Source organism: Shewanella sp. Shew256 (assembly GCF_002196695.1).
In the GTDB taxonomy this organism is placed as follows: Bacteria; Pseudomonadota; Gammaproteobacteria; order Enterobacterales; family Shewanellaceae; genus Shewanella; species Shewanella mangrovisoli.
In genome coordinates this window covers 1-54,577 of record NZ_NAJR01000022.1, presented here as the reverse complement: position 1 = coordinate 54,577, position 54,577 = coordinate 1, and the positions used below count along the sequence as shown (strand labels likewise).

The 54,577-nt window shown below is 47.2% G+C and carries 63 protein-coding genes; 26 read left to right on the top strand and 37 right to left on the bottom strand.

Annotation, left to right across the window (positions count from 1 at the left end):
• The first annotated feature begins 238 nt into the window (after positions 1 to 238).
• From B5P39_RS23020 to B5P39_RS23005, 4 genes are all read left to right on the top strand, one after another.
• Positions 239 to 517, top strand: a complete 279-nt coding sequence (locus B5P39_RS23020; RefSeq protein WP_011623210.1) for a peptidylprolyl isomerase — start codon at positions 239 to 241, stop codon at positions 515 to 517.
• A gap of 73 nt (positions 518 to 590) precedes the next feature.
• Positions 591 to 1,127, top strand: coding sequence for a GNAT family N-acetyltransferase (locus B5P39_RS23015; RefSeq protein ID WP_088213068.1), 537 nt, complete (start codon positions 591 to 593; stop codon positions 1,125 to 1,127).
• Between the two features lie 70 nt (positions 1,128 to 1,197).
• The gene (locus B5P39_RS23010; RefSeq protein ID WP_011623208.1) at positions 1,198 to 1,428 is read left to right on the top strand and encodes an RNA-binding S4 domain-containing protein; all 231 of its coding nucleotides are present in this window, start codon (positions 1,198 to 1,200) and stop codon (positions 1,426 to 1,428) included.
• A 22-nt stretch (positions 1,429 to 1,450) separates the two neighbouring features.
• A complete protein-coding gene (locus tag B5P39_RS23005; protein ID WP_011717512.1) occupies positions 1,451 to 1,837 on the top strand; it encodes a ribonuclease E inhibitor RraB in 387 nt (128 codons plus the stop codon).
• A 53-nt stretch (positions 1,838 to 1,890) separates the two neighbouring features.
• Here the strand turns inward: B5P39_RS23005 and B5P39_RS23000 are convergent, their stop codons facing one another.
• Positions 1,891 to 2,799, bottom strand: coding sequence for a LysR family transcriptional regulator (locus B5P39_RS23000; RefSeq protein WP_088213067.1), 909 nt, complete (start codon positions 2,797 to 2,799; stop codon positions 1,891 to 1,893).
• A gap of 142 nt (positions 2,800 to 2,941) precedes the next feature.
• Between B5P39_RS23000 and B5P39_RS22995 the strand changes: the two genes are divergently transcribed.
• The 4 genes from B5P39_RS22995 to B5P39_RS22980 all read left to right on the top strand — a co-directional run bounded on the left by B5P39_RS22995 (position 2,942) and on the right by B5P39_RS22980 (position 9,807).
• Entirely contained in the window at positions 2,942 to 3,712 is a 771-nt protein-coding gene (locus B5P39_RS22995) for a TSUP family transporter (RefSeq protein WP_176400025.1), read from the top strand.
• A gap of 283 nt (positions 3,713 to 3,995) precedes the next feature.
• A complete protein-coding gene (locus tag B5P39_RS22990; RefSeq protein WP_088213065.1) occupies positions 3,996 to 5,198 on the top strand; it encodes an exonuclease SbcCD subunit D in 1,203 nt (400 codons plus the stop codon).
• Positions 5,195 to 8,245: an AAA family ATPase gene (locus B5P39_RS22985; RefSeq protein ID WP_088213064.1), complete on the top strand. Its 3,051-nt coding sequence runs from the start codon at positions 5,195 to 5,197 to the stop codon at positions 8,243 to 8,245. The genes B5P39_RS22990 and B5P39_RS22985 overlap by 4 nt, the downstream gene beginning before the upstream one ends.
• A 266-nt stretch (positions 8,246 to 8,511) precedes the next feature.
• Entirely contained in the window at positions 8,512 to 9,807 is a 1,296-nt protein-coding gene (locus B5P39_RS22980; RefSeq protein WP_088213063.1) for a peptidoglycan DD-metalloendopeptidase family protein, read from the top strand.
• 353 nt (positions 9,808 to 10,160) lie between these two features.
• Here the strand turns inward: B5P39_RS22980 and B5P39_RS22975 are convergent, their stop codons facing one another.
• From B5P39_RS22975 to B5P39_RS22960, 4 genes are all read right to left on the bottom strand, one after another.
• Positions 10,161 to 10,619 carry a hypothetical protein gene (locus tag B5P39_RS22975; protein ID WP_088213062.1) on the bottom strand — a complete coding sequence of 153 codons (459 nt, stop codon included), beginning with the start codon at positions 10,617 to 10,619 and terminating at the stop codon, positions 10,161 to 10,163.
• Positions 10,620 to 10,746: 127 nt separating this feature from the next.
• A complete protein-coding gene (locus tag B5P39_RS22970) occupies positions 10,747 to 11,256 on the bottom strand; it encodes a M48 metallopeptidase family protein (protein WP_088213061.1) in 510 nt (169 codons plus the stop codon).
• 57 nt (positions 11,257 to 11,313) lie between these two features.
• Positions 11,314 to 11,751: a DUF3010 family protein gene (locus tag B5P39_RS22965; RefSeq protein WP_088213060.1), complete on the bottom strand. Its 438-nt coding sequence runs from the start codon at positions 11,749 to 11,751 to the stop codon at positions 11,314 to 11,316.
• A gap of 97 nt (positions 11,752 to 11,848) precedes the next feature.
• Complete coding sequence (locus B5P39_RS22960) at positions 11,849 to 13,198, bottom strand: DEAD/DEAH box helicase (RefSeq protein ID WP_088213059.1); 1,350 nt, start codon at positions 13,196 to 13,198, stop codon at positions 11,849 to 11,851.
• Positions 13,199 to 13,499: 301 nt separating this feature from the next.
• Between B5P39_RS22960 and rssA the strand changes: the two genes are divergently transcribed.
• The 7 genes from rssA to B5P39_RS22925 all read left to right on the top strand — a co-directional run bounded on the left by rssA (position 13,500) and on the right by B5P39_RS22925 (position 20,717).
• Positions 13,500 to 14,447: a patatin-like phospholipase RssA gene (gene rssA, locus B5P39_RS22955; RefSeq protein ID WP_088213058.1), complete on the top strand. Its 948-nt coding sequence runs from the start codon at positions 13,500 to 13,502 to the stop codon at positions 14,445 to 14,447.
• Between the two features lie 164 nt (positions 14,448 to 14,611).
• On the top strand, positions 14,612 to 15,322 hold the full coding sequence (locus B5P39_RS22950) for a hypothetical protein (RefSeq protein WP_088213071.1): 711 nt from the start codon (positions 14,612 to 14,614) through the stop codon (positions 15,320 to 15,322).
• 369 nt (positions 15,323 to 15,691) lie between these two features.
• Complete coding sequence (gene nrdD, locus B5P39_RS22945; RefSeq protein WP_088213057.1) at positions 15,692 to 17,809, top strand: anaerobic ribonucleoside-triphosphate reductase; 2,118 nt, start codon at positions 15,692 to 15,694, stop codon at positions 17,807 to 17,809.
• Between the two features lie 105 nt (positions 17,810 to 17,914).
• Positions 17,915 to 18,376 carry an anaerobic ribonucleoside-triphosphate reductase-activating protein gene (gene nrdG / locus B5P39_RS22940; RefSeq protein WP_088213056.1) on the top strand — a complete coding sequence of 154 codons (462 nt, stop codon included), beginning with the start codon at positions 17,915 to 17,917 and terminating at the stop codon, positions 18,374 to 18,376.
• A gap of 125 nt (positions 18,377 to 18,501) precedes the next feature.
• Positions 18,502 to 18,858 (top strand): YibL family ribosome-associated protein, encoded by a 357-nt coding sequence (locus tag B5P39_RS22935; protein WP_011717500.1) that lies wholly within the window; start codon positions 18,502 to 18,504, stop codon positions 18,856 to 18,858.
• 263 nt (positions 18,859 to 19,121) lie between these two features.
• The gene (ribA, locus tag B5P39_RS22930) at positions 19,122 to 19,733 is read left to right on the top strand and encodes a GTP cyclohydrolase II (protein ID WP_023267813.1); all 612 of its coding nucleotides are present in this window, start codon (positions 19,122 to 19,124) and stop codon (positions 19,731 to 19,733) included.
• Positions 19,734 to 19,847: 114 nt separating this feature from the next.
• Positions 19,848 to 20,717 (top strand): hypothetical protein, encoded by an 870-nt coding sequence (locus B5P39_RS22925; RefSeq protein ID WP_254915849.1) that lies wholly within the window; start codon positions 19,848 to 19,850, stop codon positions 20,715 to 20,717.
• Between the two features lie 64 nt (positions 20,718 to 20,781).
• On the opposite strand, the gene B5P39_RS22920 is transcribed toward B5P39_RS22925, so the two are convergent.
• A complete protein-coding gene (locus B5P39_RS22920; protein ID WP_088213070.1) occupies positions 20,782 to 21,231 on the bottom strand; it encodes a FlxA-like family protein in 450 nt (149 codons plus the stop codon).
• A gap of 425 nt (positions 21,232 to 21,656) precedes the next feature.
• On the opposite strand from B5P39_RS22920, the gene B5P39_RS22910 reads away from it, so the two are divergent.
• On the top strand, positions 21,657 to 22,700 hold the full coding sequence (locus tag B5P39_RS22910; protein ID WP_088213069.1) for a PQQ-dependent sugar dehydrogenase: 1,044 nt from the start codon (positions 21,657 to 21,659) through the stop codon (positions 22,698 to 22,700).
• 131 nt (positions 22,701 to 22,831) lie between these two features.
• On the opposite strand, the gene B5P39_RS22905 is transcribed toward B5P39_RS22910, so the two are convergent.
• The 4 genes from B5P39_RS22905 to B5P39_RS22890 all read right to left on the bottom strand — a co-directional run bounded on the left by B5P39_RS22905 (position 22,832) and on the right by B5P39_RS22890 (position 27,378).
• Positions 22,832 to 23,200 carry a VF530 family DNA-binding protein gene (locus B5P39_RS22905; RefSeq protein WP_088213053.1) on the bottom strand — a complete coding sequence of 123 codons (369 nt, stop codon included), beginning with the start codon at positions 23,198 to 23,200 and terminating at the stop codon, positions 22,832 to 22,834.
• A 138-nt stretch (positions 23,201 to 23,338) separates the two neighbouring features.
• Positions 23,339 to 24,793, bottom strand: coding sequence for a carbon starvation CstA family protein (locus B5P39_RS22900; protein ID WP_011717494.1), 1,455 nt, complete (start codon positions 24,791 to 24,793; stop codon positions 23,339 to 23,341).
• 195 nt (positions 24,794 to 24,988) lie between these two features.
• A complete protein-coding gene (btsR, locus tag B5P39_RS22895; protein WP_011717493.1) occupies positions 24,989 to 25,699 on the bottom strand; it encodes a two-component system response regulator BtsR in 711 nt (236 codons plus the stop codon).
• Positions 25,696 to 27,378 (bottom strand): sensor histidine kinase, encoded by a 1,683-nt coding sequence (locus B5P39_RS22890; RefSeq protein ID WP_088213052.1) that lies wholly within the window; start codon positions 27,376 to 27,378, stop codon positions 25,696 to 25,698. Before B5P39_RS22890 ends, btsR begins: the two co-directional genes overlap by 4 nt.
• Before the next feature lie 128 nt (positions 27,379 to 27,506).
• On the opposite strand from B5P39_RS22890, the gene B5P39_RS22885 reads away from it, so the two are divergent.
• Entirely contained in the window at positions 27,507 to 27,758 is a 252-nt protein-coding gene (locus B5P39_RS22885; protein WP_088213051.1) for a YecH family metal-binding protein, read from the top strand.
• Between the two features lie 281 nt (positions 27,759 to 28,039).
• On the opposite strand, the gene B5P39_RS22880 is transcribed toward B5P39_RS22885, so the two are convergent.
• The 6 genes from B5P39_RS22880 to B5P39_RS22855 all read right to left on the bottom strand — a co-directional run bounded on the left by B5P39_RS22880 (position 28,040) and on the right by B5P39_RS22855 (position 32,213).
• Positions 28,040 to 28,381, bottom strand: coding sequence for a replication protein RepA (locus B5P39_RS22880; protein ID WP_088213050.1), 342 nt, complete (start codon positions 28,379 to 28,381; stop codon positions 28,040 to 28,042).
• Entirely contained in the window at positions 28,368 to 29,036 is a 669-nt protein-coding gene (locus B5P39_RS22875; protein WP_086902600.1) for an AAA family ATPase, read from the bottom strand. The genes B5P39_RS22880 and B5P39_RS22875 overlap by 14 nt, the downstream gene beginning before the upstream one ends.
• A 77-nt stretch (positions 29,037 to 29,113) precedes the next feature.
• Positions 29,114 to 29,416, bottom strand: a complete 303-nt coding sequence (locus B5P39_RS22870) for a PilZ domain-containing protein (RefSeq protein WP_011717488.1) — start codon at positions 29,414 to 29,416, stop codon at positions 29,114 to 29,116.
• 151 nt (positions 29,417 to 29,567) lie between these two features.
• The gene (locus B5P39_RS22865) at positions 29,568 to 29,972 is read right to left on the bottom strand and encodes a phosphate-starvation-inducible protein PsiE (protein ID WP_011623180.1); all 405 of its coding nucleotides are present in this window, start codon (positions 29,970 to 29,972) and stop codon (positions 29,568 to 29,570) included.
• A 149-nt stretch (positions 29,973 to 30,121) separates the two neighbouring features.
• On the bottom strand, positions 30,122 to 31,294 hold the full coding sequence (locus B5P39_RS22860) for an NnrS family protein (protein WP_088213049.1): 1,173 nt from the start codon (positions 31,292 to 31,294) through the stop codon (positions 30,122 to 30,124).
• Positions 31,295 to 31,703: 409 nt separating this feature from the next.
• Entirely contained in the window at positions 31,704 to 32,213 is a 510-nt protein-coding gene (locus tag B5P39_RS22855) for a DUF2062 domain-containing protein (RefSeq protein ID WP_011717486.1), read from the bottom strand.
• A gap of 32 nt (positions 32,214 to 32,245) precedes the next feature.
• Between B5P39_RS22855 and B5P39_RS22850 the strand changes: the two genes are divergently transcribed.
• Genes B5P39_RS22850 through B5P39_RS22835 form a run of 4 tightly spaced genes read left to right on the top strand, consistent with a single transcriptional unit; the run spans position 32,246 to position 37,579 of the window.
• A complete protein-coding gene (locus B5P39_RS22850) occupies positions 32,246 to 34,567 on the top strand; it encodes a DNA internalization-related competence protein ComEC/Rec2 (RefSeq protein ID WP_088213048.1) in 2,322 nt (773 codons plus the stop codon).
• A 32-nt stretch (positions 34,568 to 34,599) separates the two neighbouring features.
• A complete protein-coding gene (msbA, locus tag B5P39_RS22845) occupies positions 34,600 to 36,402 on the top strand; it encodes a lipid A export permease/ATP-binding protein MsbA (RefSeq protein WP_088213047.1) in 1,803 nt (600 codons plus the stop codon).
• Positions 36,403 to 37,410: a tetraacyldisaccharide 4'-kinase gene (lpxK, locus tag B5P39_RS22840; protein WP_088213046.1), complete on the top strand. Its 1,008-nt coding sequence runs from the start codon at positions 36,403 to 36,405 to the stop codon at positions 37,408 to 37,410. It begins immediately after the preceding gene.
• A complete protein-coding gene (locus B5P39_RS22835; protein ID WP_011623174.1) occupies positions 37,400 to 37,579 on the top strand; it encodes a Trm112 family protein in 180 nt (59 codons plus the stop codon). The genes lpxK and B5P39_RS22835 overlap by 11 nt, the downstream gene beginning before the upstream one ends.
• A 128-nt stretch (positions 37,580 to 37,707) precedes the next feature.
• Here the strand turns inward: B5P39_RS22835 and B5P39_RS22830 are convergent, their stop codons facing one another.
• Complete coding sequence (locus tag B5P39_RS22830; RefSeq protein WP_088213045.1) at positions 37,708 to 38,172, bottom strand: hypothetical protein; 465 nt, start codon at positions 38,170 to 38,172, stop codon at positions 37,708 to 37,710.
• 165 nt (positions 38,173 to 38,337) lie between these two features.
• Here B5P39_RS22830 and B5P39_RS22825 point away from each other — a divergent pair, with 165 nt between their 5' ends.
• The gene (locus tag B5P39_RS22825) at positions 38,338 to 39,027 is read left to right on the top strand and encodes an energy-coupling factor ABC transporter permease (protein ID WP_088213044.1); all 690 of its coding nucleotides are present in this window, start codon (positions 38,338 to 38,340) and stop codon (positions 39,025 to 39,027) included.
• Between the two features lie 90 nt (positions 39,028 to 39,117).
• Here B5P39_RS22825 and B5P39_RS22820 read toward each other — a convergent pair whose 3' ends face one another.
• From B5P39_RS22820 to B5P39_RS22810, 3 genes are all read right to left on the bottom strand, one after another.
• Positions 39,118 to 39,474, bottom strand: a complete 357-nt coding sequence (locus tag B5P39_RS22820; protein ID WP_088213043.1) for a glutaredoxin family protein — start codon at positions 39,472 to 39,474, stop codon at positions 39,118 to 39,120.
• 233 nt (positions 39,475 to 39,707) lie between these two features.
• A complete protein-coding gene (locus tag B5P39_RS22815; RefSeq protein WP_088213042.1) occupies positions 39,708 to 42,893 on the bottom strand; it encodes a DUF748 domain-containing protein in 3,186 nt (1,061 codons plus the stop codon).
• A 230-nt stretch (positions 42,894 to 43,123) separates the two neighbouring features.
• Complete coding sequence (locus tag B5P39_RS22810) at positions 43,124 to 43,504, bottom strand: VOC family protein (protein ID WP_088213041.1); 381 nt, start codon at positions 43,502 to 43,504, stop codon at positions 43,124 to 43,126.
• 350 nt (positions 43,505 to 43,854) lie between these two features.
• Here B5P39_RS22810 and B5P39_RS22805 point away from each other — a divergent pair, with 350 nt between their 5' ends.
• The 3 genes from B5P39_RS22805 (at position 43,855) to B5P39_RS22795 (ending at position 45,167) form a co-directional block, all read left to right on the top strand.
• On the top strand, positions 43,855 to 44,559 hold the full coding sequence (locus tag B5P39_RS22805) for a DUF445 domain-containing protein (protein WP_011717477.1): 705 nt from the start codon (positions 43,855 to 43,857) through the stop codon (positions 44,557 to 44,559).
• Between the two features lie 73 nt (positions 44,560 to 44,632).
• On the top strand, positions 44,633 to 44,980 hold the full coding sequence (locus B5P39_RS22800) for a VOC family protein (RefSeq protein WP_088213040.1): 348 nt from the start codon (positions 44,633 to 44,635) through the stop codon (positions 44,978 to 44,980).
• On the top strand, positions 44,961 to 45,167 hold the full coding sequence (locus B5P39_RS22795) for a DUF1289 domain-containing protein (RefSeq protein ID WP_088213039.1): 207 nt from the start codon (positions 44,961 to 44,963) through the stop codon (positions 45,165 to 45,167). The genes B5P39_RS22800 and B5P39_RS22795 overlap by 20 nt, the downstream gene beginning before the upstream one ends.
• Before the next feature lie 94 nt (positions 45,168 to 45,261).
• Here the strand turns inward: B5P39_RS22795 and cdd are convergent, their stop codons facing one another.
• Together cdd and sbcB are read right to left on the bottom strand one after the other, a co-directional pair.
• A complete protein-coding gene (gene cdd / locus B5P39_RS22790; protein ID WP_088213038.1) occupies positions 45,262 to 46,152 on the bottom strand; it encodes a cytidine deaminase in 891 nt (296 codons plus the stop codon).
• Positions 46,153 to 46,364: 212 nt separating this feature from the next.
• Positions 46,365 to 47,783: an exodeoxyribonuclease I gene (gene sbcB, locus B5P39_RS22785; protein WP_088213037.1), complete on the bottom strand. Its 1,419-nt coding sequence runs from the start codon at positions 47,781 to 47,783 to the stop codon at positions 46,365 to 46,367.
• A 177-nt stretch (positions 47,784 to 47,960) separates the two neighbouring features.
• Here sbcB and B5P39_RS22780 point away from each other — a divergent pair, with 177 nt between their 5' ends.
• A complete protein-coding gene (locus B5P39_RS22780) occupies positions 47,961 to 49,169 on the top strand; it encodes a tyrosine-type recombinase/integrase (RefSeq protein WP_088213036.1) in 1,209 nt (402 codons plus the stop codon).
• On the opposite strand, the gene B5P39_RS22775 is transcribed toward B5P39_RS22780, so the two are convergent.
• The 15 genes from B5P39_RS22775 to B5P39_RS24805 all read right to left on the bottom strand — a co-directional run.
• Positions 49,166 to 49,363 (bottom strand): helix-turn-helix transcriptional regulator, encoded by a 198-nt coding sequence (locus B5P39_RS22775; protein WP_088213035.1) that lies wholly within the window; start codon positions 49,361 to 49,363, stop codon positions 49,166 to 49,168. The two genes, B5P39_RS22780 and B5P39_RS22775, sit on opposite strands and share 4 nt — an antisense overlap.
• Before the next feature lie 20 nt (positions 49,364 to 49,383).
• A complete protein-coding gene (locus tag B5P39_RS22770) occupies positions 49,384 to 49,656 on the bottom strand; it encodes a hypothetical protein (protein ID WP_088213034.1) in 273 nt (90 codons plus the stop codon).
• Positions 49,657 to 49,713: 57 nt separating this feature from the next.
• Positions 49,714 to 51,269, bottom strand: a protein-coding gene (locus B5P39_RS22765; protein ID WP_086022278.1) for an IS3-like element ISSpu6 family transposase whose coding sequence is annotated in 2 segments (ribosomal slippage) — positions 49,714 to 50,807 and positions 50,807 to 51,269 — 1,557 coding nt in all. Because the reading frame shifts where the segments join, the coding sequence is not laid out codon by codon here.
• 27 nt (positions 51,270 to 51,296) lie between these two features.
• A complete protein-coding gene (locus B5P39_RS22760; protein WP_088213033.1) occupies positions 51,297 to 51,524 on the bottom strand; it encodes a hypothetical protein in 228 nt (75 codons plus the stop codon).
• Positions 51,524 to 51,721 (bottom strand): hypothetical protein, encoded by a 198-nt coding sequence (locus B5P39_RS22755; RefSeq protein ID WP_088213032.1) that lies wholly within the window; start codon positions 51,719 to 51,721, stop codon positions 51,524 to 51,526. The genes B5P39_RS22760 and B5P39_RS22755 overlap by 1 nt, the downstream gene beginning before the upstream one ends.
• Complete coding sequence (locus B5P39_RS24810; RefSeq protein ID WP_176400024.1) at positions 51,718 to 51,891, bottom strand: hypothetical protein; 174 nt, start codon at positions 51,889 to 51,891, stop codon at positions 51,718 to 51,720. The genes B5P39_RS22755 and B5P39_RS24810 overlap by 4 nt, the downstream gene beginning before the upstream one ends.
• Positions 51,888 to 52,097, bottom strand: coding sequence for a hypothetical protein (locus B5P39_RS22750; RefSeq protein ID WP_088213031.1), 210 nt, complete (start codon positions 52,095 to 52,097; stop codon positions 51,888 to 51,890). The genes B5P39_RS24810 and B5P39_RS22750 overlap by 4 nt, the downstream gene beginning before the upstream one ends.
• Positions 52,084 to 52,395 carry a hypothetical protein gene (locus B5P39_RS22745; RefSeq protein WP_088213030.1) on the bottom strand — a complete coding sequence of 104 codons (312 nt, stop codon included), beginning with the start codon at positions 52,393 to 52,395 and terminating at the stop codon, positions 52,084 to 52,086. Before B5P39_RS22745 ends, B5P39_RS22750 begins: the two co-directional genes overlap by 14 nt.
• Entirely contained in the window at positions 52,395 to 52,670 is a 276-nt protein-coding gene (locus B5P39_RS22740) for a hypothetical protein (RefSeq protein WP_140418350.1), read from the bottom strand. Before B5P39_RS22740 ends, B5P39_RS22745 begins: the two co-directional genes overlap by 1 nt.
• Positions 52,667 to 52,792 (bottom strand): hypothetical protein, encoded by a 126-nt coding sequence (locus B5P39_RS25085; protein ID WP_088213028.1) that lies wholly within the window; start codon positions 52,790 to 52,792, stop codon positions 52,667 to 52,669. Before B5P39_RS25085 ends, B5P39_RS22740 begins: the two co-directional genes overlap by 4 nt.
• The gene (locus B5P39_RS22730) at positions 52,789 to 53,025 is read right to left on the bottom strand and encodes a hypothetical protein (RefSeq protein ID WP_088213027.1); all 237 of its coding nucleotides are present in this window, start codon (positions 53,023 to 53,025) and stop codon (positions 52,789 to 52,791) included. The genes B5P39_RS25085 and B5P39_RS22730 overlap by 4 nt, the downstream gene beginning before the upstream one ends.
• Positions 53,022 to 53,813, bottom strand: a complete 792-nt coding sequence (locus tag B5P39_RS22725) for an HNH endonuclease signature motif containing protein (RefSeq protein WP_088213026.1) — start codon at positions 53,811 to 53,813, stop codon at positions 53,022 to 53,024. The genes B5P39_RS22730 and B5P39_RS22725 overlap by 4 nt, the downstream gene beginning before the upstream one ends.
• Positions 53,806 to 54,042, bottom strand: coding sequence for a hypothetical protein (locus B5P39_RS22720; protein WP_011789808.1), 237 nt, complete (start codon positions 54,040 to 54,042; stop codon positions 53,806 to 53,808). The genes B5P39_RS22725 and B5P39_RS22720 overlap by 8 nt, the downstream gene beginning before the upstream one ends.
• Positions 54,039 to 54,371, bottom strand: a complete 333-nt coding sequence (locus tag B5P39_RS22715; protein WP_088213025.1) for a hypothetical protein — start codon at positions 54,369 to 54,371, stop codon at positions 54,039 to 54,041. Before B5P39_RS22715 ends, B5P39_RS22720 begins: the two co-directional genes overlap by 4 nt.
• On the bottom strand, positions 54,368 to 54,577 hold a 210-nt coding region (locus tag B5P39_RS24805), incomplete at its 5' end, for a hypothetical protein (protein WP_441347620.1). The genes B5P39_RS22715 and B5P39_RS24805, both read right to left, overlap by 4 nt.

Sequence of the window (54,577 nt, the reverse complement as noted above, 5' to 3'; positions counted from 1 at the left end):
ACTTACGCGATGATAAAGGCGTTGAACAAACTCACTGGGCTAGGCATGCCTGAAACTTACCGTGTAGTTTAATATTCAAACGATTATGAGGAGCTTTGCTCGCTGAATCGATTTAGGAAACAAAGCCTTAAACAGAATGTTTTTATACTCAACATCCACATCCCGTTTAGATGTCATAAAAACGGGAACCATATGATATTTGGGGCAAATGTCTCAGGATTATTCAGGGAGTTTTACCATGGTTCAGGCTACAGCAAGACATTTGTTAGTAAGCAGCGAAGAACAGTGCCAAGCACTTAAACAACAGATCCTCGACGGTGCCGATTTTGCGCAAATCGCCCGCGCCCATTCTTCATGTCCATCGGGCGCACAAGGTGGTGAATTAGGTTCATTCGGCCCTGGCATGATGGTGCGTGAGTTTGATGAAGTGGTATTCAGTGCGCCATTAAACGTGGTTCAAGGTCCAGTTAAAACCCAGTTTGGTTACCACTTACTCGAAGTCACCAGCCGCGGTTAATCATCTCCTTGCCGAGACAATGGCAGCGTTTAGCTGCCATTTTTTTAGTTCGTCCATCCATTGGGGAGCCGCTATGCTTGAACTCTATACCGACAGATTAAGACTTCGCAGTTTACAAGAGCAGGATTGGCCACACTTCTTGGCATTACATCAAGATCCTGACATCAATCGCTATGTGCGCATTCCTGAAGCTCCCGAAGTGATCCGGCAAAAGTTTGAACAGCGCTCAGCCACCTGGGACTATGCCTCTGGCGATTGGCTTACACTGGTGATTGAAACCCTTGATAGCGGTGAGTTTATTGGTTTAACCGGTCTTCATTGTCAAAGTGTGGAGGAGCAACGTGCCGAGGTCGGTTATTTGCTGGCGCACGTGGGGCACGGTAAAGGCTATGCCACTGAGAGTTTACAGGCGGTTGTCGATTGGGCCTGTTTGAGTTTGTCTGTCCATAAATTGGTTGGGCACTGCGCCAAAGACAATATCGGTTCGTCCCGGGTGATGGAGAAATGTGGCTTTCAACTTGAAGGCGTATTTCGGCAGCATTTTAAGATAGGCGATGAGTGGCAGGATGAATGCGCCTACGGGCTGCTCGCCGATGAAAGGCAAAGATAAGTTAAATTATCTGCATCCCATGGGACATGCTGCTATAATGCCGCAGGTTTATTTTTTGAGGCGTGTTTAAGTGGCGCAAATTAATCAGTTAGCTTTGTACCCTGGCGAAGATTTTATTGAATTGTACAAAGTATTAAAGGTACAAGGCATGTCGAATGCCGGTGGCGAAGCAAAGCATGTTATTGATGAAGGTTTGGTTACCGTCAATGGCGAAGTGGAAACGCGCAAACGTAAAAAAGTCGTTGCGGGTGACATCGTCAGCTTTAATGGTGAATCGGTTCAAATCATTGCGGCTGAATAAGCCAGATACTGTGGAGTAGGATATGCAATTTCCAGACGACGATAATGGCAAAATGCTGGCTGCGATGGCCGAAGCCGGAATTGACCTCACTAAAGCCCTCGATGTTGATTTCTTTTTAGTTTTCGATGATCAGCGTGATGCTGAATCTGCACTCGAAGAGTTAGCCAACTCCGATTTAGAAGGCGAAGTCGAGCTGAACCTTAACGATGAACTCGGCAAGTGGGAAATCATCGTATGCATCAACATGGTGCCAGACTACGATGACTTGGTTGAGCAAGAAACCATTCTCAATGATTTTGCGGCCGAGTTTGGCGGCATGACCGATGGATGGGGCGTGATGCAACACCAAGAAGGTGATGATGAGTTTATGGATGACGACCATGTTCACGATGAGCATTGCCATCACTAAGCCTATCGCCAGATAAGCCGTTAAAAACCACCGCTTAGGTGGTTTTTTGCTATCTAGGCTTTGTCGTTATCTGACGATTGCCGATATGGGGCAAATAACTCGAGCATCCAATCGATAAAGGCCTGTACTTTTAGCGGCAGGCTAGGGGATTTGGGGGTGAGCAAGTAATAAGCGTATGGGCTGGTAAAAGGCGCTTGAAACGGGATCACCAAGCTGCCATTGGCCAATTGTTCTTCGATAAAGAAGCGTGGGATCAGTGCAGCGCCCATGCCACTGGCGGCTGCTTGACTCAACATATAAAAATGTTCGACGCCAAAGGTTTGCGCCTGCGTGAGCACTAGCCCCACTTTATCCGCCCAATACTCCCACAGCTCTGGCCGTGTGGTGTGTTTAAGTAGCGTAACCTGATTGATGTCTTCGATGCTTTTGAGTTTAGGCGCGAGTGATGGCGCGCACACCAAACACAAGTCTTCATCCATCAGTTTGATGTAATTTACCCCTCTAGGGAGTTGAGTGCTGCTGCGAATGGCGATGTCGTAACGGCCCTGGCTGAAGTCGACGGCAAAGTCACCGATCGAAAGATCCACATACAAATGCGGATGCCGAGATTTAAATTGCTCCATCCGGGGGATTAACCAGTTGATGGTTAAACTGGGTAACACATTGATCGCTAAGGTTTGTGGTCGTGAACCTTGGCTGCGTAAATCGGCTGTGGCGCTTGATAAGGTTTGCAGAGCCGCTTGCACATGGGGCAAGTAGCGTTTGGCTTCGTCCGTGAGTGCGACTTTTTTATGCAGGCGCACAAAGAGGGCAAAACCTAAGAATTCTTCTAATACACGGATTTGTTTACTGATGGCGCCGTGGGTGACATGCTGCTCTTTGCTAGCAAGTGTCATGCTTTGCAAGCGGGCGGCAGACTCGAATGCCCGTAATGCATTGAGGGGCGGCAGGGAAGTAAACATAGGCGTATCCGAATCGAGTAAATGATAGAGGGCATTTAGTGTGAGCTTTACTCACGCTAGCGCGACAATAACTCCTTTGCGTTTATAAGGCAAACGCAGTCTAATGCGAAGCCTTAGCTCCTATTACTCAATAATAACAATCATGGAATTTGAACTGACTCTACAAATTGCGGCATTACTCTTTGGCGTGGCTATGGTGGCGGGGTTTATCGACTCTATCGCCGGCGGCGGGGGATTGCTGACTATCCCAGCGTTAATGTGGGCGGGGTTACCGCCAGCGGTAGCGCTCGGGACTAACAAATTACAGGCCTGCGGTGGCAGCTTCTTTGCGAGTTTGTACTTTGTGCGTAAGGGATTGGTCGATTTGAAGGCCGTTAAACTGTCCCTTATCTGTGCCTTTGCGGGCGCCGCCTTAGGCACGATTCTAGTGCAGTTGATCGATGCCAAAGTACTGGAGTTAGTCTTACCCTTTTTAATCCTCGCCATTGGTTGTTATTTCCTGTTTTCGAAAAAGATTTCGGAAGATGACCGTCATCAAGTGTTAACACCTACCGCCTTTGCCTTTACCGCCGCGCTCGGTGTGGGTTTGTACGATGGCTTTTTTGGCCCTGGCACAGGGAGTTTCTTCGCGCTGGCCTTTGTGACTCTTGCCGGTTTTGGTCTGGCAAAAGCGACGGCACATGCCAAGGTGTTAAATTTCTCGACCAATATCGCTTCACTTATCTTCTTCACCTTGGGTGGCAAAGTGATTTGGGTGCTTGGTTTAGTGATGCTTGCAGGACAGGCAATCGGCGCTACTTTAGGTTCGCGCTTAGTCGTGACTAAAGGCACTAAGATCATTAAGCCATTAGTGGTGACTATGTCCTTGGCCATGAGTGTGAAACTGTTGGCGAGCCAATATCACCTGTTTTGATATAGCCGCTATCGTATTTGACTCTCCCTTGATAAGGCCGATTGCCTATTTGTGCTGCATAGTCTCATGAGCACAGTTTTTGGCCTTATTGCTGTAAATCTCCTCAGTCCCTTGGTATTCGCTATACTCCGCAGCAATGTTTAGGATAACCTAGCATTTTTAAAGCGTTTTTAGGAACAATAGACTGTGTTATTGCCAAGCGTTTGCACCGGAAACTTCACAAGTTAAACGGTAAGCACCCACGCGATAGAATCGGCTTAGTATCCATTAAGGTTTAGCAACGATGAGATTTATCCATACCTCTGACTGGCACATTGGCCGCCAGTTACACAATCAATCACTTTTAGAAGACCAAGCCTACGTGCTTGATCAAATTGTGGCATTGGCAAAGCAGCACTCTGTCGATGTGGTGATTATTGCCGGGGATATTTACGATAGGTCGATTCCACCTGCCAGCGCCGTGGCTTTGCTCGATGAGGTGCTTAATCGCCTCATCACCGAGTTGGGATTACAAGTGTTGATGATTGCCGGTAACCACGACGGGCACGAACGCTTAGGCTTTGCGGCCAAACAAATGGCGGCAAGTGGTTTGCACATTATTGGGCCACTACAGGCTGATTTAACGCCGATCCGCTTAACTAGCTCAAGTGGCGATGCTTACTTTTATCCGCTGCCTTACGCCGAACCAGCAACTGTGCGCCAAGTATTTGAGGCGGATGCTAAGGGGCTCAGTATATCCAGCCATGAAGAGGCGATGGCGCTACTGTTAGAACAAGTCCGCTCCCACGATAGCCAAGGGTTACCTAAAGTCGTTGTTAGTCATTGCTTTTTAGATGGTGGCAGTGAGTCAGAATCTGAGCGGCCATTGAGTATTGGTGGCGCCGATAAAATTTCCCCACGGCTGTTTAGTGAGTTTGACTATGTTGCCCTCGGCCACTTACACGGACCGCAATATAAAGGTAGCGAGCATGTACGTTATTCTGGCTCGATTTTGAAATACTCCTTTAGCGAACAGCATCAACACAAGTCAGTCACTTTAGTGGATGTTGCTGCGCAAACTCCAGCGCAGATCCAACTCTTGCCCTTAACGGCGCTGCGCGATGTGCGGATTATCGAAGGGGAATTGGCGCATTTGTTAGAGGTAGGGAAAACCGATGCTAAGCGTGAGGATTATCTGATGGTTAGACTCCTCGATAAACACGCCATTTTAGATGCCATGGGCAAACTGCGTAGTGTCTATCCCAATGTGCTGCATCTAGAACGCACAGGATTAATGGCGGGCGAACAGGCCGTCGCACTCAATCGTGACCATATCAAAAAAGGCGAAATGGCCATGTTCCGTGATTTTTTCAGCCAAGTCTCTGGCGAGGCGCTGAGTGATGCGCAGCAAGCGGTTATGGATGAGATTTTAACTAAGCTTCATAGGGATGAAGGGGATAGCGTTGGATCTACTCGCGTTGCAGCAAAAGGGGACCAATCCGCATGAAGCCACTCACGCTGTCAATGTCGGCCTTTGGCCCCTTCGCCTCGATTCAAACCATTGATTTTACCGAACTGGGGGATAACCCCTTATTCCTGATCAACGGGCCAACTGGTGCGGGCAAGACTACATTGCTCGACGGAATTTGTTTTGCGCTCTACGGCAAAACCACTGGTAACGAGCGCGAAGGCAGTCAGATGCGCTGCGATATGGCCGATGATAACTTGCTTACCGAGGTGACTTTTAGTTTTCAATTAGGCTGTACGAGTTATCGTATTCGCCGCGTCCCCGAGCAGGAAAGATTAAAGAAAAGCGGTGATGGCTCAACGGTACAAAAGAGTGAGGCTCAGCTGTATAAGATTGCCCCAGACGGCAGTGAAACCCTTATCGTCGCCAGTAAAGTATCAGACGCCACGGCCGAAATCGAGGCTCTAACTGGCCTAGATGTGGAGCAGTTCCGCCAAGTGATGGTGCTCCCGCAGGGGAAGTTTCGCGAATTGCTGATGGCCGACTCTAAGGCGCGTGAGCAAATTTTTAGCCAGCTATTTCAAACTCATATTTATAAACGCATCGAAGATACCCTAAAAGTCAAGGCGGCGGATATTCGCAACCTTGTCAAAGAGCAGCGCGCCCGCCGTGACGGTATTTTGCAAACGGCAGCACTGACATCCGATGATGAACTTGCCGCTGAGTTTAGTCGCATTGAACCCGAATTCGCGGCGGCGACGGCGGCAAAGGAGCAGAGCGTTGCGGCGCATTTAGCGGCATTGAAACAGCGTGATAGCGCGCAGCAACTCTTTGCTGAATTTACTCGATTAGAGGAATTGCAGGCTGAGGCATCTCGCCTTAATGAGCAACAAGGGAAGATTGCAACCCAAACGGCACGGCTTGACATCGCCAAGCAAGCACTGCGTATAAAACCCTTATTAGATAACGCCTTGTCGCGGGAGCAAGAAGCGAGTCTCGCCGCCACTCAGCGCGATAGCGCGCAGTCGACACTCGATGCTGCTAAGCTCGCACTCGCTCATGCTGAAACCGCGGCGCAGGAAATCATTCCCCTCGAACATAAGTTGCGCGACCTTGAGCAGCAACACAGTCATCTCAGTGCGTTAGTGCCACAGCTGGCAGAGTTTGCCAGCCTTGAACAAGCTTTAGCGCAGGCTAAAGAGATACTACAACATACCAAATTGCAGGGGCAGGAGAGTAAAAATGCGCTTGCAGCTTTAGTTGAGCAGCGCAGCCATTGTGAGGCTCAACAGCCGCAACAGCAAAGTGAGCAGCAACTTGCCACTGCGCAGGCGCTGCAGCAACACTGTCATATGCTCGAGCAGTTCAAGCAGTGGCAACAAATATGTGCCAAAGTCGCGCATACTCAAGGAGTTCTTGAGCAGGTCGGCTCACAAGGAAAAGCGCTTAATACCCAATATCAAGAAGCCTCAACGGCTTATAAATCTTTGCAACTGAAGTGGTTTCAAGGTCAGGCAGCCATTTTAGCTAGAGAGCTAAAACCCCATGAGCCATGCCCAGTTTGTGGCAGTTCGGCCCATCCTCAACCCGCGGTGAGCCATGAGGATTTACCAACCGAACTGCAATTGCAAACGGCGCAGGATGCCGAGGCCTTGGCGCTCGATAATCTCAATAAAGCGCGGACAGAATATCGCGGGCTGCAAAAGCAATTAGATGCACAGCAACAGCAGGCGAATGAGCTGGCAACAGCCCTTGGTGATAAGGTTGAGTTGTCGCTCGAATTCCATCGCCAAACGTTAGACGAACTGACACTGCAATCGAAACAGGCTGAGGCTGCGGCGCAAGCGCTACAGCAGTTGCAGCAACAGATCAAAACCTTGCAACAGCAAGAGTCGACATTGACGCAGCAACTAGAACTTGAGCGTGAGCGTTACCGTGAACAAGAAGGCAAAGTCGAGCGCTTATCGGGTCAATTTGCGGAAAAAGCGCTGCGGATCCCAGAAGAATACCGAAAACTGGAGGTATTGAATCAAGCGATTGCGAATAACCAGCAGCAACTCGAGCAGATAAAACGTCAGATTGATGCATTGAGAGCCGCGCAGCAGCAGGCGGCGCAGCAGAGTGTGGCGGCGCAAACGGCATTATCGGCGGCGATAGAGCGTTGTAATGCTACGGCAGATCTGCAGGCGCAAGCACAGCAGGCGCTGCTGACGGCGCTGGATAACGCAGCCTTTACCGATAGAGATGCATTGCGCGAGGCCTTGTTAACGGATGAACAAATGCAGGTGCTGGCTGAGGGCATAGAGACCTATCATAGGCAGTGCGCCCTAAATCAGTCGCAACTGACTCAGCTTAAAACAAAGTTGAGCGAGTCGACATCACCCGATCTTGATGCCTTAGAGGCCTTGCTCACTGAGCGACTCGAACAGCTTAAAACGGCGGAAGAGGTATGGAGTCAACTCAACACTCGGCTCACCCTACTTAACAATACCCAAACTCAGCTGGCGATTGTTGATCAAAAGGCCAAATCCCTTGAGGATGAATACGCTGTGATTGGCACTTTGGCCGATGTTGCCAACGGTAATACGGGCAACAAAATTTCACTGCAACGCTTTGTGCTTAGCGTATTGCTCGACGATGTGTTACTTGCGGCAACGCAGAGGCTGCATTTAATGAGTAAGGGGCGCTACCGATTATTGCGCAAGGAAGACAGAGCTAAGGGCAATAAGGCTTCAGGGCTGGAGCTTGAAGTTGAGGATGCCTACACCTCTAAAGTGCGTCCCGTGGCGACCTTAAGTGGTGGTGAGAGTTTTATGGCGGCCTTGTCGATGGCCTTGGGCTTATCGGATGTGGTTCAAGCCTACGCGGGGGGGATAAAACTCGATACCTTATTTATCGACGAAGGCTTTGGCAGCTTAGATCAGGACTCACTCGAACTTGCCATTCGAACCCTGATGGATTTGCAGTCGGCAGGCAGGATGATTGGGGTGATTTCCCATGTGTCTGAAATGAAAGAGCAGATAGGCACCCGAATTGATATCTTGAAAACCTCCCATGGGAGTGAAATCAAGGTGATTTTGCCTTAGTGTGACTTAAGTGGAGAAGTATTAGCTTAACACTTTGTTTTTATTGAAATGACAAACGAGATTTTGCGCTATTTAACATCTATATACAGAACACACAATCGGTTTAAAGTGCTAACTGACGCATGTTTTTAGTAAATAGTGCTATAAAAGTGCAAAATAGCGTTTGTCATAATCGGTTTTTTGGGATAAGTTGACAAAATTCGGGCTTCCCCCTGTGGGACTGGTTCAAAAATATAACGCAATAACGATAACAAAAGGTGAAAGCGTTGCAGACAGGTAAACCCAATTTGGCTAATTTTCCGCAAATTCGTTTGCAGAATTTATCTTCAGCCCATAAAAATATTCTCCTAGTTGGTGGTTTATTAATCGGTGCGGCGATGTTAATGCCGAATGCCAACCATGTGGTTCCTACTGCTCAACGTATTCCCGTCGCGCTCGATCTTGAGACGATTTTGCCACAGGTTTCTGAGCCTGTTGAAACGGCTCCAATTGTCGATAATACCCCCCATTTTGAACGTGTTATTGCTTCCGGCGATACCTTAAGTGCTTTATTTTCTAAAGCCGGTGTTGATCAGCAAACCATGTATAAAGTATTAGAGGCCGACTTAAACATTCTGGCGCTTGATACCTTATTACCCGGTAACCGTATTCAATTTTGGCTGGATAATGAAGGCCAACTGCAAAAGTTAGAACTGTATTTTAACGCTGCCCGCCAAGTGGTATTTACCCGTTACGAAGATGGCAGCTTTAACGTTGAAGAAATTAACGTTGAAGGTGTATGGCAAAACCGTATTGTTACTGGCGATATTAAAGGCTCATTCTATGTTTCGGCGCAAAAAATGGGTTTAGCGGCGGCCGATATTCAGCGGATTGAAGATTTACTCAAAGAGAAAGTGAATTTTGCTCGGGATTTACGTGCGGGTGATAAATTTTCTGTTTTGGTAAATGATCAATATGTTGAGGGCGAAGCAACCGGAAGCAGCCAAATATTAGGCGTGAGCATTAAAACGGGTCGCTCCGAAATTAGTGCATTCCAACATACCGATGGCAGTTATTATGATGCGAAAGGCCAAAGCTTAGTGCGTGCCTTCCAACGTATTCCGTTGGCAAAACAACCACGCATGAGTTCTCGTTTTAACCCAACGCGTAAACATCCTATTACTGGCCGTATTTCACCACATAACGGTACCGACTTTTCAGTGCCTATTGGTACTAAAGTTATTGCCCCTGGCGATGGTGTCGTAAGCTTAGTCACCGATCACCAATTCGCGGGTAAATATATTGTGATTGAACACGGTGGTAAGTACCGTACACGCTATTTACACCTTTCTAAAGCGTTAGTGCGTAAAGGTCAGAGAGTGACTCGTGGCCAAGTGATTGCTTTATCAGGCAATACAGGACGTTCTACCGGTCCACATTTGCACTATGAATTCCATGTTAACGGCAAGCCAGTAGATCCAATGAGAGCCGATATCCCAATGGCGAGCCAATTAGCGAATCAAGAATTACGTACCTTCACCAATATCGTGAAGAGCCGCCAAGCGTTAATGAATTTAGGCTAAGCCATTCATTAATCCGCGCGAACCGAATATAAAAACGCCGATGAATCTGATGTCATCGGCGTTTTTATTTGCGCTGCGTTTAGTATAACCGCTGGAAAACGCGGTGTTCATCAACATACAAGCTTAATAGGGTTGGTATTGGGACCAATCAGGATTGAGCTTTACTGCTTTAATAAGTGATGGAGAGAGTGAAGTAGGCCGAATTAACACGCATATACATAACTGAAAGGATAAAAGTAGATATCGTCTTAGAGATGTGTCAGTGCCGAAATAAGCGAGTCACATGGCTTTATGCTAGCTAGTGTGTATTGAGTTTGATGGATTACGGCTAATAAGTCGTCAACTCAAATGAATTAACTGGCCTGACGTTTCTGCATTGCCTTTAACGCACATTTACACAGGCGACCTTTTAAAGCTGGACAACCACCGCAGGGGGATTTTTTAAAGGGACGAAGTGCAAAACTGCGTTCAGTGGGTAATGGACGGATACGCTTAATAACGGCGGATGCTAAAAATTTAGCATCATTCGCGGCACTAAAATGGGCTTTAGCTAATTTAAGTTGTTTCTTGCGGGCGGTCTTATCGAGGGTTTGGATCTGCTGTTTTACCAGATATTCGGACAATAATTGGCTTAAGTATTTACGTTGCTGTTTTTTATTTTGAGCATGAGTCGTATGCATTATTGGCGTATTTGCCGAATAAAGGTTTTGCAATTCAACAGGGCGATTGGATTTTGCCTGCTGCTTTTGCAGTTTCTTGGCCTGTTTGTTACACCACTTTTCTAGCTTTTTACCAATCTTTTGCTTTTTCATACGACTTTTTTACACGACTGAAGTGCGGTAACGGATAAGACAGATTCATTCTAAATGAAAATTATTATCAGTCAACTGTGCGTGATAAATCGATGAGTAAAATGCGAGCCTAGTCGAATAAGTTTGTTTAGTTTGAGTAGGGCGATTGATTAGCGTCGATACAGGTTAACAGTAAACGCAGAGCGAATTCGAATTGATGGTAATCGGGCTCCATATAAGTACACAACTTATAGAAAGCTTTATTATGATCCTTCTCTTTTAAGTGGGCGAGTTCGTGTACAACCACCATTCTGAGCAAGGGTTCGGGGACGCGCTTTAAACGTGAAGAGATACGGATTTCGTTCTTAGCCTTGATTTTATTCCCTTGCACTCTGGAGACGTAAGAATGTAAGCCAAGTGCATGATGACTCATGCTAATTTTATCATCGAAGATCACTTTCGACAGGGGAGAGGATTGGCGTAAAAACTGATTTTTTATCCCTTGGGTATAGTCATAGAGGGCTTTGTCGCTGCGGATCTCGTGGACTGTGGGATGACGGCGCAGCAAAACATCCGCAAGCTTTCCACCTTCGAGTAGTTGCTGAACTTGGCGTTGGATATCCGGACTATAACCGCTTAAATATTTTAAGGTTTGCATTGTTTCTAGCTGTGGGAAAACGAGCTTAGCGCTACAGCCGCGCTAAGCTCACAGGCTTTAAGCTTTACCGAAGATACGGCGATTTTGCTGAGCGTAGGCGGCCTCAAAGGCGGGTTGTTGGACGCGCTTGAGATCTAAGCTGTCAAAATCAACTTGAGGCGGATTACGCTTGTTTTGTTCCTTGATCGCAACAGGCGACAACAAGGTCACCGGCAGATCGCCGAGTTGAATTGCGGCTTCGAGTTTAAAGCTGGTGGCAGAGCCAGCCAGTTTGCCTTTTTGCTCGCGCTCGATAATGACGATTTCATCGACCTTATAATCTTCCATTAACTTATGGAAAGCGAAGTGAAATTCACGGATAGTTTCCGCTGAGGCTGATTGAGCGACGCTAAAAGACACTTTACGGCAGCTTGGTACGTTGAAGGTTTCACCTTCGTAGCTCAGCAGACTGATAATGGCTTCGCCGCCTTTTAATTCAACACCACAAATTCGCATGTTACACCTTTAAATATCAACATTCTTACATATGGCAGGAGCATATTCCCACCCGTAATGTCGAGAATCTGCACTATGGACTCTCGCGAGTAAATCATTAACGCTCGTCGTCATGGTCCTGCAGCAATGGCGCCGCAGGTTTTTTACGCATGGGCGCATCACCCACATCAACCCCAGTGATAAAGCGTTTGTCACGGGAGGCGGCCGTTTTAACCGTTTTTGACTTGGTTTTCGCTTTGGCTTTTGTACCAGCCTTAGCGACCGCTTTAGTTGCGATGGTCTTTGGCTTGTCTTTTAAACCACTAAATTTAGCTTCGAGACCCTGAAGCACACTGATATCAAAGGTCTTTCTAAGGAAGAGTTGTACTTTCTTAAAGTTATCCCAATCTTTAGGACCAACGAGGGAGATTGCATCACCCTTAGCGCCCGCGCGGCCGGTACGACCAATGCGGTGGACATATTCTTCGGCAAATTTGGGCATGTCGAAGTTAATGACGAGGGAGACATTGAGTAAGTCTAAGCCACGGGATGCCACATCTGTGGTCACCAGAATCTGCTGCTGGCCGCGGGCAAATTGATCCATGATTTGATTACGGGCCGCCTGTTTCAGCTCGCCGCTTAACGCCGCGGTGGCAAAACCTTGCGCCGAGAGTTTGCTGGCTAAGCGCTCAGTATCGGCGCGAGTGGCGGTAAAAATAATCACTTGTTTATGGGTTTCGTCACTGAGCAAACGCGTGAGCAGGGCTTCTTTGTGATCTAAATGATCACACAGATAAATCCGCTGGGTAATGTCCTGATGCTCAGTGTGGGCTGCACCAATCGCCACATGTGATGGATTTTTGAGTAATGCGGCGGCAATCTCATTGATTTCACTGTGATCTAAGGTGGCCGAAAACATTAAGGTTTGACGGCGCTTATGATCTGCAGCGGCGTTAATGGCTTTTAATTGCGGCGCAAAACCCAGATCCAGCATACGGTCGGCTTCATCGAGGACAAGCAGTTCTAATCCATTGAGGAAGAGGTTTTTTTGCTCTAAATGATCGGCGATACGTCCCGGCGTTGCCACGATAAAATGCGGCTCTTTTGCCAGCGCCTTGGCTTGATCGTTAAAGTTCTCACCGCCCAACACGCTAATGGCTTTATATTGAGTGTTGGCAACTAGCAAACGTAGCTGGCTATACACTTGGTGGGCTAATTCGCGGGTTGGTAATAAAATCAGTACTCTAGGATCGCGCTTGGTTAAGGCGCGGGTGGAGATAACCCTTTGCATCGCTGGCAACAAAAACGCTAAGGTCTTACCCGATCCTGTTTTTGATGACGCCATTAAATCTTTACCTGCCAATGCGATAGGCAGTGCTTGTTCCTGGATGGCGGTTGGGGTCGCAATCCCCATATGCTTTAAGCTTTGTAACAGACGCTGGTCCAGAGAAAAATCAGTAAACTGCAAAGGTATATCCCCTAAATCTGAGTGAGGGCAGATTATAGCCTTAAATTACTATGCTCAGCTATCTTGATTGGTCATTATCTTACTGGATCCGTTAAATCGCCGCAGATATGGCTAGTCACCATCGGTTCTTCACTCTCGTCATGCAGAACCGTTCCATAGGTTTGTTAGGTAGGCTGGTTGTTCAAATGCTCTTAATGCCACCCATTACTTGAGTTCACGAATAATCAGCTATTAATCATTGACAGTGTTCAGAGCGGAACTTAGCTTATTCAAATCATTGAGTTGTTAAGGGAAACATATTATGGGCAAGGGGACAAAACCCACCATTGGTATCGCTCTTGGAAGCGGAGCCGCCAAGGGTTGGGCTCACATCGGTGTACTCAATGGCCTTGCCGCCATGGGAGTCAAACCCGATAAAGTGGCCGGATGTTCAATCGGCGCGCTCGTCGGGGCGGCCTATGCCCATAATCATTTGACCGAGCTTGAGGAGTGGGTGCGCAGTTTTTCGAGCTGGGATGTCCTCGGGTTAATGGATATTCGTTGGCGTAAGGGCGGTTTGATCGGCGGCGAGAAAGTCTTCGATGTGCTGCAATCGCGCATCGGTGATATCAATATTGAAGAGCTCGAGCGACCCTTTGCAGCCATCGCGACTGACTTGTATTCGGGACAAGAAATCTGGTTTCGCCATGGCGATTTACGCCAAGCCGTGCGCGCCTCTTGCTCAATGCCGGGTATATTAGCCCCCGTGCGTCAAGGAGACCGTTGGCTAGTCGATGGCGCCGTGGTGAACCCTGTGCCTGTGTCAGTGAGCCGCGCCATGGGCGTCGATATTGTGATTGCCGTGGATTTGCATGGGTTTCATTCTGGGCGGCTGCAGGTATTACCCGTCAATATGACCAGCCATAAGGCGCCGAAGGAAGAAACCGAAATGCCCGCGCGCCAAGAAACCGGCTTTATGGATTTGTTTGCTAGGGGTCGGGAGTATGTCAGCAGCTTAACCGACAAGTTTTCCCTCGGCACTAAATCCAACCCCGGCATGATTGCGGTGATGTCTCAATCGATGGGGATTTTAGAGCAGCGCCATAAACGGGCACGTTTGATGGGAGATCCGCCCGATGTCCTAGTTGTGCCAGAAGTCGCTAATATTGGTACCATGGAATTTCACCGCGCCGATGAGGCCATAGCGGCGGGGGAGGCGGCTGTCGCTAAAGTGGCGCACTTGATTGAAGCCGCGATCTGGAAAGGCTAAGTCGCGAGGATACTTAGGGCGTGTTGACGTTTCGAGATTAAATTTTGTTCGTTCTGGCAAGCTCGTGCCCGCGAAACGAATAATAATTTAGGCAAGTGACTGTTTGATTGGCTTATTTTTTGCTTTAACCCCATCACACAGTGTTAGATGCCGAATTATTGACGATGAATCCTCTTTTCAATGCCTTAAATCTGAACCGTAGCAGTGTTGCCGATGCCTATGGCTTGAACAGCAAGAAGACGGACACGAGTAAGACAGACACAAGTAAAACTGACGCAAGTAAGACAGAGCCCAGCACGGATGCCAACTCATCCACCAAGGATACGCCTAAAACTGAGACGAAACCGAGTGATGAGATTGCCTTGTCACCCCGTGCGCTTAGGGCACAAAAAATCCAAGCCATGTCGAAGGACTTTTTTGCCGATGGCCAGTTTAGTGTGTCAGATATTCCGGCCCTAGTGTCTCGGCTGCAAAAGGACGGCATTTTGTCCGATGCACAGGTTGAGCGCCTGTCACAAAACGGCATTAGTTTGCCGAGCCAAAAGCCAAGCAAGCAATCTCTGCAGGACTTTATCGACGATGAGCTAAAGTCCTTAGCGGAAAAGTCACCAAACAGTCCGATGATCAACACCTTAGTCGATGCTAAAAACGTATTGTCGAATATGGATGATGCGCAATCCCCAGTGCTTGCACAAAAAGCTACCAAGGTATTTGGCCAGTTAACCGATTATCTAAATAGCAATCCAACACTCAGCGATAGCAAAAAACAGTTATGGCAGGGGCTTAAATCGACCATGCAAGTGGCTTCCTCCATGGGAATGCAGCAATCGGCATCGGGGCAACTGAGTAGTTATCTTGCCTTAGCCAAACGCTAACCCTGCTTGAGTGTAACCCTGAGCTAAGGGCAAACGCCGAGCTACGGACTCCTTTTATTCCAAGGATTTTTTATTCTAAGGATTTTTTATGAAAAGGACTTTGGCTTTAGGGCCAAGGTCCTTTGTCGTTATTAGCGTTCATTTTTAGCGTCCGCTATCCTGCTTTATGGCCAAGGTCAAGGCTTAAAACTGAGATCATTGGGCTTGGCTACAGTTCTTCTTTGTTCTTTTTATCCATCCTATAAATCATGATCTGGATCATGGAATTTTAGGTGTTAATGCCGCTTAATTGCCTAGATATTGTGTTTGTTGATTATCTAAACACTATATGTAGTGTTAATTTTAATCGGAATGGAGAGGAACTGAACAATGCCAGTCGTGATCAAGCGGGATGGTTGCCGCACACCTTTTGATGAAACAAGGATAAGAGATGCAGTGATAGCGGCTGCAAACTCGGTTGGGATAGAGGATGCTGACTATGCCGCGACGGTTGCCGCCTGTGTGAGGGATCGAGTGGCGAATCTGGCAGAAGTCGAGATCCACCATTTACAGGATGCGGTTGAAAATCTCTTGATGGAAGGCCCTTACAAATCCTTGGCGCGTGTCTATATCGAGTACCGCCACGACAGAGATATTTGCCGCGATGCGACCAGTAAACTCAATCTCGAAATCCGAGGTTTAGTCGAGCAGAGCAATGCCGCGCTGTTAAATGAAAACGCCAATAAAGACTCTAAAGTGATCCCAACCCAGCGGGATCTGCTCGCGGGTATCGTCGCGAAACATTACGCCAAGAGCCATATTCTGCCTAAGGATGTAGTGGCCGCCCATGAACTTGGCGAAATCCATTATCACGACCTCGATTATTCGCCGTTTTTCCCGATGTTTAACTGTATGTTGATTGATTTGGCGGGCATGTTGACCCACGGTTTTAAGATGGGTAACGCCGAAATTGAGACCCCAAAATCCATCTCCACCGCTACGGCGGTAACAGCACAGATTATTGCCCAAGTGGCGAGCCATATTTATGGCGGCACCACGATTAACCGTATCGATGAAGTGCTCGCACCTTTTGTGGCGAAGAGCTATGACAAGCACTACCAAGTGGCACTCAATTGGCAGATAAAAGATGCCAAGGCCTATGCGACGGCGCTCACCGAAAAAGAATGTCATGATGCTTTCCAATCTCTCGAATATGAAGTGAATACCTTACATACCGCCAATGGGCAAACGCCCTTTGTGACCTTTGGTTTTGGTCTTGGTACCTCGTGGGAGTCGCGCTTAATTCAACAATCCATGTTGAAAGTGCGTATGACGGGCCTAGGTAAAAATCGTAAGACAGCCGTGTTCCCTAAGTTAGTGTTTGCGATTCGTGATGGTATTAACCACAAGGCCGGTGATTGCAACTACGATGTCAAACAAATGGCCCTAAAATGCGCCAGCATGCGTATGTATCCAGATATTTTGAACTACGAGCAAGTGGAAAAGGTCACGGGTTCATTTAAAACCCCAATGGGCTGTCGCAGCTTTTTAGGCTCCTATAAAGAAAATGGCGAGCTGGTCCATGAAGGGCGCAATAACCTTGGAGTTGTGAGCTTAAACTTGCCCCGTGTAGCTCTCGAGGCCAATGGCGATGAAGCTGAATTTTACCGCATTTTAGATGAGCGTTTACTGCTTGCCCGCCGCGCATTAGACACCCGCATCGAACGCTTAAATGGCGTTAAAGCCAGAGTTGCGCCGATTCTGTATATGGAAGGTGCCTGTGGTGTGCGCCTGCGCGCCGATGATGATATCGCCCAAATCTTTAAAAATGGTCGGGCATCGATTTCATTAGGCTATATAGGTTTACATGAAACCATCAATGCGCTCTATGGCACTGAAACCCATGTGTTTGATGATGCCAAGCTTAGAGAAAAAGCGGTGGCGATTGTCGCGCACCTTAAAGCGGCCACCGATGCATGGAAGGCCGAAACCGGTTATGGCTTTAGCCTTTATAGCACTCCGAGTGAGAGCCTCTGCAGCCGTTTCTGTAAACTCGATGCGCGCCAATTCGGTGTGGTTGCAGGCGTAACCGATAAAGGTTATTACACCAATAGCTTCCACTTGGATGTGGAAAAGCGGGTGAATCCTTACGATAAAATTGATTTTGAGCAGCCATATCCTGCGATCGCCAATGGCGGATTTATTTGCTACGGCGAATACCCCAATATGCAGCACAACATTGAAGCGCTCGAAAATGTGTGGGATTACAGCTATAGCCGCGTGCCTTACTACGGCACTAACACGCCGATTGATGAATGTTATGACTGCGGTTTTACCGGTGAGTTTAGTTGTACCAGTAAAGGTTTTACTTGCCCTAAATGCGGCAACCATGAGCCAAGTCGGGTATCTGTCACCCGCCGTGTATGCGGTTACTTAGGTAGCCCCGATGCCAGACCATTCAACCATGGCAAGCAAGAAGAAGTGAAACGCAGGATCAAACACTTGTAACACTTTTGCCTTGTTTGTTTTGTTACACTGGCACAGTCGCACTGGTGGCGACTGTGCTTTGATGTTTAGCCCGTGATCATATTGGGCTCTAGCGCGGACGCAGCAATGAACTATCACCAATATTATCCCGTTGACGTGGTGAACGGCCCCGGTACCCGGGTCACCCTATTTGTGTCAGGTTGTGAGCACCAATGCCGAGGTTGCTATAATCAAAGTACTTGGGATGTGCGCTCAGGCCATTTATTTGATAAGGCGATGGAAGATACGCTTATTGCGGATCTGCAGGATGAGCGCATTGTGCGCCGCGGCTTGTCACTCTCTGGGGGCGATCCACTCTTACCCGCCAACCTTGAGGGAATACTCGCGTTAATAAAGCGGGTGAAAACCGAATGTCCGGGTAAAGATATTTGGCTGTGGACAGGTTATACCTGGGATGCGCTAACGGATAAGCAGCGTGCGGTACTGGAATATGTGGACGTGCTGGTGGATGGTAAATTCGAGCAGAGCCTTGCCGATCCGAGTTTGCCATACCGTGGCAGCAGCAATCAGGTGATCCGTTTCTTATAAAAGCGGTAACGAGGATCGCTAACTTGCTGTTATAATCCCACACCTTGACACAGTGACCCAGACATTCAGGCCCAAAATGGTGCAAATATTGACTGGGATTCACTTAAGTAATTTAAGGTAACATGATGAATTTAAAGCAAGAACTGCAGCAGCTTAACGATAAGTTAGACAAGTTTCGTCGTAAACTGGCGGCAGCAGAGCAACGTGGCGATGCCGTTATTGTGGCGCAATTTAAACGCGAGATTGCGGCGGTCACTAAGCAAATCAATAGTGTAAAAACGCAGCAGTCGCGTCTTTTACAAAAGCAAGGTACAGATATTCAACACTTGCCATTCCACCGCGCCCTCACCAAAGCTGAGCAAGCCGACATGGGTCAACTGAAAAAGTCAGTCAAAGGCCTAGTGGTTGTGCATCCTATGACGGCATTAGGACGCGAAATGGGCTTAACCGAAGTGACGGGTTTTGCTCCAGCAAAGTTTTAAGTTTTATTGGCAAGTTATTCATTGAGTTGCAAAATAAGGTACATGCCTATTTTGCAGCGCCTTGAATGGTTGTTCGACGGATTGAGTTATAGCCGTGATAGCGCTGCAGGTTTCGATTTATAGTTGATTAAATTACTAAAGTATTTCGTGATTATGGAAAACGCTTTAGAATAGGCGCTCAGTAGGCGAAGAGCCCAATCATCGTTTTGTTTATGGATGTTCCTTCCGTCTCATGGAATGAGAGTAGTCGTTAAGGTTAAGTCATGTCGATAAAATATGTCGCGACGTCAAAATTACCCACTCCCTGGGGCGTTTTTGCCATGCACGGTTTTGAAGATACCGAAACCGGTAAAGAGCATGTTGCCCTCACATTTGGCACCCTAAGTAGCGATGCCCCCGTATTAGGCCGTATTCACTCTGAGTGTCTTACGGGCGATGCCTTGTTTAGCTTACGCTGTGACTGTGGCTTCCAGCTGCAAACTGCGATGCAAAACATTGCCGAAACCGGCAGTGGATTTATCTTATATTTGCGCCAAGAAGGCCGCGGTATTGGTCTGCTGAATAAGATCCGTGCCTATGAATTGCAGGATAAAGGCGCCAATACGGTTGAGGCGAATGAGCAATTAGGTTTCCCGGCGGATATGCGTAAATACGATATGATCCAACCTATGCTTGAACAAATTGGCGTGAAGCATGTACGCTTAATGACCAATAACCCTCGCAAAGTCAAAGCGATGAAAGAAATCGGCATCGAAGTGGTTGAACGTGTTCCCCTGCAAGTCGGTAAAAACCGCTACAATGAAGCTTACTTAAAGACTAAATCCACCGAACTTGGGCATATGATGTCTGAGTATCATTTTACGGATGAAGAGTAATCTTTAACCAAAGCGATAACCGATTAGGCTTAGCAAATCAGGATCTGTTTGCATAAATTGAAGACCATTTTTAGCCGGTTACTCGTTAAATGCTTTTCCTGTTCGGCGCTATCAATGGGGTACGTCTTCCCACTGTTGGCGTCGACCGCTCCCATTGCAAGCTATGCACCACCGCAGGCTGCGCAGCTATCTCAGTCGTTTGCTCAAATGAGCCCCGAATCACCGATTGATGGCCAAAATAATCCCAACTCTGTTTATGCCTTTGGCAGTTATCTAGGTACGGGTGTGTATCGGGCCGCCGATCAAAATGCCACTGTGGTGAGCATTCCCTTAAGCTTTGATTTCTTAAAGGACGAAAGTAGTCAAACTTGGCTGCGTTTACCCTTATCCTTCGGTTTTTTTGACTACTTAGCCAAAGACATTACCGATGGTGAATTGCCTTCCTCGGTTGGCACTATGACCATGACACCCGGCATCGAACACCACTGGCAAGCAACGGTAAACACGCGGATGGAAGCCTATCTGGATGTGGGGTTTGGGACGAATTTCGATACCGATGCGAACGTGGCGATTTTAGCCTCGGGCGTGAGTAGCCTGTATGATTTCAGCCTCGCGGGTGAAGACAGCGTTTGGGTATCTAGGCTAAGGTTTGCGGGCTACAGTGAGCGGGTAGGAAAATTAACCGATCAATTTGCGGTATTGCAAACCGGAGTCGATATTGGCCTTTCACCCCGCTGGCAATGGTTGAATATTCAGATGCAGCCGAGAGTTTTTGCAGTCGGTTATTGGTATTTCAACGAGCTGGACTTTAGCCAAAATGCTGAAGATGAAACCATAGTCTCCGGCAGCTACGAGTTTGGCGCTACACTCGCCTTTGCTAAGCCTTTGGGTGGCGATCTCCTCGGCATAGATAGAATTGGGATCAGTTATCGCACTGGCGACGGATTAAATATCTGGCGTTTATTATTTAGTTTCCCTATTTAGTCTGTTTCAACCCAAGCTCATGAAGTTTTGATATACAAACACTAGCGCAGATTATCGCTAAGTCTTAGCCTGCGGATTTTTGTGCATCCCGCATTTTCTTATCCATTAACACGGCGATTTGATTGCTAAGCTGCATAATCTGTTCCTGCAGCTGCTTACGTTGCTGATCTGCAGCTTCAGAATCATCACCTTCGAGCTTAGTGAGCATCTCCTGCAATGCTTTGATCTGCTCCTTTATGCGCTTAATTTGTTCATCGATAATCGATGTGGACTCTTCGGTGTCAGTACTCTCCGTCAGTTGCAGTTTTTCTGCCGCTTGACCCCTTAAAGCTGCGCCCACTTCGGTGGCGAGAGCTTGCCTTCCTGCACTAGAGATATTGACGGTTTCTTCAGTCGCGAAGTTTGTTGACTCGCTTGTGGAGGCGTTGGTTGCTGGCGATGTGTTGATATAGGCATTGGACACTGACTTAAAGGCGCCGCTGTTTGCGGTAGTATTTAATCCATTAATGTTCACGATAGATTCCTTTAATACTTCAATGCGATCGCTCAACTATGTTCAATAGAGTAACAAATGTGAGTGCCAAGTGTGCTTTATCGAGTTATCGGCTGATAGATAAAAAACTCAAGCAGATTTTCATCCTTATTTTACAAAGGGCGCGATATGTGGGATTGAGTACATGGCAAACAGAGAGTGAGTTATCGCTTAAGGGGGCGCATAGTCGGATTGACCTGCTAAATCAGAGGATTTGGTAATACGGTATATCTAAGGTAACGTAACAAAGTTAAACGAAGCTAAGTTAATTGTACGACAATAATTTTACCCTACTAGGATGCGAGTCAATGGATCATAAAAAACGCGCCGCACTACTTACGACAACCAGTTTTAAGGCGGTTTCTCTCTTATCACTCAGTGTCTTGAGTGGTATTTCTGCGCCAGCAATGGCTAAGAATATCTTAGATAAATTGACGGTTGCCGAAGGCTTTCACGTAAGTCTATTTGCTGATGATGTTGAAAATGCGCGCGAAATTGCCGTATCCGATAAAGGCATTGTCTATGCGGGCTCAATGAAGGCGGGGAATGTTTATGCCCTTATCGACCGTAACCAGGACGGCGTTGCCGATGAGAAAATCCTAGTTGCCTCAGGACTTAAGCTACCTTCGGGTGTGGTCATTAAAGATGGCGATCTGTATGTCTCCGAAGTCGAGCGCATCATTCGATTCAAAGATATCGATAACAACTTAAACTCACCCAAATTTGAGGTTGTCTTCGATGGTTTTCCAAGTGAAACCCACCATGGCTGGAAGGTGTTAGGCGTTTCCCCGACAGGCGAGTTAATCATTCCGGTGGGCGTACCCTGCAATGTGTGCGCGGAGAGTGAACGCTATGGGCGTATTTTCTCGCTTAATCTTGAGACCAAAAAATTAACGACGATTGCCCAAGGGGTTCGTAATTCCGTTGGGTTTGATTTTCAGCCTGGCACTCAAACCCTTTGGTTTAGCGATAATGGCCGCGACATGATGGGCGATGATATTCCTCCCTGCGAAATCAATAAGGTCAGTTACTTGGGTGAACATTTTGGCTTCCCCTATGTGCATGCAGGTACGATTCTTGACCCTGAGTTTGGCCAAGGTAAAGAGCCAGCCAAATACACAGCACCGGCGCTCTCACTAGGGGCGCATGTGGCGCCGCTCGGCATTCATTTTTATTTGGGTAAACAGTTCCCTAGCGACTATCAACAGCAGTTATTTGTGGCCGAGCATGGTTCGTGGAATCGCACGAAGAAAGCGGGTTATAAAGTGGCTGTGGCGACGATAGAGCAAGGCAAGGTGGTCAAATACACCCCGTTTTTAACCGGCTTTATGCAGGATGAACAAACCTTCGGTCGCCCTGTGGCCTTTGCTGAATTGGCCGACGGTAGTTTACTGGTGTCGGATGATTATGCGGGGGCGATTTACCGAGTGACTTATCCGCAGTCAAAGTAGCCGATAGCTAGGCTTAAAGGTAAATCCTACAGATAAACTGCTTAAAAAATAATGCGCGGGATAATCGAGTGAATTATCCCACGCATTTTTTGTCTGCTCTTGTGAATACGCTTTTGAATTTTCTCGCGAAATTAATCGCGCTTACCCCAGATATGGCTATTGATCTGGCCATCCGTTGCAGGTGTCGATGTGGCTGCATTCGCCTGAGCAGGTTTTTGTGCTGGTTTTGCAGGCTTCTTGGCCGCAGCTTTCGCCGGAGCGTTAGATAATTTTGCGGCTGGCAGTGGCAGTTTATTGGTTTTTAAATACAAATATTCCACTTTTTCCCGCGCCCAGTCGGTTTTTCTTAAAAAGCGCAGGCTCGATTTGATACTCGGATCTTCGGTAAAACAACGGATTTTGATGCGCGCGCCGAGTTCTTCCCAGCCATAGTGTTCCACCAGTTGGGTGACTATGGCTTCGAGTGTGATGCCGTGTAATGGGTTATTTGATTGAGTCATCTTGAATAAACTGCCGTGAACAATGGCGGGATTATACCAGTATTATGGGCTTAGGCTTAAGGTGATGGATAAAAAAACGGGCACTGATGAGTGCCCGTTTAATTTTAGTCGCGATATTTCTAGCGGTTTTGCTAGAAATTAGGCTTCATCGGGTAATTCGCTGTCGCTGTCGCTATCGACTTCGCCTTTACCTTTGGTTTTCACAATCAATAACGCAGTGATTACCAAGGTTGAAATGCTTCCTGCAATGGTCGACAGGGTCATAGGCAAACCTGCGCCTAGGGTTGCCGAGTTGAGCAGGAAGGTGATAACCACAGTAGTCATAAACATCGCTGGAATAGTGGTGATCCAGTGCAGCTTGTTATGACGCAATAGGTAAGCAGAAGCCGTCCAGAGCATTAATACAGCGGTCGCTTGGTTAGCCACACCGAAGTAGCGCCAGATCACGCCGAAGTCGACTTGAGTCAATAAACCACCAATCACAAACAATGGGATGGCCAAGACTAAACGTTTTGGTAACGCAACCTGTGGCATTTTAAAGAACTCAGCCAAGATCAAACGGGCAGAGCGGAAAGCGGTGTCGCCTGAGGTAATGGGCAGAATGATTACCCCAAGAATGGCCATAAAGCCACCGACAGCACCTAATAGACCGGTAGAGGCTTCGTATACTACGTTTGCAGGGTTGCCCGCCATGCCAGTGCTTAACCCTTCAACACCGTGGAAGTAAGACAGCGCAATCGCACACCAGAGCAGGGCGATAATACCTTCACCGATCATGGCGCCAAAGAACACGAAACGGCCGTTCTTTTCGTTTTCAACACAACGTGCCATCAGCGGTGATTGTGTCGCGTGGAAGCCTGAAATCGCACCACAAGCAATGGTGATAAACAGTGCAGGCCACAGTGGCATGTCTTTAGGGTTTAAGTTTTGGAAGAAGTCACCCGCTTGCACATTAGGCAGCAGTGTATGTTCGCTCGATAATATGATCGCAAAGGCTAAACCAAAGGACATAAAGAACAGCAGCGCGCCAAAGAAGGGATACAGGCGGCCGATAATTTTATCGACAGGTACCACAGTAGCAATCAGGTAATAAACGAAGATAATCGCAACGAAAATGCTGACATCCCAACCCGTTAGCTTGCCTAACAGACCCGCTGGCGCAGAGATAAACACCACACCCACAAGTAACAGCAGGATAATGGCAAACACGTTCATAAAGTGTTTGGCGCTCTTACCTAAGTATTTACCCGCAAGGTTTGGCACAGATTGGCCGCCGTTACGGACCGACAGCATACCCGAGAAGTAATCGTGCACCGCACCGGCAAAAATACAACCGATCACAATCCACAGCATGGCTGCAGGACCGTAAAGCGCACCTAGGATTGGGCCGAAGATTGGACCCACACCCGCGATATTCAATAATTGGATTAAGTACACTTTGCCTTTCGACATAGGCACATAGTCTACGCCGTCGGTTTGGCTAAAAGCCGGTGTTTGACGTTTTTCGTTGATACCAAATACCTTCTCAACGAAGGTGCCGTAGATAAAGTAACCGCCGATCAATAGACCGACGCAGAGTAGGAACCACATCATTTTAGTTATCTCCCCATTTTGAGTTGTGCAGAGTGTAAACAAGTTGTTTACACAAAACAGGGCTAACTGGGTGAGAGGTCGATAATGCTGACTCAGCGGCAATAGAATGGGGCGAGCGGTTGCATACGTATGTCATTCATAAGTATTAACTGCCCCGAGCGGTTAGGAGATGAGCATAAGCGGTTAATTATCGGACTATTGGAAGCCAAACAATTGCTTAAGGCTTTTGAGATAGCGGCGAGATACGGGCACTTTGTCGCCAAGCAGGGTGGTGACTTCGGCGCCAGTATCGAGCAGTTCTATCTCGGCAATGGCTTTGGGCGAAATCAGATATTGGCGATGACAACGCACTAGCGGCGTTTTTTCCTCTAACACCTTCAGCGTGAGCTGGGTGTGAACCTTGCCTTTGGTACAGGCGACATGAATACCGCTTAAATCGCTAAACACATATTCAACATCTTGAATGGGTATGACTTTTAACTTACTGCCGCTGTAACAGGGCAAATGCTCCAGCGTCGATGGCGCGATCAGATTCACGGCTTGTGGCGTCAGATCCTTACGCACCCGTTTCAAGGTTTGACTCAGACGCTCGGCATCTATGGGTTTGAGTAGATAATCAAAGGCATGATTATCAAAGGCTTTGACTGCAAACTCATCGAACGCGGTCACAAACACGATTTTCGGCAAAGTGTCGGGGTCGAGCATGGCAATCAACTCCATGCCAGAAATCCGCGGCATTTGGATGTCGAGAAAAATCAATTGAGGTTTTTCTTTGGCAATGGTTTGCAGCGCTTCAATTGCATTGGAGCATTGGCCAATAATTTCAATATCAGCTTCTTGACCGAGCAGATCGGCAAGCTCTTCGCGGGCAAACAATTCATCGTCGACAATTAAACAAGTTATCACGTGCTGGTTTCCGTCTGTTCTATGGGTAAGCGGATAGTGACTTTGGTGTACTCATCCGGCTCGCATTCCACCTGAATGCCGTACTGCTCACCAAACAGGTTTTGGATCCGTTTATGAACTAAGTTCATGCCTAGCCCTTCAGAACCCATAATGGGTTGATAAAGCCCTGCATTATCAGTGACTTCTAAGACCAATACCTGTTCATCCATCTGGCCTGTTACCTTGATTTGCCCTTGCTCAATCATATGGGAGGTGCCGTGTTTTACGGCATTTTCAATGATCGGCTGCAGGGTAAACGCAGGTACTTTGCAGTGATAGAGTGACTCAGGGATAGCGATATTGACCTGTAATTTATCAATAAATCGTGCTTTCTCAATGGTGAGATAGGAGGCGATGTGATCGAGCTCATCCCCGAGTGTCACTAAACCAGTGGTACGCTTTAAATTGATCCGCAAAAACTGCGATAACTGCTGTAGCAGTTGCTTCGACATATCGGGATCGCGCTTAATAATCGCACTGATGGTATTGAGTGCGTTGAATAAAAAATGGGGATTCACTTGAGCTTGCAGCAATTTGAGTTCGGCTTGGGTCAGCAGATTTTGCTGCTGTTCAAAGCGGCCATAGAGGATCTGGTTTGACAATAGCCGCGCAATCCCTTCGCCTAAGGTGCGATTAATATTCAAGAACAATTTATTTTTTGGCTCGTATAACTTGATGGTGCCAATGACTTCGGTGTCGCTACGAAGTGGGATCACTAGGCTCGAACCGAGTTTACACTGGCTCGAAATCGAGCAGGAATAGGGCATTTCTACCCCATCGGCGAACATCACTTTGTTCTGGTTAATGGCCTCAAGGGTTATTTTTGAGGAAATCGGTGTGCCGGGAATATGATGGTCAGCCCCTATGCCAATAAAAGCCAAGAGTTTTTCGCGGTCGGTAATGGCCACTGCGCCGACATTGGTTTCTTGGATCACAATTTGCGCAACCTTACCGCTACTCTCTTCGTTAAAGCCCTTGGAGAGTAAGCCCACGCTGCGCTCGGCGATCTTGAGCGCCTTGGTCGAGAAGCTGGAGGAAAGCTTATCGAACATGGTTTTTTGGTCACGGATCATGCTCATAAACAGCGCCGCACCGATGGAATTAACTAAGAGCATCGGCGGTGCAATCTGTCGAACTAATTCCCAGGCATCATCTAAGGGGCGGGCGATCAGTAGAATAATGCTCATCTGCATCATTTCGGCGTAAAAGGTCACTAGGCAAACTAACAGTGGATTGTAGATAAGCTCGCTCTTGCCCGCGCGGCGCAGGTAAAAACTGATCATGCCCGCTGACAGGCCTTCGAGGGTAGTGGAAATGGCGCAGGCTAAATCGGTAAAACCACCCATACTGTAGCGGTGCAAACCTCCCGTGATACCGACTAAAAATCCCGTGACCGGCCCGCCGAGTAAGCCACCTAATACGGCGCCCATCGCGCGAGTATTGGCAATGGCGCCCGAGGTTTGCTCGCCAAAATAAGTCGCCATGATACAAAAGCTTGAAAAGATAAGATAAATAAATACCTTGTGCGGTAGGCGGGGGGAGGTTTCGGCGAACAGTTTAAAGAGTGGCGTTTTACTGACCAAATACACTATCACTAAGTAGAGTGACATCTGTTGAGTCAGGAGCAAGATCAAGGACATAGTGGCTCACTTTATCGTCATTGCAGTCGGCACAGGCATTGAAATCGGCAGTATGTGCGCAAGATCAGGGTTAAAATTCAACAGTTCGGATATAAAGCTTAATCTTTTTTACATCTTTTGGAGAGACTATGTCCGATTCTGTTCACGGTCATGACGTTATGGCGCTGATGGTAGCGCAAGAAAATCCGCTTTTAAAGCCTGAGTTTATCGCCTTGATGGCACAAACCTTTGGTGACAATGCACGTTACCACACTTGCAGCGCCGATAATCTACAGGCGGAAGAGCTGATTAGCTTATTACTGCGCAAAGGAAAAATGCTGGAGTCTGCGCAAGGTTTGACATTGGTTGTGGGCCGGCAGTGTAATCATTCACACCACTAGATGATTTAAAGTACTCTTGCTAATCGAAGCCTAGCTAATCGAAGCTTAGGCAATAGAAGTTGAGCCTAATTGCAGTCTAGGTCATATGAGCTTGGGCGAACTGACCTTAGTCGATATAGCGTCGGTCCAGTTTAGAACCATTGGCCGCATTAGGTTGCGGCCAATTAAATCTCCCGAAAGCGGAATTTTATAGAGGTTTGCATCGCGGCAGTTTTATTGCAGAAAACTTAAGCAGTTATCACTCACCGATAACCGCTAATATCAATGCATAAATAGTCGAGTTAACCTTCATTTTTCTTACTTTTATTGACTACTTTGAGTTGTTCTTCAGCTGTTCTGTGGCTGAACTCATCAATCAAAATCCGCAGCAGCCGCGATTTAGCAATCTTGGTTTCCTTTGCCAAGCCATCGAGCTGGGAAATACTGGTTTCGGTTAAGGTAAAAGTGGCATGGCGGTAAATCTTGGCGGACTTTTTATCTAATCCCTTAGGCTCGGCAGTGGGGAGGTTAAGAATACTCGCCTTGCCAAGAGCATAGTTATTGGCATCTTCAATAAAATCATCAACAGAAACCGACTTGATGACTTGTTTGGGTTTCTTACGTTTAAGATCAGTTAAGCTCATAACTATTTTCTGGAGGTAAGGTGAACAGCTCATCCACAATTGCGCGGATTTCGTCGGCCGCTTTTCCATCGGGCTCAATTTCCATCACGGACGATCCTTTTTCCTCACTGTCATCGTAAATATTGCGGCAGAACGTCACCGAATTGAGCACGCGTAACCCGAAGGATTGCACCACTTCTTTGGCCTCTAAAATACGTTTTACCTGTGTGGGCAGCGCGGGGCATTGGGTGAGCACTATGGTGGCCACCATTTTGGGGTTAACCATTTTACAGGTGCTGAGCATGTCTTCCATATGGGGTAAGGTTTTTAGATCGCGACGCTTTGGTCTTAAGGGGATCACCACATAAGTGGCCACCGACATCGCGGCGCGCATCGCAAGGTTATCTTGACCACCACAGTCGACAATCACATAGTCAAAACGCTCATTGAGACTAAGCAAATCATTACGAATTTTACCGTAGAGTTGAATACAGTTAATGGCAGGGAGGCTAGGGTCGTTGTTTCGGGCTTGGATCCAATCGGATGTGGTACGTTGTGGGTCACAGTCGACCATCAGCACATTGGCGTCAAATTTCTGTTTTATGTAAACCGCCAGATTTTGCGCGAGGCAACTCTTGCCACTACCACCTTTTTCACCACCCACCAGCAATATCATAGCTATGTCCCCTGTACGAATAGTTCAACTAATTCAGTGTAGAACAGCTCAATCGACCCTGCGTAGCTGGATTGAAATTAAAGCAATTGCATGGCGACATGATAGCTTTGATCATGACGTTTAGAGCAGCGGCAGACCTGACCTTTAACGCTATTCTCATGATCGGTGTCAGGATTAAAGGTCACAGTGACTAAATCACCCAGCGAGAACGGTTTTTTATAATCAAACAAAATGCCTCGACGGGCTAAATCGATGCACACGCCTTGGTCGGTATGGTTTACATCGTCGTTATCTGTCCAATGTAAGAGTACGCGCTCAGCTTCCATATCCACGCGAAGCGACCCACGTTTTTCTTCAAATCCTGTTGGATGGTCACCCATAACTCAATTGCCCCGTAAATAATTGATCTCAGTAAAACTAGCATAATTGCTTTTTGGCAGAATACCAATGTGAAAGCGAGGTCTTTGGTGGGGATTTTACTGGCAAGAACATGGCGCCATTGCCTTTGGCTGGCAATGACGCGCGTGAGAATTAATTATCGTATTCTTGATTTTTAGGGTAGGGCATTTTTAATTGGCCCCAACGGATAACGATAACCGTGGCCGCTAAGATCAAAGTCGAGAGTGAAATGGCGGCAATGCGCCAGTCATCCATGCTCTTCATATCTAAGATTAAGTACCGCGCTAGGGCGACAATCGCAATGTACAGCGGCATACGCACGGGTAATTTGCCCGATTCGGCGTAGTTAGCCACCATGGCGAGCACTTCAAGGTAAATAAACAATAACAGTAGATCGGCAAGCGCGACGGCGCCGACGTTAAAGACATGAACAATTTCTTGGCCGATGGCGACAACGGTCGCAATGGCGATGATGATTAATACCAGATGCTCAACGGCTTTTAAGCCCTTGGCACCGTATTGACGATAAAATGGCATAGGTACTCCCTACTGAATATTTTTATAAATAGTAACAGTAAAAATACCTTAGGTAGGGAAAAGAGGCGTGATTCTCTGTGACTCAATTCACAAGATAACAATTGCTTGTTGAGCCACAGAATCAAAGCGCCGTGATTTTAGACGCCGCTTTAGCCTAGGCGACCATCGGCCCTTACGCGACAAAGCATAGGTCCATAACAGTAACAGAAACAACCAAAGGCTAAGATCCACAGCGCAATGGCGGCGAGCATGAGTTCGATAAACCAGGCACTAAGTAAGCCCGCGAGGACGCGCAGCACTGTGGCGAGGAGGATTAAAGCAAAAGCCAGCGCCATTGGTCGCGGCGGCGTCAGTGTACGCCCCGTATGCCCGAGCGAGACCCGTGACATCATCGCGAGGATCATTCCGCCCAATCCGCCAACAGTAATGGCATGCATGCCAACGGAAAGTGGCAATCCCGCGGCAATCAGCCCTAAACCGATGGGGATACATAAGTAACTTAAATGCAGCGACCATAATAGTGGCACTGGCCAACTGGCATTCCATCCCCAGCGAGACCAACGAATGAAGAGCACTAAGCCTGCGACACCTGCAAGAATACGGGTCAATAATATTTCTGTTAAAAAGAGACTTATCACTAGGGCTAATAGGCTAGCAAAACTTAAATACTCTATTGCTTGGATAGGAGACTGTTTTTGCCATTGGGTCGCTCGCTCAGTAAAAAACGGGATCACCCGTCCGCCGAGCAGCGCAACAATAACCGCGACCAATATCACTGCGGCATAGAGTCCGTTATTCATCCAATTCAATTGATTAGTCATTAAGCTGTAATAACTCACGCCGTTGAAAACGGTGAGTAAACTCAGAATGGGGATAAACACAAAGTTGCGCCACTGGCGAACCTCAATCACCGAAATGGCTAATAAGACCGCCGTTAAGGGTAAAAACAGCAGATCGATGACCATAATGGCCACAAGCGGAATGTTGAAGGGCAATATGAACAACAAACGAGGCAGTAGCCATACTAAAAATAGTCCAGCTAAAGGCATACCTTTAATGCTAGGGCGTCCCGTCCAGTTTTGAACGGCCGTCAGTAAAAAGCCTGCAACTACAGCGCAGACAAAGCCAAAAATCATCTCATGACCATGCCACCAAAGAGGATTGAGTGTGCTTGGCAGTAACGACTTGCCTGAGAGCAATCCGCCCCATATGCCCAAACTTAAGAGACTAAACAGGCTGGCAAACAGGAAAAAGGGTCTAAAACCTAAGCGAAACAAGGCCACTTTGGGTTGTAAGTGTGCGGGTTCATCAATATTCAGCATACAGAGCAGTGGTGAAGGTGAACATAGGAATATTTTAAGCTGCAAATAAAATGAATGTATATATCTCCTTATGAGTAACAGTCAGTTTACTGCAGTGAAAGCTGTTTATTTTGCGGTTAGATGTGATGGATTAGCTCTTAGATCCGAGACGAGATACAGGCTGCTTTACGATTCGAGTTTAGCTAGTTGCAGGTGTGACAAGGTATGGGAGGGGAATGCATATAGGAGTTAACTTGTTCAATATCTAGAGCTGGTGAGCCAGAGAAACTCGATACTACAGGTTAAGCAAATGTATCTAAGCTGGACACTAACAAGACATCTAAGCGCTTATCAAAGTGATTAAATGCGCTTAGATGCTCTTAAATAAAATACGGGTGAGCCACTGGATGGTGCGGCAAAGATTCGGCAATTATTTTGTCTTACGTTTTTGCCATTTAAACATGATGGAGTATTTCCACAGATTACTGATCGTCAGGTATCCCAAGGCGGAAAATATGACTCCCAACACTAAGCAACCAAGCAAAAATGCAGGGCCAATGGTGGCCAATGAAGATTCAATCCATTGCCAGCTGGCTTCAAAGGCAAACTCCTGCGGCGCATGGCCAAGAATTTTTGCGCCCAATAAATAAGCGCCATAAAACATCACTGGCATGGTGAGCGGGTTGGTGATCCACACTAATGCGACAGAGACAGGAATATTGACATTAAACAGGATGGCGAAAGCGGCGGCGACGACCATTTGAAACGGCATTGGGATCCAAGCGACAAACAAACCTATGGCAAAGGCCCCCGGGGCAGAGCGGCGATTAAGCGCCCACAGATTGGGGTTATGTAATAAGCGACCGAAAATGCGTAGGTGTTTGTGCTCACGCAGGGTTTCAGGCTTAGGCATATATTTTTTGATTAATTTTTTTGGCATAGGCTGAAATTGCTGTCTTAACTTAATTCACTATGAATGGATTCATTTTTGGCTTTAGTGCCACCTTATTATCAGCGATGTTGTGGCCCTCGCTGCTGCCAATCAATTCTTTACCCTACCTTTGCCTTGGGGCACTCATCTTATTCAAAAAAGCGCCTAGTTTGTCTGGCGTACTTTTCGCGATGTGTTGGCTTACGGGGTTTTGCTTAGTCTTATCTCGGCAGGATCTTCCTTTATCGCAACAGCCAATTCAAGTGAGGGCCGAAATCATATCACTAGTTAGTCAAAACAGCGACTGGGTTAGCTTCGATATTATTGTCGATAAACCAAATTTAATCTTTTGGCCAAGGGCGAAGTTGCGACTCACTTGGCAATCTCCCGAAGCGGTGCAAGTGGGGCAAGTTTGGACATTCACGCTGATGCCTAAAACTATTTCTAGCGTGTTAAATCAAGGTGGCTACAACGAGCAAAAGCAATTGATTAGTCAGCATATTGTTGGCAAGGGCAGGGTACTACATGCAACGTTAGAAACATCGCATTTTTCATTAAGAAATTATCTGATTAGCCAATTATCCCCTAAGTTGTCGACATTTGCGCAGGGGGATATTTTGCTCGCGCTGATCTTGGGCGATAAGCAACTCATACCAGCCAGTAAGTGGCAGGCATTAAGGCAAACCGGAACTGGGCATTTAGTGGCGATATCTGGGCTGCATTTATCTGTGATCACCGCTTGGGTTTATGTATGCACGCTGTTTCTATTAAGCCGCTTCGCGGCGCATCCGAGCAGGCGAAATCTAGTGATTGCGCTATTGCTCGCCGGAGGTAGTGCCTTATTTTATAGCTATTTAGCGGGGTTTGCCGTTTCGACTCAACGCGCGTTAGTGATGATTTTATTGATCATGCTGCTGAGTTTATTAAGACGCTACTCGAGTGCGTGGGACCGTTTACTGTTTGCACTCTTTATTGTGCTTTTGCTCGATCCGCTTGCCTGTTTGAGTGCTGGCTTTTGGCTGTCGTTTTGCGCCTTGGCGATTATTTTATATACCTTGGAAAGCGCGCCGCGTATTCAGCCCGTTAAAGGTAACGCTACCGTTAGGGCAAAAGCGAGAGGGAGACTCACGCAGTTTTGGTCGATTCAATGGCGTTTAAGTCTGGTGTTAGGGCTGGTACAGGCGGTGTTTTTCGGCGGCCTAAGCGTACACAGTCTGTGGATGAATATGCTGGTGGTGCCGTGGTTTAGCTTAATCGTTATCCCCTTGTCTATGCTGGCGTTTATCCTCTGGTGGTTAAGCACGCTTTTTGGTCAAGCATGGTTTGCGTTGTTCCATCTGGCTGATTTAACACTGTTACCCTATGGCAAGTTATTGGAACTTAGTGGTGATTTACCCGCCCATTGGCATTCGGTCTCTGAGACCTTGCTCGGGGCCAGTCTGTGCGTACTGTTGGCCCTAATACTGTTGCGTTATCTTCCGCATCATAGTCGGTATTGGCTCTGGCATTTACCTTTAGCCTTGCTGTTTATTCCGTTCATATTAGTGATTTTTCCACGAGTGACTGAGTCCTCGTCCCCTCAGTGGACACTACACCTACTCGATGTGGGGCAGGGATTGGCCGTGGTGATTGAACAGGATAAACGCGCACTTATCTATGACACGGGCGCCGCCTTTGGTGAGGATTTTAGCTATAGCGAACGGGTGATTATCCCGTTTATTAACAGCAAAGGCTTAGCTCAGGTGGATTATATTGTTGTGAGTCATGGGGATAACGACCATGCTGGCGGTGCCGAAGTGCTGGCTAAAGCCTATCCAAGGGCAAACTGGATAACCGATGTGGCTCATTTAGAGGGGATGCCCTGTGTGCCGCAGCAAATTCAGTGGCAGCAATTAACGTTAAACTTTATCTCGCCTCAGACGGCCAAGGGAGGGAACAACGCCTCCTGTGTGCTGCGTATCGATGATGGCGCGCACAGTTTGTTACTCAGTGGTGATATTGAGAAGGAAACCGAAGCGGTACTGATTGAACAAGCGCTTGCAGGCACCGAGCTTAAAAGCCAAGTGCTCATTGCGCCGCACCATGGCAGCCGAACTTCATCAATTCCTGCCTTTATCGATGCAGTCGCCCCTGAATTAGTGTTGTTTCCAGCAGGTCTCAATAATCGTTATGGTTTCCCCAAGCCTGATGTGGTCGCGCGCTATCAAGCGCGTGATATTCATTATTTAACGACGGGGCGAGAAGGGCAGATCAGCGTTTCTTTTGCTGCTGGACGGCTCGAGGTAAAGACCTATCGGCGTGATTTGGCGCCATTTTGGTATAACCGCTTGTTTAGATTTGGTGACTTGATTAATCCAGAGTAGAATGGCCACTTTGCCATAATTTAGTGTTTTCAATGACAGCATCTCCTAAAGACGAAATGTGGACAGTTTTCAAACGATTACTGGGCTACCTCAAACCGATGAAGGGCATGTTTTTGCTTTCAGTTGTCGGCCTGATTGTATATGGGCTTGTCGACGCGGCCTTTATTTCTTTTATCGGTCCTTTTATCGATAAAGGCTTTTCCAGTACACCGGCGATCAGTAACGGTATCGCACTCCCCACTAGCCAAGGTTTTCATGCCGATAACCAAGTGTTATTAATGGCGCCGATAGTGGTTATTTTGATGTTTTCCCTGCGTGGTTTTGCGAACTTTGTCTCCACCTACGGCATTTCTTACATGAGTGCGCGTTTGATCATGGATATGCGCCAGCAGGTGTTTGAGCATTATCTGAGCTTGCCCGTGAGCTACATGGATAAAGAAAACACCGGGAACTTGATTTCAAAAGTCACCTTCGATACCGAGCAAATTGCCCGCGCATCGGGTAGTGCCTTGATCTCCATCGTGCGAGATGGGGTGACGGTTATCGGTATGCTTGCGCTGATGTTTTATAACTCGTGGAAGCTTTCCCTCTGTATTTTAGTAATTGGTCCTATTATGGGATTGGTGATCACTATTGTCAGTCGCCGCTTCCGTAAGGTATCGAAACAAATCCAAACGGCGATGGGTGATGTCAGTGCCGCCACCGAGCAGATGATCAAAGGTCATAAAAACGTCTTGGCCTTCGGCGGACAAGAAACCGAAACGGCGCGTTTCGCCAAAGTGAATGACAGAAACCGTCATCAAAATATGAAACTCGCCGTGGCGCAGGCCATTAGCCAGCCGCTGATCATGGTGATTGGCTCCTTTGCCTTGGCCTTTGTGCTCTATGCGGCGAGCCTAGATAGCATGAAAGCCGATTTGACCGCAGGTACCTTCGCGACCATCCTCGGCGCTATGATGGCCATGTTACAACCCATCAAAAACCTCACGCGTGTGAATGCCGAATTTCAGCGCGGTATCGCAGCCTGTACCACGGTTTTTGAACTGTTAGACACTTTGCCTGAGTCGGATACGGGGACCTACACAGTCCAGCGTGCTAAGGGCAACTTACGTTTCGATAATGTGTCCTTCAGCTACGACGGGCAGGAGCGCCGCGCCTTAGATAATATCGACTTCGAGGTGACTCAAGGACAAACCTTGGCCTTAGTCGGTCGTTCTGGTTCGGGTAAATCCACCATTGCCAGTCTAGTAACGCGTTTCTACACTGGCTTGGAATCTGGCGACATTCTGCTCGATGATGTCAGCATCTATGATTACTCATTGAAATCATTGCGTAATCAGGTGGCACTTGTGTCGCAGCAAGTGACGCTGTTTAACGATACTATTGCCAACAACATCGCCTATGCTTATCCCGGCGAAGCGACCCGCGAGCAGATTATTCAAGCGGCAACCTTAGCTCACGCGATGGAGTTTATCGAGCAATTGCCCGAAGGTTTAGACACCCAAGTGGGTGAAAACGGCGTGTTATTATCGGGCGGCCAGAGACAACGTATCGCGATTGCCCGCGCTATGCTGCGTGATGCGCCAGTGCTGATCCTCGATGAGGCCACCTCGGCACTCGATACCGAATCTGAGAAGGCGATTCAGCAGGGACTCGATAATCTTCGTCAAAACCGTACTTCGGTTGTGATTGCTCACCGTTTGTCGACCATTGAAAGCGCCGATCAAATTTTAGTGGTCGATCAAGGTCGTATCGTTGAGCGCGGTACCCATAAATCCCTTCTGGAACTTGGCGGCATGTATGCCAAGTTATACCAAATGCAGTTCGGTAGCTAAATGCAGGCGCTGGTGAATAAAATCTGGTATGAGGGCCACCCATTGCGGTGGCTCTTGTTGCCGTTTTCTGTGCTATTTGCCTTGATTACTGCGATTCGTCGCAGCCTGTTTCGCTTGGGACTCAAATCCCAAACCGCATTACCCGTGCCCGTTATCGTCGTCGGTAACATTACCGTTGGCGGCAGCGGTAAAACGCCCACAGTCATCTATTTAATTGAGTTGTTACGGCAACAGGGGGTTAATCCAGGTGTGATCAGCCGTGGTTATGGCGCGGATATCCAAGGGGTCAAAGTCGTTACCGAGGCGGATAGCGCGGCGGCAGTAGGCGATGAGCCCGCCATGATAGTCGCGCGCACTGGCGTGCCTATGGTAGTGGGAGCCAAACGTGTCGATACCGCCAAGGCGTTGCTGGCAGAGTTTGCGGTAGATGTGATTATCTGTGACGATGGTTTGCAGCATTACGCCCTCGGCCGTGACATCGAGCTGGTGGTGATTGATGGAAAGCGCGGTTTAGGGAATCGTCATTTGCTGCCCGCAGGGCCGCTACGTGAAGGTGCTTGGCGCCTTAATCAAGTGGATTTTGTGGTGGTCAATGGTGGGCCCGCGCAGGCCAACCAATATGAGATGCAGCTGAGTCCAAGTGCGGTGTTACCAGTAAATCCTAAAGCTGAGGCAGTGTTTGACCCGACACAACCTGTGGTGGCTATGGCGGGCATTGGTCATCCGGCGCGCTTTTTTGAGACGTTAACGCAGCAAGGTATTCAACTTGCGTTATCCCATGGTTTTGATGACCACCAAGCCTACGATAAAGACGTGTTATGCGAGCTTGCGGCATCTCGCCCGCTGATGATGACAGAAAAAGATGCGGTTAAATGTCGCGATTTTGCACAAGAAAACTGGTGGTATTTGGCTGTGGATGCCAAGCTATCGCCACAATTTGATCAACAGCTGCTGAGCCGTGTGCGCTCTGTGGCTGCAGCTAAACAAGGAAAATCCCATGGCGTTTGATAAAAAACTGTTAGACATAGTCGCTTGCCCTGTGTGCAAGGGAAAGTTGGAATACGATAAAACAACGCAGCAATTGATTTGTAAGGCAGACAAATTAGCCTATCCAATCACGGATGGGATCCCTGTGTTACTCGAAAACCGTGCTGTTCCTTTAAACGAAGCGGTTTAATTGCAGACTGAATGAATTGAGGCTTTGATTTAGCGTTCAGTGAGTTAGCTAAGTAAAGCGTTGAAATAAGGGCGATAACCTCGCCCTTATTTTTTCTTTTTACTGGTAAAGATAAGCACTCAAACTTGCTAAAAGCGCGCAAATTTTTGTTTATCTTCCTCGGTGGCGCCTTCTTTACATTCTCCGCGAATTTCACCGCGTCCCGATTCAATATTTCGACTCAATTCGAAATAACCCTCGCGGCAATAGCCCGTCATTTCTAAGGTTTTTTCTAACCCCAGCTCCACTTGTTTGCCCCAAATCTCGAGTGAGTCGGCCTGTTCTTTACGACTGCGGCGCTGCTCTCTAGGATCTTGGGCGACTTGGCGCATGCGTTCTTCGTGGGGGAAGGGGCGCTCGGCATTATCCTTTTTCGATTTGTCTTCGGCTAAACCGGCTTGATAGGTAAAGAGTTTTAGCCCATCGGCGCGCAGATCTGTGGTGAGTTTATCTTTAAATTTTCCGGCAAACTCTGTGGGATCTATTGGGGCGCTGCTACAGGCGAGTAGGGTAAAGCAGCTCAGCAGTGTCAGACTTATCGATCTTAATAGCATATGAAGGATTACTCTTAGGTGATTCACTTACCGAAGAATACCTTAATATGCCGCGAAATATCATGCAATTATGGGTTTTATTCGCGATATACTCACTCTCGTATACCGCGATTATCTTTACCGCTTTATCACGCCGAATGGCGCTGTACCGAGGGAGCCTTTTTCATGTTGGACTTTTGGGCGAATCGTTTTGCACAAATCGAATGGGATATCAGCCCATTGCAGTGCCTGAGTCTGTTGCTACTGGCGCTGTGGATTTATGCAATTTGGCCTAAGGAGGAGCTACAGCAAGTACTGAAGGACAAAGGCTTACAATGGCGGTTGTTATTGACCCTGATTGCGGTAAATACCCTGTGGTTGCTTAATGCCAGTATTCAAGTGGGATTGCATTTACACTTCTTAGGCATAGTTACTTGCCTACTGATGTTTGGTTGGCGTTTAGCCACGGTTGCCTTGCTGCTACCGAGCGCATTTTTCAGTATGTTTGTGTTAAAGCAGCCCGCCGAGTTTGGGGCTTTTAGCTTATTTGCTATCGCTATTCCGCTGTTCTGTGCCTTTATTCTCTACAGCCGTAGTTATCATTTGTTTCCTAAGCATATTTTTGTGTTTATTTTTGTCGGCGCCTTTATTAACGCTGGGCTGTCGACGGTATTTCATCAATTTAGTTGGGCGTTCTGGCTGTGGTGGTCAATGGATTATGACTGGGGCGTGTTAATTGATAACTATCTGATGTTAATCCCGCTATTGGCGTTCCCCGAAGCGCTGCTCAATGGCATGGCGGTGACGCTTTTGGTGGTGTACCAACCCCAGTGGTTGTTTGACTATTCCGATCGCGAATATCTTTGGCGTAAATAAATGTGGCGTAATTAAAGAAAGGCGCAAATAAGCGTGGTGCTAGTAAAGCTAGGCGTAAATAAAAAGCGCACCATAGGGCGCGCATTTCATTTAGGCAAAGCGTTGATCTAAGTAATTAATAATTTCTTTCGACTCATACAGCCATTGTACTTGGCCATTTTCTTCGATGCGTAAACAAGGAACCTGTTGTTTACCGCCCTGAGCGATCAGCTCATCTTTGTGCGGAGATTGTTTTGCATCAACCGTTTGAATATTCAGTCCTTGACGACGCATAGCGCGGCGCACTTTAACGCAGAAAGGGCAGGCATTGTATTGATATAAGGCCAGCGCTTCGGTCTGGGCGTCAATCTGTTGTTGTTCTGCCTGTGGGCGTTTGCGCTTCTTTGGGGTGAACACAAAGTTCAGTAACAAAATGATCCGACCTAAAATCCAGCGAATAATAAACATAATTACCTCGAATAAAGTGTGTTAGCGCGCCGCAGTATGGGTGGTGCGAAATGGTATTTCGTTGTCGAAAAGACTTGGCGAAATGTGATCCGCTCGCATAAAGCCGCAGAGTGTAACCTAAGGGATGCGTGAGGCCAAGCACTTGAGACTGAGGCTGTTAGCCGACTTTAGTTACAAAAACGCCCAGTGAGGACTGGGCGTTTTATTATCCATGTTTTGGTGTTGGTGAGTATTTAGTTTGCGTCGATACTCATATTCACCTGCGCCGCATCTTGGCTCAGGGTCACTCGGCTCTCGAGTAGGAAAATCCGCTCTGGCGCGATCCCTTTACTGTCGACAAGATAGGCTTTAACCGATTTAGCCCGCTCTTGGGCTAAATCGCCTAACATGCCAGGGCTAACTGTTTGCGCTTTTACCGTGAGGTTATACAGCGCAATATGCCAACGGGTGGTGAGTTCCTCTTTGCTTAGTGGCGTATCTTTGGTCTCAGCAACAATAGTGTCTTTCACATCATCCGGATTGGTTTTGACTTCCTGCTCATACAGTTTGACCAGCGCATCGGCCAGAGGGCCTTCGGTTGGGAATTGGCTCGGGCTGAGATCTGCGGGTAATTCCGTCAGTGGCAGATTGGCTAGTGTGGCCAGCTTGCGTTTCATCATGCGCTCGGCAATCGCTTGGCTATCCTTGACGGCATCGACGCTGCCTTCGAGGCTCAATTTAAGCATTGGGCGATCGTCTAAGCCTTTAGCTAGTTTATCTAAGCTTTCCTGCTCAGTTGGGCTGAGTACAAATTGCCCTGGGTTGAAGGGGATTTTATCCAAGGTTTCATCGGAGCCTACCAGACCCGCAAGGAAAGAGAAGGGCGCCGTCACGGCCTTAGTGATCACATTGGTGATGGCCGTCATGATAATACCGCCGACACTAAAGCTGGGTGAGTCTAAGTCGCCGGAGACTTCCATCCCAAGGTCAATCACGCCGTGGCGGTCCTGCAACAGAGCAATCGCTAAGGTCACGGGCAAACTGGTGGCTAAGTCACTGTTGCTGCGTTTACCCAGCTTGAGCTGATCAATCACTAAGTGGTTGCTGCCCTTGAGTTGGTTTTGTTCCAGTTTGTAGTTGAGCGCTAAGGACAATTGCCCCTTATCGATGTAATAGCCTGCATAGGTGCCTGAATAAGGATTCACAGAGGTCAGCTCGACACTCTTAAACACTAGGTCTAAGTTAAGATAAGGCTTATCCAGCAGTGGGTTAATATCCCCTTTTAGGGTCACTGGCGCATAACGATCGATTTTCCCTTTAATATCGACCGATGCTGTCGTGCCGGGTTTGGAGGATAAGTGACTGATATTGCCTTCAAGCTGCTCAATGCCAGAGGCAAAGTTAGGCGTGAGGGAGTTATCGGCGAAAAATGCCGAGCCTTGGTTAAAGCTGATTTTCTGAATATCTAAGCTTAACTCGGGCTGCTTAGTCGTTGCATCGGGGCTGCTCTGAGGCTTGGCCTCTGTCTTAGCCGTTGTCGCAGTCGTCTTAGGGACGTCTGTCGCAGGCGTTTCCACAATCAGATTACTAATATTGGTCGTGCGATCCTTAGCGATAACCACCTTAGCGTAGGGCTGATTAAAGCTTAGATGGTCGATATTAATTTTATTCATCTGCTGGTCGAAATCGAGCTGATTAATATGCATTTTTTGCCATTTAACCAAGGGGGCTTTACGAATGTTGTCGAGGATACTCAAATCATCCAGCTCAACACTGCCTTGATAAATTGCTTTGCCTTTGCCGTCGGCATTTAGCTTGCCATCACTGCTGAATAGGCCACTGCTGAGCTGCATATTCACATAGGGCGCAAGGTAGGGTTGGAATTGGGCTAAGGCGAGCTGCTGGACTTTAAGGTCGGCGTTAATTGACTCATTAGGCACATCGACTTGCCCCTTGGAGATAAAGCGTCCTTTATCATTTAGAGCAAAGGAAAGCTCGTATTCGATTGGCGCCTTTAAATCGCTCACTATGGCTTGTGTTGCAAAATTAAGGGGATAGACACGCCATTGCTGCGCGGTTTGGGTAAGTTTATGTTCCGCAAGTTGAATATCGTAGTTTTCAATACTCAGGCCGCCCAGTGTCACTAACCAGGCATCTTGCTGTTCAGTCGCGCTCGTATCTGAGGCCGCTTGTGAAGCCGATGCGGCTGACGTGTTCGTTTCAGCTGATGTGTTCGGCACTGCGGTATCTGTGCTGGCAGCCATAGATTTTGGCATTAACAGCTGTGCTAAATCGATGCCTTGTTCGTCCAACTTGGCTTTAAGGCTTAAACCTTCACTGTGGATTTGCTTAATGTCGACGCGCTGCTTGGCGAGGTTGAGGTTAATTCCATCAATCGCCAGCAAGGGTAAGGCGATAACGGACTGGTCGCCATTGAGTAAATCAACTTTCTCTACAATCACTTGGCCGCGTTCGACCGTGAGTTGTACGTTTCCATCGACTGGCAACTCAACTTGGTAATGACTGCTGATACTGAGTTCACCCGCCGCCAGTTTTACCTTGAATTGCTCGGCTACAAATTGCCAGAGTGGGGCGAGTTGCAGTTTGGCGAGCTGTGCATCCCCGACAAGCTTAAAGGGGAAAAGTTGGAATTGTCCGGCAAGGCTGACTTCGCCCGCATGGGCATCCTGTAGCTGGGCGACAAATTGGTTGTGCAGAATGCTCGGAGGATTCGATGCTGAGTTGGCCTGAGTTGTATCCGTAGCTGGCTTATCCTGAGATGTCGTCGCTTGGCCTTTTACAGGGCTTGCAGGATTAGCCATCATCAAATACTCAGTATCTAACTGACTGAGTTTGAAGTTGATATTGGGGTAATCAACCAAGGCTTGGGTGATTTGATCATCAAATTTGACCTTACCCGCCGTTAAGCTGAATTCACCTAATATCACTCGCGGTGGGTGGGTACTTTCTGTAGCTGTTTCAGGCTCACTCGGCGTTTTCGCCTGATTGAGGGTGGTAATAATATCGTCGAAGTTAAACTGGGTTTTCCCTTGGGTTTGAAACCGACTGATATTGGCGAAGGGACCTTGCAGCTGGATATGGTCAATCACCACGGCTTGATTAAACACCGACCGCCAAAAGTTGACTTCAAATTGCAGCTGAGATAATCCTGCAAAGGCTTGATTATCTTTCTCTTTAACTTCGAACTGTTCGATATTGACTTGGAAGGTAAAAGGATTGACCCGCATATCCTGCAGTGTCACAGGACGGCTCAACACTTCTGCAAGCTTCTCTGGGGCGAAAGACACTACGGCCTTGGGGAGTACCAGTCCAAGGATAATCAGGTAACTTAAGTAGATTATCGTTAAATAGGCGAGAATTCGTTGGTATCGAGGACGGCTAAAGAACGCCAGTTTTAACCGTGATAGCTGAGTCAACATAGTGAGATTAAGGCTCCAATACGCACGCAGGCGCGAAATCTATCAATAAATGCGACTATTCTAGCGAATAATGCTCAGGTGTACATGAGTTGTTTTTAGTTTTTCCAATTAAATCTGAGCATTACCTTATGGTAACGAGTTTGAACGTCAAGCAATATTAAACAATAACCCTCTGTTTACAGCAGTAACGTTTCTGCCAATCAAACGCAATTAGATGCAGTCGAAACGGCTTAGGCTGAGAGGTAACTAATTGCGGCGATAATGGCGCCCTGTGGATCTTTTATCCAACAAAAACGACCCACTTTAGGAATATCCTCTGGGCCGAAGAGAATATCACCGCCGAGTTTTTTCGCATTAATGGCGACCAAATCGACGTCGGCCACTGTGACGTACCCTGTCCAATGTGAAGGCAAGGCTGGGATCAGATTATCGGTAATTCCACCAATACCTACGCCGTGATTTTCAATGAGATGATACTGACCATGGGGCATTTTGACCGTTCTAAACTGCCAACCAAACACTTCGCCATAAAAGCGCATGGCTTCTTCGGTATCGTGGGTCGTGAGTTCATGCCAACCTAAAGCACCAGCGGTATTAAATGCAGAGTCCATAAGCACATCCCTTATGTTTACGTGATTGAGCAAGGTTGTGGAGTTTTTGTCCCCTTGAGTGTAGACGATGCTTTTCAATAATTCCTAAGCGCGTTGAGAAATGTGCAATTATTTCTCCTTAAAATCATTAAACTAAGTTAATGTTAATTAATGAAATAACCTCATTGACTCCACTCGCCGTTAGCGATGTTCGGCCAGCCTGGCTAGTGCTTGAGTTAGCTGGGTTTGCGCGTTGTTTTATCGGTATTTGGCTACGTTTTCATCCTTTTTCTGCATTAGACCTGCATCCCCTTCACTTGCTAAACTAGCGCCATTTGCAATCGCATCGATAGCTTAAGAGGGGAGTAAGATTGAATAAGAGTTTAGTGACAAATGTGCTAGCGGCCATTTGCGTTGCATTGGGATACGCATTGAGCCAACCCATTTTGTTTAATGTTGGTTTATTTGCTTTATCTGGCGCCATTACTAACTGGCTTGCGGTGTATATGCTGTTTGAGAAGGTTCCAGGTTTGTACGGTTCGGGCGTCGTGCCATCGCGTTTTGAAGAGTTCAAAGCGGGGATTGCACATCTTATGATGAAACAGTTCTTCACCACTGAGAATATTGACCGTTTTCTATCGGAAAAAGAAGGAATTAGCCAAATCGATTTAGCCCCTGTGATTGATAAAGTGGACTTAGCGCCATCCTTCGATGCTTTAGTTAACACTGTGGCTCAATCTTCCTTCGGCGGCATGTTATCCATGTTTGGCGGCACTGAGGCGTTAATGCCGTTAAAGGAACCCTTTATCGAGAAGATGAAAGCCTCTTTGGTGGAAATGTCCGAGAGTGAACAGTTCCGCAACCTATTGAAACAAGAGATTGAGCAGCCGAATGTGATGGCCGATCTGCAAACGAAGATCGCCAATATCGTTGAACAACGCTTGAATGAATTAACGCCGCAAATGGTTAAGCAAATTGTGCAGGAGATGATCCAGACACATTTAGGTTGGCTCGTAGTGTGGGGCGGGGTATTTGGTGGCGCTATCGGACTTGTCGCCGCCTTAGTACAAGGTTAATCTGGCAATAGCCAGCATACTAAAGGGAGCATTGGCTCCCTTTTTGTTTGATTAATCATGAGCAGGGAAGATTATGGAGCATCACAGCATTAATTATTTAGAAATTCCCACCACAGATATTGGTCGCTCGAAGGCCTTTTTTAATACGGTATTTGGTTGGCGCTTTGAGGATTACGGCCCGCAATATAGCTGTTTTATTGATGCGGGGATCACGGGAGGTTTTTATCAAGCAGAGGTAAGTTTTAACCTCGAAAAAGGTTGTCCGTTGATCGTGTTGTACAGCAAGGATTTAGAACAGACACAAGCGGCGGTGAAGGCGGCGGGCGGCGCTATCAGTACAGATATTTTCAGCTTTCCCGGTGGACGGCGTTTCCATTTTATTGAGCCAGCTGGCAACGAATATGCGGTCTGGTCAGAGTAATCTGCTCGAACATCCCTGTGTGCGAAATTGCTGCCTCGATCAGCAAGATATCTGTATGGGCTGCTTTAGGCATTTGGATGAGATCTTAGCCTGGCGCACCATGACACAGGCGCAGCGCGAGGATTGTTACTTAAGAATGGCTGAGCGTAAGGTTGCATTCGAGGAAAAACGTAGCGCTAACCGTTAGCTAAGTGACTTAGATCTGCAAGAGGTAAGAGATGAGAAAAATGCGGCGCCCAGCAAATACAATTGTGTAAAGCTAAAGCGCCGCTGGACTCTCGTTAAACGGGGTCGACCACAATATGCTCAAGTTCGATAGCCACAACGGCATGTAACGCATCCATGGTTGCGCCCACTAAACTGATTTTCCCCTGTGATGACTCGACTAGCACCGCGCGGCGGATCTCGCCAAAATCACGGTTATGTCGAGTCAGATTCGATAAGGCCATCTGCATTGGCAGCATGGAAGGGTTAAACGCCGCGTTTTCAGCGTAACGACCACAATAGGTTGCGCCATCCGCTGTTTCTAATACGACGGCCGCGTAACTTTGGGTATAAGGCGCGTAGCTTAAACCCGCATGATCTAACGCCTCAATCACCATCGGATCGCTGCTATCGAGGGCAAATTCGGTTTCCTGCTTGACCAGCAAGGGCGACTGCACATTTAAGTCCTTCGGCCCAAACGCGTAGGGCAGGTAATAGGACAGTAAATGGTTGTCTTGCGATGGCAAATGGATCTTGATTTGGCCACCCTCGACCAGTTCGTTCATAAACTGACGGCAATGACCACAGGGGCTGGCATTGACTATCATGTCGACAATTTGGCTCTCGCCACTTAACCAAGCGTGACTGATGGCGCTTTGCTCCGCATGCACAGAGTGAAACAGGGCCTCGCCGGGCAGTTCAAGGTTGGCGCCCATATAGATATCGCCACTTTTCCCTTTGGCAATCGCGCCGACATAAAACTCGCTAATAGGCGGTTTCGCCAAGGCGGCGGCAATAGGCAGCAGCGCCAGTAATACTTCGGCTTCGGTCATTTTGCTGCTTTGGACTAACTCTGCCAGTTGCTGTGCATCAATATGTCCCGCAAAGTTTTGATGTAATAGGGGAATTAATGCGTCAGCCAATGGTGTTGGCAGCTGGGTTATGCTTTTGATAAATCTATCTTGCATTTCCCGACTCCTTGTTTGTTAAGTTCATGGAAGAACATTCTAGTAATTTTGTTACGGTATAAATGCGAGTTAGTTCGCGTTTATACCTCAATTTAACGCCAGATAAGTGACAACTGAAAGAAGTTATCAATGTCTGGCGTTAAATAACTGTCTTATCTGATAGAACTCTCTGCTTAGCGATTCGCTATCGGTGTTGTAGAGTCCGCGTAGCTTTAGAGCCCGCGTAGGTAGTGACACAGGGCCGCGAGTAACTTCTGTTTGTGTTCATCACCCTCGGTATCTTGCAGCAGATTTTCAAGTTTGAGTAAATAATCCTGATCGCTCAAACGTTGTTGGCAGAAGCTGCGCCAACGCTGGGCTTCTTGATCATTCAGCAGCTCAGGGTAGTTACGTGCTCGGTAGCGAAACAGCATCTCGGGAATACGTCCATCATCAAACTGCAGATCCAGCGCCGCTAAATTTTGTGGCAAGGTATGGCGAATGATCTCCATCTTGGCTTTATCGGCGGGGCTGAAAAAACCTCCCGAATACAGCATTAAGTCAGGATCTGTGGTTGTGACTTCGCCTTCATGCTCAAAGAGTTGGGCCAGTTTTTCCCGCAATTCTGGGTGAGCCTTTAAGCGTTTGTATTGCTCTCTGGCAAAGGCTTTATCGATATTGAGTCTTTCTGCTTGGGCATCATCCAAAATCTTGGCCGAGGTAATAAAAGGGCATTTGTTAAGATGAACTTGTTTGACCGGGATAGGTAACTCATCCGCGGCAAGCTCGGCTCTCGGCGTATACATGCGAGTTTTTATTTGCTCGACATCTAACTCAAACAGCGGGCTTAAATCCATGGCTAAGTTAACGCAAATAATGGCGTTTTTGTTGCTTGAATGGTGGGCTACGGGGGCAATCAGCGTCGTACAGCCCTGCAGCGAACTGATTTTGGAACTCACATGGGCAAGCGGCTGCATATTCAATACATCGATTTGGGCACTCACGGCCTGTTTACGGCGTAGCTCGAAATAGTATTGATATAACTTGGGTTGCTTTTCTTTAATCAGCTTGGCCATAGCGATGGTGGCGTACACATCAGACATGGCATCGTGGGCTTTTTCATGGCTCAAATCATTGGCTTGTGTCAGGTGCTCTAACTTAAAGCTGGGCGAGCCATCTTCTTTTAATGGCCAATGGATCCCTTCTGGTCTAAACGCATAGCAAGCTCTGACTAAATCGATGATATCCCAGCGTGTATTGCCATTTTGCCATTCGCGGGCATAGGGATCGATAAAGTTACGGTAGAAACCGTAGCGGGTGACTTCATCGTCAAAACGTAAGGAGTTATAGCCTGCCACGCAGGTATTCGGTTGGCTAAAGAGTGCATGAATACGCCCCATAAACTCGGTTTCAGGCAACCCCTTTAAATTGGCTAATTGTGGTGTGATCCCTGTGATTAAAATGGCTTCGGGCGAGGGGAGATAATCCGTTGATTGTTTACAGTAAAAAGTCTCGGGTTCACTGATGATATTGAGATCTAAGTCTGTGCGGATCCCGGCAAACTGGGCCGGTCTATCCTTGGCGGGATTGGCTCCGAAGGTTTCATAATCGTGCCAGAATATAGACTCTGTTTTATTGTGTTTTATATTCATTAAAAATGGTTCTCTATACTACTTAACACAATGTTTTAATTGGTTTATATGAGTTAGTTTGGTTTAAATCTATTTAATACGGTTTATTTTGTTGTGAGTGCATGTGAGTACACTACTGTGTACATATCACGCTCTGTGGCGTAATATTCAAAAATAATATGTACACAGGTATCTAAAATGTCTTTATCTGACACAAAGTTACGAGCAATTCTAGGCAAGCCATATACGGGAAAACCTGAGTTAGCAGACAGAGACGGCTTAAGCGTTAGAGTTACCCCAACAGGGACTATAACATGGCAGTATCGTTTTAGGTTTGAAAACAAGCCCGGTCGGTTAACACTTGGTCGGTATCCTGATTTAAAAATCGCGGATGCTCGAAAAGCTGTGCCTGAACTAAGGGGTTCTATCGCCAATAATATCGACCCACGCGTTTTTTGGAAACAACGCAATACCTACGAAGGCGCCGTAACGGTTAAAGAATGCTGTGAGAAGTTTTTGCAGGTGCGTGCAGACGGGTTAAAGAAGGGCACGATAGAAAGCTATAAATCATATTTTAGGGCCCATCTATGCGACGCATTTGCCGACCGCAAAGTTGAGAGTATTACCTTAGGCGAGTGGATCGATTTCTTTGATAAAAAAGCGGCGGTGAGTCGAGTCACTGCAGGGGCGATATTGCGGCACTTAAAAACGGTGCTTAACTGGGCGGTTCGTCGGCAAATGATATCGGTTGTTGATGTGTTGCAGCTGAGGGTGACTGATGTTGGCTCGCACTCTAAGGTAGGATCCCGGGTGCTAACCTTTAATGAGTGCGGCAAGATTTGGCGGGAACTGGATAAGCGACGGGCGACTAAGACAGTCGTTAACGTGATTAAGGCTTGTCTGTTGTCTGGGGCGCGGGTTTCAGAGATTTTAAAATCTAAGCGAGCGGACTTTGATTTAGAGGCAATGGTTTGGACTGTGCCGATTGAGTACAGCAAAACCAATATCCCGATAAGACGGCCTATTAGTGCGGCCTTGCTTGAGATCCTGCAGGAGCAATGGAGCCTGTATCGCTCGCCGTGGTGTTTCCCTGCTGCGGATTTATCTAAGCCGGCGAATATTGCTGCGGTAAATAAGTTGGTTAGGCATATTAAGGATAATGTTGGCATTCCTGAATGGCGGATCCACGATTTTAGACGGACGCTATCAACCAGAATGTCGGAGGCGGGAGTGTTGCCCCATGTCACCGAGAAGATGCTGGGGCACTTGTTGGGTGGGGTAATGGCTGTTTACAACAAGCATGATTGGCTTGAAGAACAGGCGGAAGCGTATGAGCAGTGGACCAGCAAGATCAAACTTGCGGCACTTGGGGATAGAAGTGTGGTGGTGTTAGAAAGGAGAGCTTAAGCGGCTTGCTTTTGTTGTTCGTCCCACTTGTCGAGTGAGTCTTTGGCGTAATGACGGCCGTTGTGGATTGGCTCAGGGAAACCTGCTTCTTTGCGCCATTTCCAAAGAGTTACCTTTGACTTGATTCGATAGCGCTCAAGCACTTCTTTGGTGGTCAAAAACAGTGGTTCGTTTGTTGCTTGCTGGTGGTTCATGATGGTTTACCTTCTTAGAATTAAATCTTTGTTTTTGGAACGACTGTTAGCATTACCAGTGTGTTTTTTTGCTTTCTGCATTTAGTGCATACAAAAATGCAATATTCAGTTCCAAAAATAACCTTTCCATTGGTATCGCCAGTTTTAAGACGAATAACCTGCTTTCGTTTTAATTTTTTAGCCTCCAAAAATGAATCGATAAGATTTGCCGCTCGGCCATAAAATCGTTCATTCCATCTTTGTATCGCGTGGTTGGTGATATGCAAAATAAATGAATTTAATCTTGCCATCATCAAGCAGCCTCATCATTACGGTGTTTTTCAAGATAGTTGTCACTCTTTGTTTAAATATTAAGCTGCATTTATTACGCCTTCTTCTGGTGCCTTATCTGGGTTGAGTGTTACAGCGCCAACCGCTTCACAATTTCTGATCTCTGTAGACCAACGCATCGGTTTTCTTTCCTTCGCCGCCTCAAGCACTTTCTTGCGCTTCGCTAAAATAGCGCCATCTTGCAGTGCATGACGTTGCCCTGGTGAGACAAAATTTAGCTGGCTGTGTTTATGCTCATCGTTGTACCAGGTTACAAACTTTTCCACCCATTCTCTTGCTGTTGCTAAGCAGCTAAAACCTGATGCCGGCCACTGTGGGCGGTATTTCAACGTTTTAAATAACGACTCTGAAAAGGGGTTGTCATTACTCACCCTCGGCCGACTTAATGATGCCGTAATACCAAGCTCTTCCAGCTTGGCTTTCATGGTCAGTGACTTCATCGGCGCCCCATTATCAGAATGCAGCACTAATGGCGTGTTAAAGCATTGCTCGCGTAACAGACAGCGTTGGATTAGCGCAGCGGCATATTCCCCACTTTCTTGCTCATGAACTTCGTAACCCACTATTTTTCTACTGTAAATATCTTCAAACAGGTACAAATAGTAGAACTGGCCTTTGACGATTGAGGCTAAATAAGTGATGTCCCATGACCACACTTGATTCGGCCCATCTGCCCGATAACTCAACGGTTTGCTTCGATTGACCGCAGCCTGAGTGCGGCCACGATGGTTAAGTTGACCATGAGCATTTAACACTCTGTAGAAGCTGGATTCCGAGGCGATATAAATCCCGTTATCTAATAATGTTGGCACAATTTGCGACGGGGGTAAGCTGGCGTACTCCGTTTGATTACACACGCTTAATATCTGTTGTCGCTCATGTTCTTCGAGTTTATTGGCCGGCTCTGGTCGAGCTGCTGTCGGCCTTAAATCAGCTTGTACTTGACCTTCTCGATACCAACGTCGATAGGTACGCTTACTGAGGCCCGTTTCTGCACAAGCCTTATAAAGGCGAGCACCATTGGTATAGGCCTCTTGGATTAAGGCAATCAATGCTATGCGCTCAGGCAAAGGGGTTAGCTCTCCTCGCTGTCGTCCCCCCAGAGCGCATTGAGCTTTTTTCTGAGCACCAGTAACGCAGCAGCTTCAGCCAGCGCTTTCTCCTTATAGCGCAATTCCCGTTGCAGCGATTTGATTTCGGCTTTGTCAGCCTTAGCCTGCTGTTTAATGGTTTTAGTTTGTACTTCTGAGGTTTGAAAACCAGCTAAACAATCCTGTTTCCACTGCTGTACTTGCTCGCGGAACAAGCCCTTTTCACGGCAATACTGGTTTATCTCCGCTTCCGACAGCGGCGCTGTTTCAATAATCACGGCAAGTTTTGCTTCAGCCGACCAATCATCGGCTGTTAATGTTTTACCTGGCACGGGGCGACCTTCTTTTCTGGCAATATCTCGCCAATGATACAAGGTTTGCACCGCGATGCCTTCTTCCCGAGCGACCTCTGCGACCGTTAAGTTGTGAGGAGGTAATAATTTTTTAAGGATCGCCTCTTTACGTTCTGGTGAATACCGAGCCATATCGTTCTCTTTTGCCGCACCCTGTCTTTAAACATAATGATTATTTAGGGGTGACAACAATCCTGACACAGGGGGATTAGGTAATGGCTTAAATTCAACTTCGGCTTCTCTAACTACTGGCTTGCTTCCAGTATAAAAATTATGAATCCAAATAAGTGATTCGTATTTTGCTATAACTTTGCACATACACCAATTTAGAGCACCTTTCCTTTTGTAAAGGCAGGATTTACCTGTTTCAGGAATATATTCATCCATCATGCAACTCCCTTGTTACTTACCAAACCTTGTATTTTAAGCCTTTCAATCACTGCTTGTTCGCGGACTTGTGTGGTCGATAAATCGTATTTAGGGCGCTGGCTGAGAATAGACACTTGATCCTTAAGTTCTGCAACTTCTGCTTTAAGCTGCTCGTTTTCTTCGGTAAGCAAATTCATACGATCATTTAGAGTCATGCTGCACCTGCCTTTTCGATTAAATGCAAATCGCTATCTAATAGCTCGCACCAAATAACTCCGGCCTCACCATTAAGCTCGAACTGGTGCCAATTACCTTGTTTTCCGACGTAGATAATTTTTTCGCGCCCACCTTTGAACTGGTACATTTCACCGATAGTCAGAGTCATAACTCACCACCCTTATCCCGCTGCAATTGCCATAATGTTTCATTGAAATTATCAAAGTCAGTGCAAGCCGGATCATATGGGTTTGTTACTTTAGGTAAGTTTTCAAACATGAGCTTTGCTAATTCTTGAGCAGTGTCATATTCAAAAACAAAACCACCCTCTTGCCACTTCCACTTGCACACTTTTGTTGCTTTAGCAGTCATCATGCACACTCCTTAAACAACCTTCGTTTTCATCTTCTATCCACTCACCAGAGTCGAGTAACTCCTTAGTACACTGACTACAAATCTGGCGGGTATCTCCCTCATGCTCGATATACGTTGGCCTGTGCTGCTCACAAAAATAACCTTCGCAGCTGATCTCAGATTTTCCATGCATGCCGCCACATGCATAAGCAAGACCTCGGTCGATTTGATTATGGCAACCTGGGTGATCACAGGTTGCTGTAAAGGCATAGCCTATTGGCCTGCCTTTGCTGTCTGTACCACAGTTAGCCCATCCCATCACTCACCATCCTTAGCCGCTTGGCTACTTGTTCCCATGCTGCACTTGATTATTTTTCCTGTTTCAGCATTAAAAGATGGAGCAATACTTCTACCCATGCCTGAACCAGAAACGACGTAAAGCACGTTGTCGTGACACTCATACCCTGTGCCGACGCGCTTACCGTTTACAACAGGTGAGCTGTTATGTTCACACTTAGCAACAAACACCGCGAAACCTATGAATAGTGCAAAGAAGAAAAGAGCCTTGATTATGTTTTTAAGCAGATCCATCACTTACCTTCCTTCTTCAATTCTTCGGCGAGTTGTTTCATAAACTGTTGGCAGCTGCCTGCTTGTTTTCGTGGCAGGGCGTACCACTGCTTAAGCGCTTCGCGGATTGCGGTTGATTGCTTCATTTTTGACTCCAGTTTGGCGTGTAATCTGGCAACGGTAGCCAACCTACTGGGTTTTGTTCGTAGTCGTTTTCAAAGTAGATATCATCACCGTCGCCATCGTTGCAGTTGAGCGAGGCAATAACCCAGCATTCCTCAAGTGCGTTCCAGTGCGCCATCTGTAAAAAACCTAGGCCAGTATCTATAAGTATTTGCTGATTCTTTGGTGCTGTTTCCATCTGGTTGAGTTTGTTCATGCTGCCTCCCGTTTGCGCTTAGTGGTCGCCATTTTTATACGGGCTAACAGCAATACGGTTTCTTTAGCTTCTGGTAGCGCACGGCCTAAACCCATCTTATTGACGATGGCATGCTCTGCTGTGGTGACTAACATCAGGTTGCTAATGTCGCAGTTGGTGCGGTCGTTATCGATAAACCAGATCTTGTGATCTGCTGGCACTTTGCCGTGGTGTTTTTCCCACTCGAGAATATGTTTTAGGCGCCATGTTCTTGGCTCTGCCACTTTAACCATGACAAAACCATCTTTATTGTCGATTCGCTCAGAACCTACAGGCCGATGGTTTTGCGGGATAATGCCTTTTTTAAACTGGGTAGATGTTGAATTTCCGCCAGCCTGCCAGCCTTTCATCCCTGCATTCCACGTTTTTTGCCCTTTTACAAATCTGCCTGTTCGACCTGATTTAATTCCGTGATTTTTTGTGAGCGCGCGGATTTGACTAACTGTTTTTTCGGTACCGAAAAATTGATTAAATTCGACAGTAATTTGTTCAATAGTCAATGACTTATATTTTAGCTTTACCCAGTCAAATTGTTCTTTGGTGAAGCAGCGTAACTTACCTTTTGTTAGCTCGCCTTGCTTGCGGCCACAGGTGATTTTGTGGTTTTCGCATGCGCCTTTAATTTGCTGAATAGTTTTGTCTAAGCCAAAAGCAAAATTGAATAACCTTGTCGTTTCGGCTAGCGATTTTTCAGGGAAAGTCACCCGTAAAAAATCGAGCATTGCTGCCGTGTAGATAAACCTAGCCATTTTTGTTCTCCAGCATTTCAGGCAGTTTGCGGCCAATGGTTAACTCATTAGCTGCTAATTGGGCATCGAGCGCGAGTCGAGCGTTGGCGATAATTTGGCTTGAAATCTGCGTGACAGATTTAGAACGGTCGATCTCTTCACGCAGGTTTTCGCCTTTCAAATCTTCATCAGATAGGCGTTCTAACTGGGCGAATAAGTGATTATTTAGATCAATCAAAGTGTTTTTCATGCTGACTCCTTGGTGCGTTCAACAGCCCACCACGCAACAGGGCCATCTTCGGTGTCGTGAATAGACAACAGAATGGCATTTTCGCTAGGTGATTCTGGAACCCACTCACCAAATCCAGCGTCACCATCTTCGAAGTAATGAACCCAAGCAGGGTGATCTTCCGTGATTTCACAATCCATCCTGCTAATCACTAGCTTAAAATCCATTTCTTCTTGCCACTTCGAAATCACTTCCTTAGAAACGCATTCGGCTCCGTCAAAATATGGAAGTTGTGAGTGCTGATAATCACCGTATTCATCACGTTGTACTGGTTCAATATTGAATTTCATGCTGCATTCTCCCGCGCGATTTGTTCTTCGATATCGAGCTGTTGCGCTGGTGCTAGCTCAATGGTTTTTTGCTCTGGCATTAATGGAATATCGATCGAGCCTTTTACCTCGTTACCAAACACATCCCAACCTTTGGTTTTGGTTCTGGCGAACATTTCAAGGCGCGGAACGTCACCCATGAGTTCGACGCATTTATCGCGAAACTC

What these genes read in the sequence shown, in the direction of transcription:
- B5P39_RS22760 (WP_088213033.1), bottom strand. Translation starts at nt 51,524, where the DNA reads ATGGATGAATATATTCCTGAAACAGGTAAATCCTGCCTTTACAAAAGG.
- B5P39_RS22795 (WP_088213039.1), top strand. Translation starts at nt 44,961, where the DNA reads ATGCGGTCTGGTCAGAGTAATCTGCTCGAACATCCCTGTGTGCGAAAT.
- B5P39_RS22995 (WP_176400025.1), top strand. Translation starts at nt 2,942, where the DNA reads ATGGAATTTGAACTGACTCTACAAATTGCGGCATTACTCTTTGGCGTG.
- B5P39_RS22715 (WP_088213025.1), bottom strand. Translation starts at nt 54,371, where the DNA reads ATGAAATTCAATATTGAACCAGTACAACGTGATGAATACGGTGATTAT.
- B5P39_RS22835 (WP_011623174.1), top strand. Translation starts at nt 37,400, where the DNA reads ATGGCGTTTGATAAAAAACTGTTAGACATAGTCGCTTGCCCTGTGTGC.
- B5P39_RS22755 (WP_088213032.1), bottom strand. Translation starts at nt 51,721, where the DNA reads ATGACTCTAAATGATCGTATGAATTTGCTTACCGAAGAAAACGAGCAG.
- lpxK (WP_088213046.1), top strand. Translation starts at nt 36,403, where the DNA reads ATGCAGGCGCTGGTGAATAAAATCTGGTATGAGGGCCACCCATTGCGG.
- rssA (WP_088213058.1), top strand. Translation starts at nt 13,500, where the DNA reads ATGGGCAAGGGGACAAAACCCACCATTGGTATCGCTCTTGGAAGCGGA.
- B5P39_RS22730 (WP_088213027.1), bottom strand. Translation starts at nt 53,025, where the DNA reads ATGAACAAACTCAACCAGATGGAAACAGCACCAAAGAATCAGCAAATA.
- B5P39_RS22855 (WP_011717486.1), bottom strand. Translation starts at nt 32,213, where the DNA reads ATGCCAAAAAAATTAATCAAAAAATATATGCCTAAGCCTGAAACCCTG.
- msbA (WP_088213047.1), top strand. Translation starts at nt 34,600, where the DNA reads ATGACAGCATCTCCTAAAGACGAAATGTGGACAGTTTTCAAACGATTA.
- B5P39_RS22850 (WP_088213048.1), top strand. Translation starts at nt 32,246, where the DNA reads ATGAATGGATTCATTTTTGGCTTTAGTGCCACCTTATTATCAGCGATG.
- B5P39_RS22820 (WP_088213043.1), bottom strand. Translation starts at nt 39,474, where the DNA reads ATGTTTATTATTCGCTGGATTTTAGGTCGGATCATTTTGTTACTGAAC.
- B5P39_RS22815 (WP_088213042.1), bottom strand. Translation starts at nt 42,893, where the DNA reads ATGTTGACTCAGCTATCACGGTTAAAACTGGCGTTCTTTAGCCGTCCT.
- B5P39_RS22865 (WP_011623180.1), bottom strand. Translation starts at nt 29,972, where the DNA reads ATGCCATTTTATCGTCAATACGGTGCCAAGGGCTTAAAAGCCGTTGAG.
- B5P39_RS22745 (WP_088213030.1), bottom strand. Translation starts at nt 52,395, where the DNA reads ATGGGATGGGCTAACTGTGGTACAGACAGCAAAGGCAGGCCAATAGGC.
- B5P39_RS22870 (WP_011717488.1), bottom strand. Translation starts at nt 29,416, where the DNA reads ATGGGTGACCATCCAACAGGATTTGAAGAAAAACGTGGGTCGCTTCGC.
- B5P39_RS23000 (WP_088213067.1), bottom strand. Translation starts at nt 2,799, where the DNA reads ATGTTTACTTCCCTGCCGCCCCTCAATGCATTACGGGCATTCGAGTCT.
- B5P39_RS22975 (WP_088213062.1), bottom strand. Translation starts at nt 10,619, where the DNA reads ATGAAAAAGCAAAAGATTGGTAAAAAGCTAGAAAAGTGGTGTAACAAA.
- B5P39_RS23005 (WP_011717512.1), top strand. Translation starts at nt 1,451, where the DNA reads ATGCAATTTCCAGACGACGATAATGGCAAAATGCTGGCTGCGATGGCC.
- B5P39_RS22810 (WP_088213041.1), bottom strand. Translation starts at nt 43,504, where the DNA reads ATGGACTCTGCATTTAATACCGCTGGTGCTTTAGGTTGGCATGAACTC.
- B5P39_RS22965 (WP_088213060.1), bottom strand. Translation starts at nt 11,751, where the DNA reads ATGCGAATTTGTGGTGTTGAATTAAAAGGCGGCGAAGCCATTATCAGT.
- B5P39_RS22935 (WP_011717500.1), top strand. Translation starts at nt 18,502, where the DNA reads ATGAATTTAAAGCAAGAACTGCAGCAGCTTAACGATAAGTTAGACAAG.
- B5P39_RS22890 (WP_088213052.1), bottom strand. Translation starts at nt 27,378, where the DNA reads ATGTCCTTGATCTTGCTCCTGACTCAACAGATGTCACTCTACTTAGTG.
- B5P39_RS22725 (WP_088213026.1), bottom strand. Translation starts at nt 53,813, where the DNA reads ATGGCTAGGTTTATCTACACGGCAGCAATGCTCGATTTTTTACGGGTG.
- B5P39_RS22875 (WP_086902600.1), bottom strand. Translation starts at nt 29,036, where the DNA reads ATGATATTGCTGGTGGGTGGTGAAAAAGGTGGTAGTGGCAAGAGTTGC.
- B5P39_RS22830 (WP_088213045.1), bottom strand. Translation starts at nt 38,172, where the DNA reads ATGCTATTAAGATCGATAAGTCTGACACTGCTGAGCTGCTTTACCCTA.
- B5P39_RS22885 (WP_088213051.1), top strand. Translation starts at nt 27,507, where the DNA reads ATGTCCGATTCTGTTCACGGTCATGACGTTATGGCGCTGATGGTAGCG.
- B5P39_RS22750 (WP_088213031.1), bottom strand. Translation starts at nt 52,097, where the DNA reads ATGATGACTGCTAAAGCAACAAAAGTGTGCAAGTGGAAGTGGCAAGAG.
- B5P39_RS22950 (WP_088213071.1), top strand. Translation starts at nt 14,612, where the DNA reads ATGAATCCTCTTTTCAATGCCTTAAATCTGAACCGTAGCAGTGTTGCC.
- nrdD (WP_088213057.1), top strand. Translation starts at nt 15,692, where the DNA reads ATGCCAGTCGTGATCAAGCGGGATGGTTGCCGCACACCTTTTGATGAA.
- B5P39_RS22905 (WP_088213053.1), bottom strand. Translation starts at nt 23,200, where the DNA reads ATGACTCAATCAAATAACCCATTACACGGCATCACACTCGAAGCCATA.
- B5P39_RS22775 (WP_088213035.1), bottom strand. Translation starts at nt 49,363, where the DNA reads ATGAACCACCAGCAAGCAACAAACGAACCACTGTTTTTGACCACCAAA.
- B5P39_RS23020 (WP_011623210.1), top strand. Translation starts at nt 239, where the DNA reads ATGGTTCAGGCTACAGCAAGACATTTGTTAGTAAGCAGCGAAGAACAG.
- B5P39_RS22900 (WP_011717494.1), bottom strand. Translation starts at nt 24,793, where the DNA reads ATGATGTGGTTCCTACTCTGCGTCGGTCTATTGATCGGCGGTTACTTT.
- B5P39_RS22925 (WP_254915849.1), top strand. Translation starts at nt 19,848, where the DNA reads ATGGGGTACGTCTTCCCACTGTTGGCGTCGACCGCTCCCATTGCAAGC.
- B5P39_RS23015 (WP_088213068.1), top strand. Translation starts at nt 591, where the DNA reads ATGCTTGAACTCTATACCGACAGATTAAGACTTCGCAGTTTACAAGAG.
- cdd (WP_088213038.1), bottom strand. Translation starts at nt 46,152, where the DNA reads ATGCAAGATAGATTTATCAAAAGCATAACCCAGCTGCCAACACCATTG.
- B5P39_RS22990 (WP_088213065.1), top strand. Translation starts at nt 3,996, where the DNA reads ATGAGATTTATCCATACCTCTGACTGGCACATTGGCCGCCAGTTACAC.
- B5P39_RS22770 (WP_088213034.1), bottom strand. Translation starts at nt 49,656, where the DNA reads ATGATGGCAAGATTAAATTCATTTATTTTGCATATCACCAACCACGCG.
- B5P39_RS24810 (WP_176400024.1), bottom strand. Translation starts at nt 51,891, where the DNA reads ATGACTCTGACTATCGGTGAAATGTACCAGTTCAAAGGTGGGCGCGAA.
- B5P39_RS22910 (WP_088213069.1), top strand. Translation starts at nt 21,657, where the DNA reads ATGGCTAAGAATATCTTAGATAAATTGACGGTTGCCGAAGGCTTTCAC.
- ribA (WP_023267813.1), top strand. Translation starts at nt 19,122, where the DNA reads ATGTCGATAAAATATGTCGCGACGTCAAAATTACCCACTCCCTGGGGC.
- B5P39_RS22800 (WP_088213040.1), top strand. Translation starts at nt 44,633, where the DNA reads ATGGAGCATCACAGCATTAATTATTTAGAAATTCCCACCACAGATATT.
- B5P39_RS22985 (WP_088213064.1), top strand. Translation starts at nt 5,195, where the DNA reads ATGAAGCCACTCACGCTGTCAATGTCGGCCTTTGGCCCCTTCGCCTCG.
- sbcB (WP_088213037.1), bottom strand. Translation starts at nt 47,783, where the DNA reads ATGAATATAAAACACAATAAAACAGAGTCTATATTCTGGCACGATTAT.
- B5P39_RS22720 (WP_011789808.1), bottom strand. Translation starts at nt 54,042, where the DNA reads ATGAAAAACACTTTGATTGATCTAAATAATCACTTATTCGCCCAGTTA.
- B5P39_RS22970 (WP_088213061.1), bottom strand. Translation starts at nt 11,256, where the DNA reads ATGCAAACCTTAAAATATTTAAGCGGTTATAGTCCGGATATCCAACGC.
- B5P39_RS22825 (WP_088213044.1), top strand. Translation starts at nt 38,338, where the DNA reads ATGTTGGACTTTTGGGCGAATCGTTTTGCACAAATCGAATGGGATATC.
- B5P39_RS25085 (WP_088213028.1), bottom strand. Translation starts at nt 52,792, where the DNA reads ATGAAGCAATCAACCGCAATCCGCGAAGCGCTTAAGCAGTGGTACGCC.
- B5P39_RS22780 (WP_088213036.1), top strand. Translation starts at nt 47,961, where the DNA reads ATGTCTTTATCTGACACAAAGTTACGAGCAATTCTAGGCAAGCCATAT.
- B5P39_RS22860 (WP_088213049.1), bottom strand. Translation starts at nt 31,294, where the DNA reads ATGCTGAATATTGATGAACCCGCACACTTACAACCCAAAGTGGCCTTG.
- nrdG (WP_088213056.1), top strand. Translation starts at nt 17,915, where the DNA reads ATGAACTATCACCAATATTATCCCGTTGACGTGGTGAACGGCCCCGGT.
- B5P39_RS22880 (WP_088213050.1), bottom strand. Translation starts at nt 28,381, where the DNA reads ATGAGCTTAACTGATCTTAAACGTAAGAAACCCAAACAAGTCATCAAG.